This window comes from Variovorax gossypii (genome assembly GCF_003965815.1).
GTDB classification, from domain to species: Bacteria; Pseudomonadota; Gammaproteobacteria; order Burkholderiales; family Burkholderiaceae_C; genus Variovorax; species Variovorax gossypii.
Map to the genome: position 1 here is coordinate 1,294,455 of NZ_RXOE01000002.1, position 57,671 is coordinate 1,352,125.

Consider the following 57,671-nt stretch of genomic DNA (forward strand, 5'->3'; position numbering starts at 1 on the left):
CGCCAGGGCGTGAGCAAGGCCGAGCACGAAGCGTTCTTCGGCGCGATGCTTGGCGATGTGGACGAGCCCACGGCGCCATTCGGCCTGCTCGATGTGCAGGGCGATGGCTCGCAGGTCGAGCAGGCGAAGTCGATGTTGCCGTCGGTCCTGTCGTCACGGCTGCGTACGCTCGCCATGCGTCACGGCGTGAGCACGGCCAGCCTGTTCCATTTGGCCTGGGCACGTGTGCTGGCCGCTTGCAGCGGTCGCGACGACGTCGTGTTCGGCACGGTGCTGTTCGGACGCATGCAGGGCGGAGCGGGCATCGACCGCGCGATGGGCATGTTCATCAACACGCTGCCTGTGCGCATTGCATTGGGCGGGCGTGGAGCGGTGCAAGGCCTGCGCGAGACGCGCGCAGCATTGAGCGAACTGCTTCGCCACGAGCATGCATCGCTCACGTTGGCGCAACGCTGCAGCGGCCTGGCGCCGAACACGCCGGTCTTCTCTGCGCTGCTCAACTACAGGCACAGCCGCGGCGAGAGCTTTTCCGGCGAAGGCGAAATCGAGATCGTCGAAGGCATCCACTACATCGGCGGCCGCGATCTCACCAACTATCCGTTCAGCCTGTACGTCGATGACCTGGGCGAGGATTTCGTGCTTACCGCCGAGATTCATGTCTCGGTGTCCGCGCAACGCGTGTGCGGGTTCGTCGAGCAGGCACTGCGGGCGCTTGCGGCAGCCCTGGAAGAAGAGCCGGGCAGGGCATTGCTGGCGCTCGAAGTCTTGCCGGCTGCGGAGCATTCGCGCGTGGTCCATGGCTTCAACGACACGCATCGTGCATACGACTTGGCTGCCTTGGTGCACGAGGCATTCGAGCAGTGGGCGGCAGCGCACCCCGAGCGCATCGCCTTGGAAATCGATGGCGCGCAGCTGAGCTACCGAGCGCTCAACGAACAGGCCAACCGGCTCGCGCGGCATCTGCGCGAGCTCGGCGTCGGCCCGGATGCCCGCGTGGCGATCTGTGCCGGGCGCAGTTTCGAGATGGTGGTTGCGATCCTCGCCACGCTCAAGGCCGGTGGCGCCTGCGTGCCGCTGGACCCCGCATATCCGAAGGAGCGGCTGACCCACATGCTGCGCGACAGTGGCTCGAGGGTCGTGCTGAGCCAGCGTGGATTGATCGAGCGCCTGATGCCGATCGATGCGGCCGTGATATTGCTCGACGAGAACGTGCCAGCGTGGGTCGAAGCTTGCTCGGACAACCCGCGTGTCGAAGGGCTCTCGTCATCGCACCTGGCCTATGTGATCTATACCTCCGGCTCCACGGGCGAGCCCAAGGGTGTGGCGATGCCGCATCGTGGGCTGGCCAACCTGCTGGAGTGGCAGCGAGAGCAACTGCCCGAGCCTGCGCGCACGCTGCAGTTCGCGGCGCTGGGCTTCGATGTCGCCTTCCAGGAGATCTTCTCGACGCTGGCCGGCGGCGGCACGCTGGTGCTGCTGCGCGAAGAACTGCGCCAGGACCTTCCGGCCCTGGCCGAATGGCTCGCGGAGGAGTCGATGGAACGCCTGTTCCTGCCCTACATCGCGCTGCAGAACCTCTGCGAGCTGTGGTCGCAGCGCGGTGCGCCGCTGCCGATGCTGAGGGACGTGATCACTGCGGGCGAGCAATTGCGCATCACGCCAGCGATCCGGCTCATGTTCGGCAAGCACCCGCAGGCACGTCTGCACAACCACTACGGACCGACCGAGACGCATGTGGTCAGCACGCACACGCTGGGCGGCGCACCCGGGCAATGGGAAGACCTGCCGCCGATCGGCCAGCCAGTCGGCAACAGTCGCATCTACGTGCTCGACGCGCAGCGCAATCCGGTACCGGTGGAAGTTGCAGGGGAGCTCTATCTGGGCGGCATGCAGGTCGCTCGGGGCTACCTGTCGCAGCCCGACTTCACCGAAGCACGCTTTCTTCCCGATCCGTTCGACAGCAAGGAAGGTTCCCGCATGTACCGAAGCGGCGACCTTGGCCGCTGGCGCGCCGACGGCAGCATCGAGTACCTGGGGCGCAACGACCATCAGGTGAAGCTGCGCGGCTATCGCGTGGAGCTCGGAGAGATCGAGGCACAGCTGGCGAAGCTCGACGGAATCCGCGAAGCAGCGGTGATCGCCCGCGAAGACCAGCCGGGCGACAAGCGGCTGGTCGCATATCTCGTCCTCGCCGGTGCCTTGGACGCGTCCGCGTTGCGTACCTCCTTGCGCGAGCGCCTGCCGGAGTACATGGTTCCCTCGGCCTACGTCTCGCTCGACGCACTGCCGCTGACCCCCAACGGCAAGCTCGACCGCAAGGCATTGCCTGCACCTGAGACTCACAGCCAGCGCACTTACGAAGCGCCACAGGGCGAACTCGAACAAGCCCTCGCCGACATCTGGTCCGATCTGCTCGACATCCCGCAGATCGGCCGCGACGATGACTTCTTCGAACTCGGCGGCCATTCCCTGCTCGCCATCCGGCTGCTCGAACAACTGCGTCGGCGCGGCTGGTCCACCGACATCCGCTCGCTCTTCACGCACCCGAAGCTGCGCGCCTTCGCCTCGACGATCCGGCGCGGCGAGGACGCGGCAGCGGTGCCGCCCAACCTGATTCCACCGGGCTGCGAAGCCATCGAGCCCGCGATGCTGACGCTGGTCAGGCTCGACCCGACCGCCATCGCGCGGATCGTGAAAGCCACCCCGGGCGGCGCGGCCAACATCCAGGACATCTATCCGCTCGCACCGCTGCAGCAGGGCCTGCTGTTCCATCACCTGCTGGAGCGCGACACCGACACCTACGTGCTGCCGACGCTGCTCGAGTTCGACAGCAGGCCGCGCATGGACAGCTTCATCGCGGCGCTGTCGCGGGTGATCGAGCGCCACGACATCCTGCGCACCGCTGTCCACTGGGAAGGCCTCGCCGAGCCCGTGCAGGTAGTGTGGCGGCGCATCGAATTCGCACCCGAGACATTGACGCTGGCGGCGGGAACGCTGCCTGCGCAGCAGCGCCTGCGCGAGCATCCGCGGGTGCGCGGCCTGCGCATCGACGTGCGCCGCGCACCCATGCTGCATGGTTTCGCCGCACATGACGAAGCCAGCGGGCACTGGCTGCTGCAGCTGTCGTATCACCACCTCGTGATGGACCACACCGCGCTGGAGTTGCTGGTGGAGGAGATCGCGGCCGTCGAGCGCGGTGATGCTGACGGGCTGCCCGCGCCGGTGCCGTTCCGAGACTTCGTCGCAAGCTCGCGCCAGGGCGTGAGCGAAGCCGAACACGAAGCGTTCTTCAGCGCGATGCTCGGCGATGTGGACGAGCCCACGGCACCGTTCGGACTGCTCGACGTGCAGGGCGATGGCTCGCAGGCGGAGCAGGCGCGGCTGATGTTGCCATCCGCCTTGTCGTCGCAACTGCGCGTACTGGCCATGCGCCACGGAGTGAGCACGGCCAGCCTGTTCCATCTGGCCTGGGCGCGTGTGCTGGCGGCTTGCATTGGTCGCGACGACGTCGTGTTCGGCACGGTGCTTTTCGGGCGCATGCAGGGCGGCGCAGGCATCGACCGCGCGATGGGCATGTTCATCAACACGCTGCCTGTGCGCATTGCATTGGGCGGGCGTGGAGCGGTGCAGGGACTGCACGAAACCCACGCCGCGCTGAGCGCGCTGCTTCGCCACGAGCACGCATCGCTGGTGCTGGCCCAGCGATGCAGTGCGATGCCTGCGCAGGTGCCCCTGTTCTCGGCCCTGCTCAACTACAGGCACGGCCGGCTTGCGCGCACCGAAGTTCTCGACGGCATGCGCCTGCTCGACGTGCGCGACCGCACCAACTATCCGTTCGGCCTGCATGTGGATGACGACGGCAGCGGCTTCGGGTTGACGGTGCAGGTCGATGCTTCGCTGTCGGCCCAGCGCATTGCGGAGTTCATGCAGCAATCTTTGCAATCGATTTCGCGGGCTTTGGAAGAGGAGCCGCACAGGTCGCTGATGACGCTCGATGTGCTGCCCGCCGGGGAACACCGGCGCGTGGTCCATGGTTTCAACGAAACGCATCGCGCATGCGACGCGACTGCCTTGGTGCACGAGGCCTTCGAGCGGCAAGCGGTGGCACATCCCGAGCGCATTGCCTTGGAGCTCGATGGCGCGCAGCTGAGCTATCGCGTACTCAACGAGCGGGCCAACCGGCTTGCACGGCATCTGCGCGGGCTCGGCGTCGGACCTGATGTCCGTGTCGCCATCTGCGCCGAGCGCGGCTTCGCGATGGTGGTCGCGACCCTGGCCACGCTCAAGGCCGGCGGTGCCTGCGTGCCGCTGGACCCGGCGTATCCGAAGGAGCGATTGATCCACGTGCTGCGCGACAGCGCGGCTGCGGTCGTGCTGGGCCAGCAAGCTTCGATCGAACGGCTCGCGCCGGACGTCGCAGCGGTACCGCTCGATGAAACCGACGTAGCCTGGGCCGAAGTCTCCGCCGACAACCTGCAGGTCGAAGGACTAGTTGCATCGCATCTGGCCTACGTGATCTATACCTCCGGCTCCACGGGCGAGCCCAAGGGTGTGGCGATGCCGCATCGTGGGCTGGCCAACCTGCTGGAGTGGCAGCGAGAGCAACTGCCCGAACCCGCGCGCACGCTGCAGTTCGCGGCGCTGGGCTTCGATGTCGCCTTCCAGGAGATCTTCTCGACGCTGGCCGGCGGCGGCACGCTGGTGCTGCTGCGCGAAGAACTGCGCCAGGACCTTCCGGCGTTGGCCGAATGGCTCGCGGAGGAGTCGATGGAACGCCTGTTCCTGCCCTACATCGCGCTGCAGAACCTCTGCGAGCTGTGGTCGCAGCGCGATGCGCCGCTGCCGATGCTGAGGGACGTGATCACTGCGGGCGAGCAATTGCGCATCACGCCGGCAATCCGCCGGATGTTCTCCCGGCATCCGCAGGCAAGGCTGCACAACCACTACGGACCGACCGAGACGCACGTGGTCAGCACGCACACGCTGAGCGGCCTTCCCGAAAAATGGAAAGACCTGCCGCCGATCGGAAAGCCCGCCGGCAACAGCCGCATGCATGTGCTCGACGCACAGCGCAATCCGGTGCCGGTGGGTGTCGTCGGTGAGCTTTACCTGGCCGGAGCCCAGGTGGCTCGCGGCTATCTGTCGCGGCCCGAACTGAGCGCCGAGCGGTTCGTGCCCGATCCGTTCAACCACGAAGGCACGCTCATGTACCGAAGCGGCGACCTTGGCCGCTGGCGTGCCGACGGCAGCATCGAGTACCTGGGGCGCAACGATCATCAGGTGAAGCTGCGCGGCTACCGGATCGAATTGGGCGAAATCGAAGCACAGCTGGCGAGACTCGACGGAGTCCGCGAAGCAGCGGTGATCGCGCGCGAAGACCAGCCGGGCGACAAACGACTGGTGGCCTATGTCGTCCTCGTCGACGCCTTGGACGCGTCCTTGCTGCGTACTGCCTTGCGCGAGCGCCTGCCGGAGTACATGGTTCCCTCGGCCTACGTCGCACTCGATGCGCTGCCGCTGACCCCCAACGGCAAGCTCGACCGCAGGGCCCTGCCTGCGCCTGAGGCTCACAGCCAGCGCACTTACGAAGCGCCAAAGGGCGAACTCGAACAAGCCCTCGCCGACATCTGGTCCGATCTGCTCGACATCCCGCAGATCGGCCGCGACGACGACTTCTTCGAACTCGGCGGTCACTCCCTGCTCGCCATCCGGCTTATCTCCCAGATCCGTGAGCGCCTCGACGCCGAACTCCCGCTCGCCACGCTGTTCGCCCGGCCGCGCCTTGCCGCGCTGGCCGGTGCCGTGGCCGAGTCGGGCCCCGGCGCGCTGGGCGTGATCGTGCCTGCCGACCGCAGCGGCCCGCTGCCCCTGTCCCCGGCGCAGCAGCGGCTGTGGTTCATCTCCGGTGTCGATGCGCAAGCCAGCGTCGCGTACCACATCGCCGGTGCATTGCGGCTGCGTGGCGAACTCGACAGCGCGGCCCTTCGCTCAGCACTGGATCATGTAGTGGCCCGGCACGAGGCTCTGCGCACGCGTTTCGTCGAATCGGATGGACAGCCTCGGCAGCACATCGACCCGCCGCGCGGTTTCGAATTGCGCGAGCAAGACATCGAGGCCGCAGGACCGGCACGCATCGAAGCGCTGTGCCGCGAAGCCGCTTCCGAGCCCTTCGATCTCGCAGCAGGCCCGCCTATCCGTGGCCGCCTGCTGCGCATCGCCGCCAACGACCATGTGCTCGTGGTCTCGATGCACCATATCGTTTCCGACGGCTGGTCGCTGGGCGTGCTGATGCGCGAGTTCGCAGCCGCCTACAGCGCGCTGCGGGACGGGCAGCAGCCGCGCCTGCCGGCGCTGGCCATCCAGTACGCCGACTACACCGCCTGGCTGCATAGTCATCTGCAGGGCGCGACGGCCCGGGCCCAGCTTCGCGATTGGGCCGAGCAGTTGCAAGGCGCGCCGGCGCTGGTCGAGCTGCCGCACGACCGCCCTCGGCCCGCATTGCAGGACTATCGCGGCGCGAGCATCGAGGTCGGCATCGACGCAGACACCACGCGTGCCCTGCGCGCGCTCGGACAGCGCCACGGCGCGACCCTGTACATGGTCGTGCTGGCAGCCTGGGCCGCGGTGGTGGCGCGCTACGGCGGCCAGCGGCAGGTGGTGATCGGGAGTTCTCACGTCGGCCGCGGCCGCGTGGAAGTCGAGCCGCTGATCGGTTGCTTCATCAACACGCAGGCGATGAAGATCGCGCTGGACGGCGCCCCGAGCGTGGCCGACTTGCTGGCGCAGGTGCGCGAAATCGCGCTGCAGGCGCAGGCACGCCAGGACGTGCCTTTCGAGCGCCTCGTAGAGCTGCTGAATCCGCCGCGCTCGATGGCCCATCACCCGGTGTTCCAGCTGATGCTGGCCTGGCACAACACGCCGCCGATTGCTCTGGAACTCGCGGGCCTCGAGGTCGAGCGGGTCGAGAGCCTGCCGGGCGGTGCGCAGTTCGACCTGGCGATGGATCTGCAGGAAGAGGGTGATCGCATCGTCGGCAAGCTCAACTACGCCACGTCGTTGTTCGACGAAGCCACGGTGCGCCGCCACTGGCAGTCGCTCGTGGCGATGCTGCGAGGCATGGTCGAGGGCGACGACAGCCGTCCAGTCGAGCGCATCGCGCTGCTCGACGATGCGGAGCGTGACCGCCTGCTGCACGCTTTTGCCCAGAGCGCACCCGCACTGCCCGCGCACGCGTTCGCGCATGCCGCCTTCGAACAACAGGCCGCGCTGCGGCCGCAAGCAATCGCGCTGGAACACGATGGCGAACGACTGAGCTATGCCGAGCTCGACCAGCGCGCCAACCAGCTCGCGCACCACCTGCGCGGCTTGGGCGTCGGCGCAGAGGACCGCATCGCGCTGTGCCTGCCGCGCGGGTTCGACCTGATCGTCGCGGTACTGGGCACGCTCAAGGCCGGGGCCGCGTATGCGCCGCTCGACGCCGCCTACCCCGACCAGCGGCTGGCCTGGCAACTCGAAGACTGCACGCCGGCGGTGCTGCTGACCCATTCCACCTTGCGCCCGCGCCTGCGTCCGCCGCCGCGCTGCACGACGATCGCGCTCGACGGGTACGAGCCGCTGGTGAACGATCCCGTGCACCCGCCCGAAGCAAGGGATCTGCCCGAAGACGGCTCGCACCTCGCGTACGTGATCTACACCTCCGGCTCCACCGGCACGCCCAAGGGCGTGATGGTCGAGCACCGGCAGCTCTCCCACCAGATCGCGGCACTGCAGGCGCTGTACGGCTTCGGTGCGGAGGACAGGGTGCTCCAGTTCTCCAGCCTGAGCTTCGACGTCGCGGGCGAGGAGATCTTCGGCGCTCTCAGCCATGGCGCGACGCTGGTGCTGCGCACCGACGAATGGCTCGCCGAGCCCGCGCGCTGGTGCGAGCTGTGCAGCGAGAACGGGCTCAGCGTGGCCAATCTGCCGACGCTGTTCTGGCAGCGGCTGGCGCTGTCGTCCGAAGCGGCTTTTCCGCCGTCGCTGCGCCAGATCGTGATCGGCGGCGATGCGGTCGGCGCGGCCGCGCTCGATGCCTGGTGGCGGCGCGAGGGACATCGCCCCGCACTGGCCAATGCCTACGGGCCGACGGAGACCACGATCAACGCCACCGTCGCGCGCTGCCACGCCGGGGATTCGCCGCTCGATATCGGCCGCCCGGTCGCCAACGCACGCGTCTATCTGCTCGATGCGCATGGGGAGCCGGTGCCGCTCGGCGCGGTCGGCGAAATCTGGATCGGCGGAGCCGGCGTGGCGCGCGGCTACCTGAATCGCCCCGAGCTGACCGCGCAGCGCTTCGCAAGCGACCCGTTCGTGGCCGCTCCTGCGGGCACATCTCCGCGCATGTATCGCAGCGGCGACCTCGGCCGCTGGCGCGCCGATGGCTCCATCGAGTTCCTCGGCCGCGACGACCGGCAGCTGAAGATCCGTGGCTTCCGAATCGAGCCGGGCGAGATCGAGGCCGAGTTGATGCGCATCGACGGCATCCTAGAAGCGGCGGTGATCGCCACGCCGGAACGCGATGAGGAACGGCACCTGCTGGCCTATGTGGTCGCCGACCCGCTCGGCCCGCCGAACGATCCGTCGCAGCTGCGCGCGCGCCTGGCCGAACGCCTGCCCGACTACATGCTGCCTGCCGCCTTCGTGCCGCTCGACGCGCTGCCGCTGAACGCCAACGGCAAGCTCGACCGCGCCGCGCTGCCAGCACCTGACGACAAAGCCCATGCACGGCGCGGCTACCGCGCACCCGAGGGCGAGCATGAGCAGGCGCTGGCGCTGATATGGGAGTCGCTGCTCGGCGTGGCCCGCATCGGCCGCGACGACGGCTTCTTCGACCTCGGCGGCCATTCGCTGCTGGCGGTGCGCATGATCTCGCAGCTGCGCCAGCGCTTCGGCATCGAGCTGGCGCTCACGACGGTGTTCGCGCGGCCACGGCTCGCGGAGCTTGCCGCGGAGGTGATGCACGCAGTGCCCGATGTGGCCGACCCGATCGTCGCCGCGGAGCGCGGCGTGCTGCTGCCGCTCTCGCATTCGCAGCAGCGCCTGTGGTACGTGACGCGCATCGACGCGCAGGCCGGAGCGGCCTATCACCTGCCTGCGGCGCTGCGATTGCGCGGTGCGCTGGACCGCATCGCGCTGCAGCGCGCATTGGACAGGATCGTCGCGCGGCACGAGTCGCTGCGCGCGCGCTTCGTAGTGGTTGACGGCCAGCCGCGCCAGCGCATCGAAGAGGCGCAGAGCATGGCGGTGAGCCTTCATGAGATCGACGGTCTCGACGAACTCGGCAACAGCACCCTGCGCGCGCTGTGCCAGGCCGAGGCCGCCGCGCCGTTCGACCTGGAGCGCGAGCCGCCGTTGCGCGTACGCCTGCTGCGACTGGCCGCGGATGAGCATGTGCTGCTGCTCACGATGCATCACATCGTCTGCGACGGCTGGTCGCTGGCTGTGCTGGCGCACGAGTTCTCGGCGCTGTACGGCGCGTTCAGCCGTGGCGAACCCGATCCGCTGCCGGCGCTGCCGATCCGGTACGGCGACTACGTTGCATGGCAGCGGCGGCGCCTGCAGGGCGAAGCCGCGCAGGCGCAGCTGCGCTACTGGGTGGATCGCCTGCGCGACGCTCCGCCGCTGATCGGCCTGGCCACCGACAGGCCACGCCCGCCGCAACAGGACTATCGCGGCGCCAGCATCGAGGTCGACATCGACGAGGCACTGACCCGCGAACTGGGCGCCCTGGCGCAGCGCCACGGTGTCACCGTCTACATGGTGGTGCTGGCGGCATGGGCGGCGGTGCTCGCGCGCCTGGGCGGCCAGCCGCGCGTGGTGCTCGGCAGCGCCGTCGCGGGGCGCGACCGAGCAGAGCTCGAGCCGCTGATCGGCTTCTTCGTCAACGCACAGGCCCTGCGCTTCGATGTCGACGAGGGCCTCGACGTGGGCGGGCTGCTGCTGCAAGCGAAGCAGGTCGCGCTGGAGGCCCAGCAGCACCGCGACGTGCCCTTCGAGCAGGTGGTGGAAGCGCTGAACCCGCAGCGCTCCAGCGCCTTCAACCCGGTCTACCAGGTCCGGCTGGCATGGCAGAACACGCCGCGCGCACGGCTGGCGCTGGAAGGGCTGGAGTTCGACAACCTCGCCAGCCATGCGGGCAGCGCGCAGTTCGATCTCTCGCTCGACCTGGAACCCGAGGACGATCGCATCGTCGGCCAGTTCAACTACGCCACCGCGCTGTACGACGAGGCCACGGTGCGGCGCCACTGGCATGCACTGGTGGCGATGCTTCGCGGCATGGCAGCCGATGCCGCCGCGCCGGTGGAGCGCATCGGCCTGATGGCGCCACGGGAGCGCGAGCAGGTGCTGCACGGCTTCAATGCCGCAGCCGGTGAAAGCGGCGAAGGTGAACTTCTGCATCGCCTGTTCGAGGCGCAGGCCGCGAGCCAGCCGCGAACGCTGGCGCTCGCGTGCGAAGACGAAGCGCTGGACTACGCCACGCTCAACGCCCGCGCCAATCGCATCGCCCACCACCTGCGCGGCCTGGGCCTGCGTCCCGACGACCGCGTCGCGCTGTGCCTGGAGCGCAGCGTGGACATGGGCGTGGCACTGATGGCCACGCTCAAGGCCGGCGGCGCCTGCGTGCCGCTGGACCCGGTGCATCCCGACGACCGACTCGCCCACATGCTGCGCGACAGCGTGCCGGTGGCGGTGCTGACCCAGACCCGCCTGCTGGGGCGCCTGGCGGTGCCCGAAGGATGCGCGGTGCTGGTGCTCGATGGCGCCACGTCTCCATGGAGGGATGAGCCAGGGCTCGACCCCGATCCCGGTGCTGTGGGGCTGACCCCGGCGCACCTGGCCTACGTGATCTACACCTCGGGCTCGACCGGCGAGCCCAAGGGCGTGATGGTCGAGCACCGCAATGTGCTGAACTTCCTGCGCGGGATGGAGCAGCGCATCCACGGGCCCGCGCCTGACTGCAGGCGCGTGGCTTGGAACTCCTCCTTCGGCTTCGACATGGCCGTGAAGGCCTGGGGCCAGCTGGCCTTCGGCCGCAGCGTGTTCCTGCTGCCCGAGCGCACCCGTCTCGATGCGCAGGCGCTGCTCGATTTCCTGGAGCGCCACGCCATCGAGGCGATGGAGTGCACGCCCTCGCACCTGCGCATGCTGCGCTCGACGGGATTTCCGCAGCGGCGCGGCACCTCGCTGCGCAAGCTGCTGCTGGGCGGCGAGGCGCTCGACGCCGATACCTGGCAAGCCCTTGCCGAGGCCGGCTCGGTGCAGTTCCACAACATGTACGGCCCCACCGAATGCAGCGTGGATGCCACCTGCGGCCCGGTCGCAGGCGCGGTGCCGCACATCGGCCGGCCGATGCCGGGCGCGCGCGTCTATCTGCTCGATGCGCATGGCGAGCCGGTGCCCATCGGCGTCGCGGGCGAGATCCACATCGGTGGCGCCGGTGTCGCGCGCGGCTACCTTGGGCGACCAGAGCTCACGGCGGAGCGCTTCCTGCCCGATCCCTTCGATGCCGGCGGCGGCACTCGCATGTACAGGACCGGCGACCTGGGTCGCTGGCGCGCCGACGGCAGCATCGAGTACCTGGGCCGCAACGACCACCAGGTGAAGATCCGCGGCTACCGCATCGAGCCCGGCGAGATCGAGGCAAGGCTCGCGCGGCTGGACGGCGTGCGCGAGGCCGTGGTGATGGCAGACGCGAGTCAGCCCGGTGAACCTCGCCTGATCGCCTACTTGCTGGCAGAGCAGGGCATGACACCGGAGCCTTCCGAGCTGCGCGCGCAACTCGGTGCGCAGCTGCCCGATTACATGCTGCCCGCCGCCTACGTGGTGCTCGCGGCCTGGCCACTGAACGCCAACGGCAAGCTCGACCGCAAGGCACTGCCGCCACCCGACGACAGCGGCCTTGCGCGTCGGGCCTACGCCGCCCCGCAGACCGAAATCGAAGTCCGGCTGGCGGCGCTCTGGGGCGAGCTGCTCGGAGTGGCGCAGGTCGGCCGCCACGACAATTTCTTCGAGCTCGGCGGGCATTCGGCGCTCGCGATACAGCTGATCCACGCCATGGGCGAGCAGCAACTGCAGGTCGACGTGCAGATGGTGTTCAACGCGGCGACGCTGGCCGAGCTTGCCGCGGCCACCGTGCAGATCGAGGAGATCGTCCTGTGAGCCATCAGAACGTGACATCGTCGGAGCTGCTCGAAGCGCTGGCTTCGCGCGGCCTCACGCTGCGCCTCGACGGCGAGAAGCTCGCGCTGCAGGGCGACGCGCGGCTGCTCGCCGACACGACACTGGTGCAGGCGCTGCGCGAGCGCAAGGCGGAGCTGATCGCGCTGCTGCGCGAGGGCCGGCGCGTCGATCGGCTCGACTACCGCATCGACGAGTCGGCAGAGGCGATCACGCCGGAGATGCTGCCGCTGCTCGCGCTGGGGCAGGACGAGATCGACCGCCTCGTGGCGAAGGTGCCCTGCGGCGTGCGCAACGTGCAGGACATCTATCCGCTCGCGCCGCTGCAGGAGGGCATCCTGTTCCATCACCGCCTTCACCGCGAGAGCGAGGACGGAGGCGACGCCTACGTCATGCCGACCCTGCTGCGCTTCGACAACCGCCAGCGGCTCGAACGATTCGTTGAGGCACTGCGCGAAGTGATCGCGCGCCACGACATCCTGCGCACCAGCGTTCATTGGGAAGAGCTGCAGCAACCCGTGCAGCTGGTGCAGCGCGAGGCGAATCTGGAGATCGCGATGCTGGCCTCGGCGCCTGCCGAAGTGGCGCGGGAACGGTTGCGCACGCTGGCCGATCCGCGCAGCTGCCGCCTCGACGTGCGGCGCGCCCCGATGCTTTGCGGCCACGCCATCGAGGAAGGGAGCCGCGGGCGCTGGCTGCTGCAGCTGCTGCACCACCACTTGATCCTCGACCACACGGCTTCTCAGCTGCTGGTGCGCGAGGTCATGCTGATTCTTCAAGGGCGTCGCGATGAATTGCCCGTGCCGGTGCCCTTCAGGCGCTTTGTCGCGCAGGCACGGCAGGCCGGGGCGGAGACCGTGCATGAAGCCTATTTCCGTCGCGTGCTGGGCGATGTGGATGCAACCACCGCGCCCTTCGGGCTGGACGAGGTACGCGGCGACGGCAGCGGCGTGCTGCAGTCGCGCGCCGAGCTGGAACCCGGGCTCGCGCGGCGCCTGCGCGAACAGGCGCGCCTGCGCGGCGTGGGCGCGGCCAGCGTGTTCCATCTGGCCTGGGCGCTGGTGCTGGCGCGCTGCAGCGCCCGGGACGACGTGGTGTTCGGGACGGTGCTCTTCGGCCGCCTGCAGGCCGGCGCCGAGGCGACGCGGGCGATGGGCATGTTCCTCAACACGCTGCCGCTGCGCGTGCGCATCGACGACGACACCGAGGCCGCGCTTCGCCGCGTGCACGCCGACCTGGCCGAGCTGCTGCACCACGAGCATGCCTCGCTGAGCCTCGCGCGGCGCTGCAGCGGGCTGCCGGCCGATGCACCGCTCTTCACCAGCCTGCTCAACTACCGCTACAGCGAGCGTCAGGGCGAAGACGGTGCCACGGGCGTGCCGGGCATCGAATCGCTCGGCGGCCACGACCGCACCAACTATCCCTTCGTGCTGCACGTGGACGACCACCGCGACGGCTTCGGCATCACCGCCGAGATCGACCGCAGCGTCGATGCGCGGCGAATCCGTGGCTTCGTCGAGCAGGCGCTGCGGTCGCTGGTCGATGCGCTCGAGGCAGAGCCCCGGCGGCCGCTGCGGCGCATCGACGTGCTGCCGGAAGACGAGCGCCGGCAGGTGACTGGCGATTTCAACGCGACTGCTGCGGACTACCCGCACGGCCTGCTGCACCAGCTGTTCGAGCGCCAGGCCGCAAGGAGTCCCGACGCAACCGCCGTGGTGTTCGAAGGCCGCAGCCTCAGCTACACCGAACTCGATGCACGCGCCGACCGGCTGGCGCTGCAACTGCGTGCAATGGGCGTGGTGCCCGACGCGCGTGTGGGCATCTTCATGCAGCGCAGCGAGATGCTGGTCGTGGCGCTGCTGGCAGTGCTGAAGGCAGGCGGTGCATACCTGCCGCTCGATCCCTCGCATCCTCTGCGACGGTCGCTGCAGATGATTGAAGAAGCCGGCCCGGTGGTGGTGCTGGCCGACGCCGAAATTGCATCTGCCTTGCCGGCGATGGTGCGCACGCTGTCGGTGGATCGCGACGATCCCATGGAGGCATTCGCCGGCACCGAAGCCGATGTACCCGACACAGGTCTTCACGAAAGCCATCTCGCCTACGTGATCTACACCTCCGGCTCCACAGGGCGGCCCAAGGGCGTGATGAACGAGCACCGGGGCATCGTCAACCGCCTGCACTGGATGCAGCAGGCCTACGCATTGACGCCGGACGACGTGGTGCTGCAGAAGACGCCGCTGGGCTTCGACGTGTCGGTGTGGGAGTTCTTCTTGCCTCTGATGGCGGGCGCGCGGCTGGTGCTGGCGAGGCCCGACGGACACAAGGACCCTGCCTACCTCTGCGAGCTGATCCGCGCGAGCGGCGTGACGACGCTGCACTTCGTGCCCTCGATGCTGCAGCTCTTTCTTGCCCGGCTCGATGAAGCCGGCAATGTGGCCGCCTGCGCCAGCCTGCGGCGCGTGGTCTGCAGCGGCGAGGCGCTTTCCGTCGGGCTCGCGCGCCGGTGCCGCGAGAGCCTGTCGCACGTGCAGCTCCACAACCTCTACGGCCCGACCGAAGCAGCGGTGGACGTGAGCGCCTGGACCTGCGGGAGCGACGACGGCGATTCGGTGCCGATCGGCAAACCGATCGCCAACACCCGCCTGTACCTGCTCGACGATGCGCTGCGCCCGGCACCGGTCGGCGTTGCCGGCGAGCTCTACATCGGCGGCGTGCAGGTGGCGCGCGGCTACCTGAACCAGCCGGAGCTGACGGCGCAGCGCTTCATCGCCGATCCTTTCGGCGGGAGCGGCCGGCTCTATCGCAGCGGCGATCTCGGCCGCTGGCGCGTCGACGGCGCGATCGAATACCTGGGCCGCGCCGATTTCCAGATCAAGCTGCGCGGGCAGCGCATCGAGCCGGGCGAGATCGAAACGCGGCTGCGCGCGATCGACGGCATCGCCGACGCGGCGGTGCTGGCGCGCGAGGACCGGTCCGGCACGCCGTCGCTGGTCGCGTACGTGGTGCCGGCCGCGTCAGGAGAAGCGCTGGAGCCCGCGCGGCTGCGCAGCCTGCTCGGCGAGCACCTGCCCGAACACATGCTGCCCGCCGCCTATGTGCGCCTCGCTGCGCTGCCGCTGAGCGCCAACGGCAAGCTCGACCGCAAGGCGCTGCCCGCGCCGGGGGACGAAGCCTTCGACCGCCGCGCCTTCGTGCCGCCGCAGGGCGAAGTGGAGCAGGCCCTGGCCGCGATCTGGTCGCGGCTGCTGGGCGTGGAGCGCATCGGCCGTCATGACAGCTTCTTCGCGCTCGGCGGGCATTCGCTGCTTGCGGTGCAGATGCTGGAGCAGCTGCGCAGGCGCGGCTGGGCCATCGACGTGCGCGCGGTCTTCGCCCGGCCGGCGCTGGCAGCGATGGCTGCCGCCGTTCGCACCGCACCGGACGTGGCCGAGGTCCACGTACCGCACAACGCCATCCCGGCCCACTTTGCCCAGCAGGAAGCCGGATGGGACACCGAATCGGAAACTGAGGAGTTCAGACTGTGAATCTGGAAGTCGCGAGCACGCAATCACTGGACGCGCCGGCCCTGATCGGCCTGCTGGAAGAGCGCAGGGTTTTGGCGCGGATCGAGCAGGGCGAGCTGGTTCTGAAGGCGCCGCGCGGCGTGCTGACCCCCGGCGTGATGGCATTGCTGAAGCTGCACAAGCAGGCGCTGATGAGCTGGGTCGCCGCCAACGATGATCGCGCCGCTGCAGCAACACGGCAGCAGGAGCAGCAACCGCGCATCACCCCGCGCATGTTGCCGCTGGTGAGGCTGGAGCAGGCGCAGATCGACCGCATCGTCGCCGCCACGCCGGGTGGTGCGGGCAATGTGCAGGACATCTATCCGCTCGCGCCGCTGCAGGAGGGCATCCTGTTCCATCACCTGCTGCAGCAGCAGGGCGACGCCTACCTGACCCGGCTGCTCATGGCCTTCGACAGCCGCGAGCTGCTTGATCGCTTCGTCGCCGCGATGAACGACGCCATCGCGCGCCACGATGTGCTGCGCACCGCCGTGCAGTGGGACGGCTTGCCCGAGCCGGTTCAGGTGGTGTGGCGCCGGGCGCGGCTGGAAGTCGAGACGCTGGAGTTCGACGGCGGCGATGTGCAGGCTCGGCTGCAGGCTCACGCCGACCCGGCCCGCTATCGCCTCGACGTGCGCCGCGCGCCGATGATGCGCGGCTTCGCGGCCTTCGATGAGGCGGAAGGTGGACGCTGGCTGCTGCAGATGCTCTATCACCACCTGGCGATGGACCACGTCACGCTGGAGCTGCTGGCCCACGAAGTCGGCCTGGTGATGCAGGGCCGACGTGCCGAGTTGCCGCAGCCCGTGCCCTTCCGCAACTTCGTCGCGCAGGCTCGGCTGGGCGCGCGCGAAGCCGAGCATGAGCAGTTCTTCCGAGCGAGGCTGGGCGACGTCGTGCAGCCGACCGCGCCCTTCGATCTGCTCGACGTGCAGGGCAACGGCAGCGACGCGGTGCAGGCGAAGCTGCGGCTCGAACCGGCGCTGTGCGCAGACCTGCGGCGCGTGGCGCGCGGGCGCGGTGTCGGCGCCGCGTGCGTGTTCCACCTGGCCTGGGCGCAGGTGCTGGCGCGCTGCAGCGGCAACGACGGTGGCGACGTGGTGTTCGGCACCGTGCTGCTCGGCCGCCTGCAGGGCGGCGAAGGCGCCGACCGCGCGATGGGCATGTTCATCAACACCCTGCCGCTGCGGGTGCGGCTGGAGGGGCTCAGCGCGGGGGCAGCGCTCGGCGAGACGGCCGCCGCGCTCGCGGAACTGCTGCGCCACGAGCACGCGTCGCTGACGCTGGCACAGCGCTGCAGCGGCCTGCCCGCGAACACGCCGCTGTTCTCGGCGCTGCTGAACTACCGCCACAGCCGCGAGCAGGCGGTGCAGGGCGAGGAGGGCATCGCCGGCATCCGTCATCTGGAGAGCCGCGACCGCACCAACTACCCCTTCGTGCTGCATGTGGACGACCACGGCCAGGGCTTCTCCATTACCGCCGAGATCGTGAAGCAGGTGGACGCCGAGCGCATCGCCGGCTGGATGCGCGAAACCCTCGAAAACCTCGTGCGCGCGCTCGACCAGGCGCCCGACACGCCGATGCGTGACGTCGAGACGCTGCCAGCGGCCGAGCGCGAGCAGGTGCTGCACGGCTTCAATGCCACCCGCCGTGACCATGGCGATATCGGCAGTGGTGGCGAACTGGTGCACACGCTGTTCGAGCGCCGGGCCGACAGCGACCCCCACGCGGTCGCGCTGGAATCCGCCACCGAACGATTGGGCTATGGCGAGCTGGAAGCCCGTTCGAACCAGCTGGCCCATCATCTGCGCACGCTCGGCGTGGTGCCCGATCAGCGCGTGGCGATCTGCCTGGAGGGCGGAGCCGCATCGGTAATCGCGATCGTGGCCACGCTCAAGGCTGGCGGTGCCTATGTACCGCTGGATCCGGCGCTGCCCGACGAACGCCTGATGCACATGCTCGCCGACAGCGCGCCGCGCGTGCTGCTGACGCAGGAGCGGCTGGCCCATCGCCTCGCCGTGCCACCGACCTGCGAGCGCGTGCTGCTCGACGACATCGCCGCCGCGCCATGGGCGCAAGCCACCGCGCCCCGGCCCGACCCGCACGCGCTGGGCCTGCGCGGCGAGCACCTGGCCTACGTGATCTACACCTCCGGCTCCACCGGCGCGCCCAAGGGCGTGGCGATGCCGCACCGTGCGCTGGTCAACCTGCTGGCCTGGCAGCGCGAGCAACTGCCCGACGCTGCGCGCACCCTGCAGTTCGCGGCGCCGGGCTTCGACGTCGCGTTCCAGGAAATCTTCTCCACGTTGGCCACGGGCGGCACGCTGGTGCCGTTGCCCGACGAGTTGCGACGCGACCTGCCCGCGCTGGCCGGTTGGCTCGGCGAGCAGGGTGTCGAGCGGCTCTTCCTGCCCTTCATTGCGCTCAACGCCTTGAGCGAGCTGTGGTCGCAGCACGGGGCAGCGCTGCCGCCGACGCTGCGCGACCTGATCGTCGCGGGCGAGCAGCTGCGCATCACCCCGGCGATACGGCGGCTGTTCGAAGGCAACGGCAAGGCGCGCCTGCACAACCACTACGGTCCGACCGAGAGCCACGTGGTCACGACATACACGCTCTCAGGCCCCGCTGAGGAGTGGAGCGACCTGCCGCCCATCGGCACGCCAGTCGACAACTGCCGGCTGTACCTGCTCGACGCGCAAGGCAGGCCCGTGCCGCGCGGCGTGGCGGGCGAGATCCACATCGCCGGCGCGCAGGTGGCGCGGGGCTACCTCAACCAGATCGCGCTGAGCGCCGAACGCTTCCTGCGCGATCCGTTCGCGGACGACGAAGTCGCACGCATGTACCGTAGCGGCGACCTCGGCCGCTGGCGCGACGACGGCACGATCGAATACCTCGGGCGCAACGACTTCCAGCTCAAGATCCGAGGCCACCGCGCCGAACCCGGCGAGATCGAGGCTCGCCTCAACGAGCTGCCCGGCATACGCGAGGCGGCGGTGGTCGCGCGCGAGGACGTGCCCGGCGAGAAGCGCCTTGTCGCCTACATCGTCGCGGACGGCGCGCACGACGCCATCGACCCGGCCGGGCTGCGCCAGCAACTGGCCGCGCGCCTGCCCGAGCACATGCTGCCGGGCGCCTTCGTGCCGCTCGGGGCCCTGCCGCTGACGCCGAACGGCAAGCTCGACCGCAAGGCGCTGCCGGCACCCGAAGGCCTTGCCTTCGCCCATCGCAATTACGAGGCGACGATCGGCGAGATCGAGGACACGCTCGCGCAGATCTGGTGCGAGCTGCTCGGCATGGAGCGCGTCGGGCGCAACGACAATTTCTTCGAGCTGGGCGGTCACTCGCTGCTCGCGGTGCGGCTGGTCTCGCAGCTGCGCGAGCGGCTCGGCGTGGAGCTGCCGCTGCCGGTGCTGTTCACGCATCCACGGCTCGCCGACCTGGCGCGCGACGTGGCCGAGGCGAGCCAGAACACGCTGGGTGCGATCGCGCGCGCCGACCGCTCGGCGCCGCTGCCGATGTCCTTCGCGCAGCAGCGGCTGTGGTTCATCGCGCGGATCGATCCTGAGGCGAGCAAGGCCTATCACGTGCCCGACGCGGTGCGGCTGCGCGGTCCGCTGGACACCGCCGCGCTGCAGGCCGCCTTCGATCGCATCGTCGAGCGCCACGAGGTGCTGCGCACCCGCTTCGTCGGCATCGGGGGCGAGGCGCGGCAGGTCATCGACGAGCCGCGCGGCTTCGCGCTGCTGCATGAAGACCGGCGCGGCATCACCGACGAGGCGCTGGAGCGCATCGTGCGCGAGGAGGCGCTGCGCCCGTTCGATCTCGCGCTGGGGCCGCTGATCCGGGGCCGACTGCTCGTGCTGGGGCCCGACGATCACGTGCTGCTGGTGACCATGCACCACATCGTGTCCGACGGTTGGTCGGGCGGGGTGCTGGCGAAGGAGTTCTCTGCGCTGTACGGCGCTTTTCGCGAAGGCCGCTCCGACCCGCTGCCGCCGCTGGCCATCCAGTACGCCGACTTCGGCATGTGGCAGCGCCAATGGCTGCAGGGGCCGCTGCTGCAGCAGCAGTTGGAGCAATGGGTGCGGCAGCTGCGCGGCGCGCCGGCCTTGCTCGACCTGCCGACCGACCGGCCGCGTCCGCCGGTGCAGGACTATCGTGGCGCCAACATCGCGGTCGAACTCGACGCCGTGCTGGGCCAGGGCCTGCGCGCACTGGGCCAGCGCCATGGCACAACGCTTTACATGACGCTGCTCGCGGCATGGGCGGTGGTGCTGGGCCGTCTGAGCGGGCAGGAGCAGGTGGTGATCGGCAGCTCGCACGCCGGCCGCAACCGCGTGGAGGTCGAGCCGCTGATCGGCTTCTTCGTCAACACGCAGGCGCTGAAGATCGACCTCTCGGACAGCCCGGGCGTGGGCGCGCTGCTGGCACAGGCGCGGCAGACCGCGGTGCAGGCCCAAAGCCTGCAGGACGTGCCATTCGAGCGGCTGGTGGAGGCGCTCAACCCGCCGCGTTCGCTGGCCCACCATCCGGTGTTCCAGGTGATGCTGTCGTGGCACAACACGCCCGAGGCCGGACTCGACCTGCCCGGCCTGCAGGCGCAGAGCCTGGGCGGCGGCGCGGACAGTGCGCAGTTCGAGCTCTCGCTGGAGCTGCGCGAGAACGGGGAGGGCATCGCCGGCCAGCTCAACTACGCCTGCGCCCTGTTCGACGAGGCCACGGTGCGCCGCCAATGGCGTTGCCTGGAAGCGGTGCTGCGCGCCATGGTCGCCGACGACAGCCAGCCGGTGGACCGCATCGACCTGCTCGACGCCGACGAGCGCGCGTCGATCGTGGAAGGCTTCAACGAAAGCCATGCCGCCACAGCCCAGCCGGTGCTGGTGCATGCGCTCATCGAGGAACAGGCGGCGCGCCAGCCCGATGCGCAGGCGATCGAATACGCGGGCCAGAGCCTGGGCTACGGCGAGCTCAATGCGCGCTCCAACCGGCTCGCCCATCACCTGCGCGCGCTCGGCGTGAAGCCCGATGACAGGGTTGCGATCTGCGCCGAGCGCAGCCTCGAGATGGTCGTGGCGATGCTGGCCACGCTCAAGGCCGGCGGCGCGTACGTGCCGCTCGATCCGGTCCATCCGGACGAGCGCCTGGCGCAGATGCTGGAAGACAGCGGCGCGGTCGTGCTGCTGACCCAGCAGCGCCTCGACGCACGGCTGCAGGCGCCGCAGCGATGCGCTCGCGTGCTGCTCGACGCCGAACAGCCAGACTGGGCCACGGCGCCGTCCACCAACCCGGACCCGGCCGCTGTCGGCCTCACGCCCTCGCACCTGGCCTACGTGATCTACACCTCCGGATCGACCGGCGAGCCCAAGGGCGTGATGGTCGAGCACCGCAACGTGGCCTTCTTCCTGCGCGCGATGGAGGCCTGCGTGCACGGCACGGCACCCGATTGCCGGCGCGTGGCGTGGAACTCCTCCTTCGGCTTCGACATGGCCGTGAAGGCCTGGGGGCAACTCGCCTTCGGCCGCAGCGTGTTCCTGCTGCCCGAGGCGGACCGACTCGGCGCGCAGGAGCTGCTCGGCTTTCTGGAAACCCATCGCATCGAGGCGATGGAGTGCACGCCTTCGCACCTGCGGCTGATGCAGGGCGCGGGCCTCCTGCAAGGCCGCGCGCCGAGTCTGCGCAAGCTGCTGCTCGGCGGCGAGCCGATCGACGCGGCCACCTGGGGCACGCTGGCGGCCGTCGAAGGGCGGCTCTTCTTCAACATGTACGGGCCGACCGAATGCACCGTGGACGCAAGCTGCGGGGTCATCGACGGACGCCGTCCGCACATCGGGCAGGTGATGCCGGGCGCGCGGATCTACCTGCTCGACGCGGCGGGGCAGCCGGTGCCGGTCGGCGTGGCGGGCGAGATCCACATTGGCGGCGCCGGCGTCGCGCGCGGCTATCTCGGCCGGCCGGAGCTGACCGCCGAACGCTTCCCGCGCGATCCGTTCGTTGCCGACGACGCACAGGCGCGCATGTACCGCACCGGCGACCTCGGCCGCTGGCGCGAGGACGGCACGCTCGAATACCTCGGCCGCAACGACCAGCAGATCAAGCTGCGCGGCTTCCGCATCGAGCCCGGCGAGATCGAGGCGCGGCTCGCACGGCTGCCGGGGGTGCGCGAGGCGGCGGTGGTCGCGCGCGAGGACAGCCCCGGCGACAGGCGACTGGTCGCGTACGTGGTGGCAGGCACGGAGACGCCCGACCCGTCACAGCTGCGCGCTGGCCTGGCCGCGCACCTGCCCGAATACATGCTGCCTTCGGCCTTCGTGACGCTAGCTGCGCTGCCGCTCACGCCCAACGGCAAGCTCGACCGCAAGGCGCTGCCGGCGCCCGACGCTCAGGGCCTGGCGCTCGGCCGCTACGAGGCGCCGCGGGGCGAGGCGGAATGCACCATCGCCGCGCTGTGGTCGCAGCTGCTGGGCGTCGAGCGCATCGGCCGCCACGACAACTTCTTCGACCTGGGCGGCTACTCGCTGATGGTGTTCCAGGTCATCGAGGGCCTGAAGCAGAAGGGCTACGAGGTCGCGCTGCAGGACGTGCTGCTGGCGCAGCAACTCAGCGCGCTGGCCGAGCTGATCGGCAAGCCGCGCGAAGACATCGCGGACCTCGGTCCGAACGCACAGTGGGTGACCATCCGCAAGGGTGGCGCCACGCGGCGCGCGCTGGTGTTCATCCACGAACCCAGCGGCGAGGTGCTGTCGTACGAGGGGCTGGCGCGGCACGTCGATCCGGAAGTCGGCCTCTACGGCATCCGCGCCGACCGCGACGCGGTGCAGGCCGGAAGCCGCTACGAGGACCTGGCCGCTGGCTACGTGCGCCTGATCCGCGAGGCGCTGCCGCAGGGGCCGTACCGGCTCGCGGGCTGGTCGGCCGGCGGCGTGCTGGCCTTCGAGGTCGCGCGGCAGCTGCTCTCGGCGGGCGAGCAGGTCGAGTTCCTCGGGCTGATCGACAGCTGGCACCGCAGCGAGGGCGAGCGCGGCATTTCCGAACTGGGCGAGCAGGACCGCAAGCTGCTGCTGGTGGCCTTCGCCGAGTACTACGGGCGCAAGCTGGAGGCGGGCGAGATCGAGCGGCTTCTCGCCGCCGACGGCCTGCCCGCCTCAATCGCGCTGGCGCGCGCCGAGGGGTGGCTGAAGAAGGACATGAGCCCGGCGGAGTTCGACGCGCGCGCGGGGCTCTGGTTCGAGCTGCGCGCGGCGGCGCATCGCTATCACGCGCGGCCGCTGGAGATCGATGCGCATCTGTTCTCGGCGCTACCCGGCGGCGATGCGGGCGACCCGGCCAACGGCTGGAGCGCGGTGCTCGGCAACCGGCTGCAGGTGCATCCGGTAGGCGGCGACCACTGGAGCATCATGATGGACGGCCGACACGCAGCGCGTGTGGGTGGGGCGATCGACTCGATCCTCGAGCGGCTCGACGGCACGCAAGCGCAGCCGGCCACGGCCAACCGCCCGCCAGCGCCAGGTGCCGTGGTGACCATCAGAAGCAGCGGCAGCAGCTCACAGGCACGCAAGGTGTTCTGCCTGCCGGGTGCGGGCGCCAACGCAACGTCGTTCCTCGACTTCGCTTCGCGCAGCCCCGGCGACGCCAGCTTCATCGGCCTGGAGGCACCCGCGCTGCTGGGCCGCGATGGCGAGCCGCCGACGCTGCAGGAGGCGGCGCGGCGGCATGTGGATGCGATACGCGCGCTGCAACCGCGGGGGCCCTATCACCTGATCGGCCATTCCTTCGGCGGTTGGGTCGCGCTGGAAACGGCACGGCAACTGGCCGAGGCCGGTGCCACGGTCGCACCGGTGGTGCTCGTTGACACCGATGCGCCGCGCGCCGAAGGCTTCGGCGACCGCGCCCACGCGCTGCGCGAGTACCTGGCGCTGATCCGGCTGCAGGGCGGAAAGGAGCACGGGCTCGACGCCGGCACGCTGGCCGCGCTGCCTGCCGGCGAGCAGACGGCATCGGTCTTCGAGGCCATGCGGCGCGCCCGCCTCCTGCCGCCCAGTGCGCGGCGCGCGGACTTCGCGCCGGTGCTTGAGATGTTCTGCCGCCAGTGCGCGATCGGCTATCGCCCCGAGGGCGAGTTCACCGGCCTCGCGTTGCTGCTGCGGGCGGTTTCCGATGATGGAGACGAATCCGTGAGTCTCGACGCCTGGCGCACGCACGAGCCCCGGCTGCGCAGCTTCGACGTGCCCGGCAGCGATCACCTGTCGATCCTCAGGCAGCCGCACGTCGATCGGGTGATCGAGATCGTCGGGCGGCACTGGTACCTGGGGCGGCGCGCATGAGCGGGGCGGCAGCAACCGTCGCGGACCTGCGCGAGGCCGAAGACTTCGACGACGACTTTCCGCATCTCATCCACGCCGATGCGGAGCTGGCCGGCGGCAGCGCAGCCGATGGCGAAGGCTGGTTCGGTGAAGCGATGCCGCGCCTGGAGCCCATGCTGCTGCGTGCCGGCGCGCTGCTGTTTCGCGGTTTTCCGTTGCACGAGGCCGAGGACTTCCGGCGCGCGGTCGCGGCGATGGCGTCGCAGCAGCTGCGCGACTACGCGGGCGGCACCTCGCCGCGCAGCAAGGTGGCCGACGGCGTCTACACCTCGACCGAGTACCCGAGGCAACTGGAGATACCGCTGCACAACGAGATGTCGTACAGCCTGCGCTGGCCGCAACGCCTCTACTTCTTCTGCGCGACCGTGCCGCAGACGGGCGGCGAGACGCCGCTGGCCGACTCGCGGCGCGTGCTGCAGGCAATGCCGGCCTCCATCGTCGAGGAGTTCGAGCGTCGCGAGCTGATGTACGTGCGCAACCTCGCACCGGCGCACGCGCCCTACAACGCCTGGAGCAAGGCCTTCGAGACCGCCGACCGCGAGCAGGTCGAGGCGCATTGCCGCGAGCTGGACATCGGCTGCGAGTGGCAGCCCGGCGGCGGCCTGCGCATCCACGAGCGGCGGCCGGCCACGCGCGTGCATCCGCTGAGCGGCGAGCGCGTCTGGTTCAACCAGGTGCACCTGTTCCATGCCTCCAACACGCCGATGGGCGGCAAGGTCGATGCGCGCATCGAGGCCGGGCTGCCGATGGCGGCGTACTACGGCGACGGCGGCCGCATCGACAGCGCAACGCTGGCCGACGTGCGCGAGGTGCTGCGCGCGCAGCGGCGCACTTTCGCGTGGCGCCAGGGTGACCTGCTGGTGGTGGACAACCTCCTCGCGGCGCACGGGCGGCTGCCATTCGACGGGCCGCGCCGCATCCTGGTGGCCATGTCCTGAAGAGATCAACGAACCGAAGGTGTGAACGAACCCATGCAAATCACTTCAGCTTCCCGCGAGCCGCTCGCGCCCTGGATACGGCAGAACCGCGATCGCATCGACGAGGCGCTGTGGAGGGAAGGCCACGTGCTGTTCCGCGGCTTCGAGGTCGGCGGCCTGCCCGGCTTCGAGGACTGCGCGGTCTCGGCCTGCGACGCTCTCTACAGGCACTACGGCGACCTGCCGCTGGCCAGCGCGAGCGACAACGTCTACTTTTCCACGCCGTACCCCAGGCACCTGGAGATCCGCTTCCACAACGAGGCCTCGCATACGCAGAGCTGGCCTTCGCGCCAGCTGTTCTTCTGCCTGGAGCCGGCCACCGAAGGCGGCGAGTGGACCCTGTCGGACGGACGCCAGGTGATCGAGCGGCTGCCCGCGCAGATGCTAGAGCGCTTCCGCGAGCTGGGGCTGGTCTACCGGCGGCGCTTCATCCGAGGGCTGGACACCTCGTGGCAGCAGTTCTTCAAGGTCGAGACCCTGCGGGAGCTGCGCGTGAAGATCGCGGGCAGCGGGCACGAGATCGACGCGATCTCCGAGAACGATCTCACCGTGTCGTACCGCACCCATGCCGTGCTGCGCATTCCCCAGCGCGGCACCGAGGCCTGGTTCAACCAGATCCTGCTGCACCACCCCGACGCACTGCCGGCCGAGGTCGATGCGATGCTGGGCAAGCACTTCCGCCGCGACCAGTTTCCGCGCACGGTGTTCTTCGGCGACGGCAGCCCGATACCGGCCGAATGGGTGCGCACCATCGACCGGGTGCTGATGGAGTGCTCGATCCGCATCCCCACCGAGGCCCACGACGTGCTGCTGGTCAACAACCTGCTGATGGCCCACGGGCGCCTGCCGTACAGCGGCAACCGCCAGGTGCGCGTGGCGCTCGGCGACATGCGCGAGGTGGCCGCGTGATCCGGCGCCAGCACGTCGCCGCCGACTTCTTTCCGGAGGCCGAGGCCATGCGCGCGGCCTACGAGGAGAAGGTCGGCAGCGCCTACCGGCAGTCGGTCCAGTGGCAGTACTTCTGCGATCCGCGCATGTACACCTACCTGCGCACGACGCCGCAGCAGGTGTTTCCGCTGCCGCTGTGGCGGCGCTTCGACCGGCACCTGAGGCAGTGGTGCATGGAACACGCCGGCCTGATGCCGACCGGCGAGCCCAACCTGCACCTGATGGTCAACGGCTGCACGCTGGGCCTGCACAGCGACTTCCAGAACGGAACGCTGGGCTTCGTCTACTCGCTCACGCGCTGGCAGTCGCGCAAGTTCGCCGGCGGCGAAACGCTGCTGATGCGCGACGGCGTGCCCAGCTACAAGAAGCACCACGTGCACGGCGAGGCGCTGTACGAGCTGGTGCCGGCGCAGTTCAACCAGCTGCTGCTGTTCGACGACCGCATCGTCCACGGCACGCCGACCATCCAGGGCAGCATGGACCCGCTGGAAGCGCGCATCGCGCTGGTCGGGCACCTGCGCGCCGCTTCGCCCGTGGTGACGGGGCCGCTGGACGAGGCGGCCGCGCGGGAAGTGGTCACCGGATTCCATCGCGCGCTCGCGGAGCCGCTGAAGCTCTTCAGGGACGTGCAGGGCGTGATGAGCTTCCGCCTCGCGGTGGCGGCAGGCGGCGGCGTGGAGTCGGTCGAGGTGCTGACCGACAACTTCGTCACCGCGCAAAGCGGCTATGAGTCCGACGACGAAGTCGCGGCGGCGCGCGCGCTGGTGCTCGATGCGGCGGCGAAGCTGCGCTTTCCGGCTGCAGGCGGGCCGTCGAAGCTCGTCGCCCCGGTGCTGCTGCCGTTGCCGGAACTGCGGCCGATCGAGATCGCCGTTGCTCATGCGGGACGCCCGGCCTTATTGCGCGAAGCGCTCAAGGCACAGCTGAAGGAGGTAGAGGCACTGGGCTTCAGGATCGAGCCGCAGGGCGACGACTTCGCGGTGCGCGAGCCGCTCGCGGGCACGATCAGGATCGAGAGCCATCGCATCGTCGCCTCCTTCGACGCGCCGATGTGGGTGCCCTCGCAGCGCGAGCATTTCCAGGCCGCGCTGAACGAGAAGCTGGGCATGCTGGCCAGGTACGCCGGCTGACGGACGACAACGGAGCCGGGCGATGTCGATGCTCGATGGCGCGATCGTCCTGGTCGCGGTCGGCCTTGCGCTGATCGCGGCGGCGACGAGGCGGGTGAATGGGCGCGTGGTCATCGCCGTGTCGGCTGCGTTGCTGGTGGCTTGCGTCTTCCAGCTCCGGCGCGAGGGCCTCTATTGGCAATACCTGCCTGTCCATGCGCTGCTTGCGGCACTGCTGGTGCTGGGCTGGAGGCGAAGCCGGCCATCGCCGCGACGCGCGCTGGCATGGCTGGGTCGTGGCGGCGTGGTGGGGCTGGCCATGGTCACGCTGCTTGCGTGGAGCTTCGTGCCGGTGCCGGAGCTGCCCGCGCCGCGCGGGCCTTATGCGGTCGGCACCCAGGTGTTCCGATGGGTGGACGGCGAGCGGGCGGAAGATGCGACCGCCGATCCGGATGACCGGCGCAACGTCGTGGTCCAGGCCTGGTATCCGGCGGCGTCAGGGCAGGGCGTTGCGCCGCGCTACATCGACGGCCTCGGCAGGCTGCCGTCCTTCGTGTCGCTGATACCCGGACTGGTGATGCAGCGCTACGACCGGATCGACACGCATGCACGCGTGGACGCGCCGGTGGCCACGCAACGGACGCGCTGGCCGGTGGTGCTGTTCTCGCCGGGGTATGGCGCGTCGCGCGCGTTCTATTCCGGACTTCTTGCCGACCTGGCGAGCCGTGGCTTCGTGGTGCTCGCGCTGGACCATGCCTACGAAGCGCCGGTGGTCGAACTGGCCGACGGCAGGCTCGCGACGCCGGTCGAGCGCTTCCTGCCCGACGACCCGGATCGCCTGCACTACATGAGCGAACGGCAGTCGGTGCGGGCGGCCGACCTGCGCTTCGTCGCCGGACAGATCGGCCGGCCTGGCGCCTTCGGCCCGCTGCTGTCGGGGCGGCTCGATCCGCAGCGCATCGCCGCGATCGGCCATTCCTTCGGCGGTGCGAGCGCGGTCGAGGCGGCCATGGGCGATGCGCGCATCCGTGCGGTCGCGAACATCGACGGCACTCTGTACGGTCGCGCTGCCATCGACCCGATGCCGGTGCCGATTCTTCTGCTGGAAAGCGATCATCGCGAGACGCGGCATTCGCGGCACTACCTGCAAGGCAATCTCTCGCTCGTGCAGCATGCGCGCGCGGGTGGGTATCGCTACCAGATCGCCGAGGCGAATCACTACGGCTTCACGGACGTGCCGCTATACCTGTCGGCGCCGGCGCGCTTCGCCGCCGCGGTGCTGATCGGCGGGTCGCGCGGCCCCGCGCTTACGCAGGCGGCCGGCAACGACCTGCTGGCTGCGTTCCTCGCGGGGCCGTTGCTGGATGCGCCGGCCGATGTCGCTGCTGCGGCGGCGCGGCATTCCGGGCTGGGCGGCGGAGCACTATCGTCGCGATCGGGCGAAGGGACTCGACCGTAGTCGAACTGATGCCTTTTTCATTGGGCCCCGGCAGCCTCGGGAGTCCTTAGGTTCTCATTCCCGTTCGATGCGATCCGAGCCTGCGAATCTGTAATGGGACGAAATGGATCGACGCATGAAGAGGGGCCACAGTGCCCTGGCCTTCGATTTCCGTCAGGGCGTGAAGGCAGGTGAGTAGTGGGGGAGAAGGAGAGGAGGAGAAGGCGCGCTGACATCCATTCACCCGAGCAAGGAGCACAGCCATGTCTTTCAAGATTCTCTGCTGCGACGGCGGCGGCATTCGCGGTGTCATCACGGCACTGATGATCCAGGACCTGGACAAGAGTTTCGGCATCGTCGCCAACGCGAACGGTTTCGCCGGCACTTCCACCGGCGGCCTGATCTCGCTGGGCCTCGTGAACGACGTGGGCATCGACGCCATCGTCGATCTCTACGAGACCAAGGGTTCCACCATATTCAAGCCCAACGGCTGGCTGCTGGACGCACAGGCCAAGCAGCAGGACAAGGCACCCGCGCAGTCGCCCGAGGAGCTGCTGGGCAGCGGCCCGGGCATCTTCAAGTGCCAGTACGTCAACACCGGCCTGCAGTCGGTCGCCGAGACGCTGGTGGGCAACGGCGCGCTGTCCTCGGCGAGCCGCTTCGTGGCGGTCAACTCCGCGCGGCTGTGGGACGCGAGTCAGAACAGCTGGGAGCCGTGCACCATCTCCAACGGCCCGAGCAACGCCTATCGCGGCATCAGCATGGTGGAGGCCGCGCTGGCCACCTCGGCTGCGCCGACCTACTTCCCGCCTTACCAGGTGGGCGACTTCGGCTACTTCGCCGACGGCGGCACCTTCGCCAACAACCCTTCGATGACGGCGATCGTGGAAGCCATTTACCAGGGCTACGCCAGCGCCACGTCGGACATCGTGATGCTGTCGCTGGGCACCGGCGCCAACCCGGTGGGCGTGCCGACCAGCGCCGTGCCGAATCCGCTCGACTGGGGCGTCACGCATTGGCTCTGGCCGTTCAGCAATGGCGTGGTGCCGGCCACGGCGCTGCTCAATCTCACGATGGACGCCACCGCGGAACTGGCGGCGACCCAGGCCGGCCAGCTGCTCGGCGGCAACTACATGCGCGCCAACCTGCCTCTCGCCCAGCCGTTCGGCCTGGACGACTACAAGAACGTGGGCGAGCTGGTGAGCGCGACGCTGAACTACATCGAGACCTCGACGCAGTGGGCGCAGGTGCGCAGCTGGGTGCAGGAGAACTGGACCTGACCCGGCCGTTGCCTGCCGCCCGGGCCGGGGCTTCAACGCAGCTCGACGGTCTGGCGCAGCAAGCCTGATTGCTCGGCGCTCGGCCCGACGAGGATCTCGACCTCGCCCGCCTCGAACAGGGGCTGCAGGTCCGGCCCGAGATAGCGCAGCTCGGACGCCGGCAGCTCCAGGCTCACCGAGCCGGCTTCGCCGGGCTTCAGCCGCAGCTTCGCGTAGCCCTTGAGTTCCAGCAGAGGCCGGGTGACACGGCCGAGCTTGCCGCGAGCGAACAGGAAGACAGTCTCCTCGGCCTCGCGCGCGCCGACGTTGCGCAGCCTCACGCCGATCTTCAGCGTGTCCTGCTCGCTCACGTTCCGCGGCTCGACAAGAAGCTCGTCGTAGACGAACCGGCCGTAGGTCAGGCCATGGCCGAAGGCATACAGCGGCGAGTTCTCGACGTCCTGGTACCTGCTCGTGAAGTAGTCGGCAGGGTTCATCGGCCGGCCTGTGGGACGCTGGCCGAAGAAGATCGGCACCTGCCCCACGGCGCGCGGCCAGCTCATCGGCGTGCGGCCGCTGGGCGACACCTGGCCAGTGACAACGTCGGCGATCGCATGGCCGGCTTCGACGCCGAGGAACCATGCTGCCAGCAGCGCATCGGCGTTTTGGGAGAGCCAGGGAACGACGAGCGGGCGACCCGAGAACAGGATCGCGACGACGGGGATGCCGAGCGCGTGCGCGCGTGCCGTCACAGCTTCGGCCAAGGCCTGTTGCCGGCCCGGAAGCGCCGGCGTGGCTCGGCTCGCCGCCTCGCCGCTCATCGTTGCACGCTCGCCCAGGCACAGCACGACGGCCTCGGCGCCGTCGCACAGCGCGACGGCGGCTTCGATGCCGCTGTCGTCGTCGCTCTCGATGGCGACGCCCGGCGCGTGGCGTATGTCGGCCTGCGGCAGCGCGGCGCGCAGGCCGGCCAGCACCGTGACGGCTGGCTCGTGCTCGCCGGCACCCCACCACGGGCCTTTCATCTCGGTGACTGCATCGGCCAGCGGGCCGATGACGCACAGCGTCTTTGCCATCGCAGGCAAGGGCAGGGTGTCGCCCTCGTTCTTCAGCATGACGATGGCCTTGCGCGCGGCGTCGCGCGCCACCGCGTGCCGCTTCACGACGACCTCGGCTGGTTCGGGCGTCGCGCCGCGGCGGTAGGGGTCGTCGAACAGGCCGAGCTGCTCCTTGAGCCGCAGCACGCGGCGCACGCTCGCATCGATCTCCTCTATGGTCACCCGTCCCTGCTCGAGCGCGACCGGCAGACCCTTGCGGTATGCGTCGGCCATCATGTCGATGTCGACGCCGGCCTTCAGCGCCAGCACCGCGGCATCGACGAGATCGGCGGCCACGCCGTGCTTGATCAGCTCCGCGATCGCGTTGTAGTCGCTGACGATGACGCCGTCGAAGCCCATCTCGCCGCGCAGCCAGTCGCGCAGCAAGGGGATGTGCGCCGTCATCGGCACGCCGTTGAGATCGGTGAAGGCCGGCATCAGCGTCGCGACGCCGGCGCGCACGGCTGCCGCGAAGCCCGGCAGATGCACCTCGTGCAAGGTGCGCTCGGAGATGTCGACCGACGCATACTCGCGCCCCGCATTGACCCCGCCATATGCGACGAAATGCTTCGCGCAGGCGGCCAGCGATTCGGCCGACGACAGGTCGGCACCCTGGAAGCCGCGCACCTTGGCCTGCGCGATGCGCGCGTTGAGCCAGGGATCTTCGCCGGGCCCTTCCGCGGTGCGGCCCCAGCGGGGATCGCGCGATACGTCGAGCATCGGCGCGAAGGTCATCGCCAGGCCGTCGGCTGCGCCTTCGCGCGCGGCCTCGCGCGCCGTGCGCTCCCAGAGCTCTTCGTCGAAGGCGCCGGCCTCCGCGAGCGGGATGGGGAAGAGCGTGCGATGGCCGTGGATGATGTCCAGGCCGATCAGCAGCGGAATGCCCAGCCTCGACTTCTCGACGGCCAGTCGCTGCATCTCGTGCGTGGGCCCGGGGCCCACCATGTTCAGCAGGTTGCCGACGGTGCCGTCGATGATCGACTGCGTGGAGTCTCCCGCGAGCACCGGTCCGGTGACCGTGTAGCTGGAGGCAGTCATCGTCAGTTGGCCCAGCTTTTCGGCAAGCGTCATCCGGGCCATGAGGGTATCGATGCGACTCATCAGGGATTTCGAATAGAACCCAGGGGACCTAATGATGGCATGCTGCGGGTGAGGACCATCGGCCGTGTGGCGTCGATGCCTCGATGAAACCGGAAGTGACATGCCGGTACAACCACGAAAGGACGCGTTCGTGCTGAAGGATGACAAGAGCCCCGGGGCACTGGCTGCCCTGCCCGACGAAGCCTTGATCGACGCCGTGCAGCGCCGGACCTTCCGCTATTTCTGGGAGGGCGCGGATGCCGCCAGCGGCCTGGCGCTCGACCGCCGCACGCTGGTCCGCGCCACGGGCGAAGACCTGGCCGACGAAAGGGTCGCGATCGGCGGCACGGGCTTCGGCATCATGGCCCTGATCGTCGCGGTGGAGCGCGGCTGGGTCTCACGGGACGCGGCGCTGGAGCGCCTCGGGCGCATGCGCGACGCCCTCTTTCGCGCCAGGCGCTACCACGGCACCTTCCCGCACTTCATGGACGGGGCGAGCGGCGAGACGATCCCGATGAGCCCCAAGGACGACGCGGGCGACCTGGTCGAGACATCGTTCCTCTGCATGGGCCTGCTCTGCGCGCGCCAGTATTTCAACGAGGACACGGCCATGGTGCGCCGGCTGCGCGCCGACTTCGACACGCTGTGGCACGAGGTCGAGTGGAACTGGTTCACCCAGGGCGGGCGCGACGTGCTGTACTGGCACTGGAGCCCGAACCACGGCTGGGCGATGAACCACGAGGTGCACGGCTGGAACGAGTGCCTCATCACCTACTTCCTGGCGGCTGCCGCGCCGCGCCATGCGATCGACCCCCGGGTCTACCACCGCGGCTTCGCCTCGGGCCCCGACTTCCTCAACGGCCGCTCGTACCACGGCATCGAGCTGCCGCTGGGCCCGCCGAACGGCGGTCCGCTGTTCTTCGCGCACTACTCGTTCTGCGGCCTCGATCCGCGCGGCCTGAAGGATCGCTACGCGGACTACTGGGAACTCAACAGCCGGCACGTGCAGGTCAACCGCGCGCATTGCATCGCCAATCCCCGGGGCTTCGCGGGCTACGGCGAATCGTGCTGGGGCCTGACCGCGAGCGACGATCCCGACGGCTATCTCGCGCACGATCCGAACAACGACAACGGCACCATCTCGCCGACGGCCGCGCTGGCCAGCCTGCCGTACGCGCCCGCCGAGGTGATGAAGGTGCTGCGGCATTTCCTCACCGCGCATGGCGAGCGCGTGTGGAGGGACTACGGCTTCGTCGACGCGTTCTGCGAGTCGCGCGGCTGGTTCGCGGACACCTACCTTGCCATCGACCAGGGCCCGATCGTCGTGATGATGGAGAACCATCGCACGGGCCTTCTGTGGAAACTGTTCATGAGCGTGCCCGAAGTGCAGGCCGGGCTGCGCCGCCTGGACTTCAGCAGCCCGCACCTGGAGTCGCCTGAGTGAGCTTCGGCGCGGCGAACCGGCAAGACCCGGCCTTCGAGGCCTGGATCGAGCGGCAGCTCTCGCATTCGGCGAGCGCGATGCTGTCGAGCATCTCGCCGGTGTCGATCGTCAAGCACCGCGAAGGCTTCGGCCAGACCGTGCGGCCGGTCGCCGGTGCCATCGTCGCCTCGCCCGTCCTCGGCAACTACGACCCGGACCCGGACTACTTCTTTCACTGGTTCCGAGACTCCGCCGTCGTCATCGATGCGCTGCGCCTGCTCCATGCCGACCGGCGCATCGGCGACGAAGCCTTGCGGCACCTGCGCGATTTCATCCGCTTCAGCCTGGCCCTGAACGGACTCGACGGCCGCGCGGTGACCGCGGTGCAGGACCGCAGGGCGCGCGTGGCCCCCGAACTGCTGCAGTACCTGCGCGAGGACGATGAACTCGCGGGCGTCCACGGCGACGCGGTCGTCGCCGAGACGCGGGTGAACCCCGACGGAACGCTCGACATCCTCCGCTGGGCGCGTCCCCAGCACGACGGACCGCCGCTGCGCGCGCTGGCGCTGCTGCGCTGGGCGGGCGGCGGGCATCTCAATGCGGCACTGCTGGCCGAGGTCGCGCCGCTGATCCGCTTCGACCTCGACTTCACGCTGCGCCGCTGGCGCGAGCCGTCGTTCGACATCTGGGAAGAGGAAAGCGGCCATCACTACTACACGCTGCGCGTCTCGGCCGCGGCGCTGGCCGAGGGCGCCGCGTGGCTGGAGGGGCAGGGCGAGACGGCGCAGGCGCAGCTCTGCCGTGAGGAGTCGCAGGCCGTGCTGCGAGTGCTGGACGGGTACTGGGTGGATGAACGAGATGACGACGATCGCGCCCTGGCGCACGGCTACTACCGATCACGTGTTCTCGCGGACGCACGACTCAGCCCGAAGGCGCTGGACATCGCCGTGATCCTGTCGGCGATCCACAGCCTCGGCGGCGAGTTCGCGCATGGCCCCTCCGATGCGCGCATGCAGGCCACGCTGGAGCGGCTCGACGCGCTGTTCGATGCGGCCTATGCAATCAACCACGGCCGTGCCGCAGGTTGCGGCACGGCGATGGGGCGGTACGCCGGCGACGTGTACTGCTCGGGCGGCGCGTACTACTTCTCGACGCTCGGCGCCGCCGAGTTCTGTTTCCGCGCCGCGGCGGCGGAGGGCGACGACGCAGGCCGCTGGAGCCAGTGGATGGCGCGCGGCGACGCCTACCTCGCCACCGTGCGCGCATACACGCCGGACAGCGGCGACCTGTCGGAGCAGTTCGACCAGCACAGCGGCGCGCAGACCTCGGCGAAGCAGCTCGCCTGGAGCCACGCCGCCTTCATTTCGTGCGTCTCGGCGCGCCGCATCGCGGCCGCCGCCTCCAGGGCAACGCGGGGGCGATGAGCGCGAGTCCGGAAAACCATGTCGAGCCGGTCGCGAAGGCCGGCGTCTTCCGTCAGGTCGGCGAATTGCTGGGCGCGCTGCGGGTGTCCCCGGTCGCGAAGAAGCTTGTCGTGCTGATGAGTGCGATCGTCGTGGTGGTCGGGCTCACGGCGTACGGGCAGATCGAACTCAACAGCTGGAACAAGCCGTTCTACGACGCGATCTCGAGGCGCGACCTGAGCGAATTCATCGTGCAGGTCGGCGTCTTCGCGGTGATCGCGGGCGCGCTGCTGGTGTTGAACGTCGCGCAGAGGTGGCTGGGCGAGACCCTGCAGCTGAGGCTGCGCGAGGCCGTGGTCAACGACCTCGTGGGGCTTTGGCTGCAGCCGCGCCGGGCGTTCTGGCTGCAGGCCAGCGGCCCGATGGGTGCGCATCCCGACCAGCGCATGCACGAGGACACGCTGAAGCTGTGCGACCTGTCGGTCAACCTCGGCGTGGGCCTGCTGCAGTCGGCGATGCTGTTCGGCAGCTTCGCGAGCGTGCTGTGGGTTCTCTCCAAGGACTTCAGCATCTTCTTCAATGGCCAGGACCATGTGCTGCCGGGCTTCATGCTGTGGGCGGCGATTGCGTATGCGGTCGCCGGCTCGCTGGTCACCTACTGGGTCGGCAACGGCCTGATCTCGCGCAACGCCGAGCGCTACGCCCGCGAGGGCGAGCTGCGCTTCTCGCTGACGCGCATCAACGAGCACCTCGACGGCATCTCCCTGGCCGGCGGCGAAACCGACGAGAAGCGTCGCGTCGCCGTGCATTTCGGCGACGTGCTGCGCGCCACGTCGCGGGTGGTGCTGGGGCTGACCAACCTGACCTGGGCCACCGCGGGCTTCGGCTGGGTCACCGTCATCGCGCCGACGCTGGTGGCCGCGCCGCTGTATTTTTCGGGCAAGGTTTCGTTCGGCGGCCTGATGATGGCCGCCGCGGCCTTCACGCAGGCGCAGTCGTCGCTGCGCTGGTTCGTCGACAACTTCAGCATCATTGCCGACTGGCGCGCCACGCTGCTGCGCGTGACCGACCTGCGCCGGATGCTGGCGTCCGACGACCTGGAGGCGCAGGCCGGCGGCAGCCGCGTCGCCTACGAGGAGGGCGAAGCCGGGACGCTCGCGATGAAAGCGCTCGAGGTCCGTTCCTGGAGCGGCCACGACCGGCTGGACGTTCCGGCGCTCGTCGTGCAGCGCGGCCAGTGCGCCCTGATCCTGGGCACGCCGGGCACCGAGAAGACCCTGCTGTTCCGGGCGATCGCGGGCCTGTGGCCTTGGGGCTCGGGCACGGTGCGCCGGCCCGACGGCGAGACGATCCACTACATGCCGCGCGGCACGCCCTACATTCCGCGCGGCACGCTGGCCGAAGTGCTGTCGTATGCGATGGAGCCGACGACCTACCCGAGAGAAGCGATGGTGGCCGCCCTGGAGAGCGTGGGCCTGCAGCGCCTGGAGCCGTTGCTGGACAGGACGGCCCGCTGGGAAAGCGAGCTCAGCATGGACGAGCAGCTGCGGCTGGGCTTCGCCCGCGTGGTGCTGCAGGCACCGCCCTGGCTGGTGATGGACGAGGCCTTCGGCGCGTTCGACGACGATACGCTCGAACTCATCGTCAGCGCACTTGGCAAGCTCACGCGCACGGGCATCATTCACATCGGCTCGGCCGGCGGGGCGCACGACCGGCTGTTCACGCAGGTGGTTCATCTGGTCAAGGCGCCGCACGCAGTTCCCGAGGAGCAGCGACCATGAGACGCCCCGTGTCGACCGTCAGCCGCGCGCGCCGCGCCCTCATGCGGGTGGTTCTCGCGCTGCCCGCCTGGCCCACCTGGTCCAGGGCGGCGGACTTCGGCTTCCGGCCGCCGCGCGACCCGGACGATGCCGCCGCCGAGGGCCTGATGCGGGACCTGGCCGAGCGCATCCTGCCGGTGTACCAGGACGCGGACAAGGATGCCTTCCTGGCCAACGTGACGGCCCTGCAGATCGTCAGCGGTGCCTACCGCGCGGCCCAGGACAGCAGTCGCTCCCTGCGCGAGCGCCGCAAGGGCAAGCCCTTCGACGGCCTGGTCGAGCGGGCGATCCTCGACGGTATCTATTCGAGCGCGCGCATGCTCGAGGCGGAGGGGCGCGTCGGTTTCGCCGAGGCCTACGCGCGCTCGTTCCGTGAGCTGGTGTCGCCGCTGGACAACGCGCAGGCCCAGGCCATCATGGCCCGGCTCGAAACCCCGCTTGCAACTTACAGGGAGCAGGTGCGCCGGGCCTTCGACCTCTGGCGCGCGAAGGGCAGCCTCCCGGAGGCCGACGCCCTGGCGCTCGTGCGGACCTGGCTTTCCTACGATTCGCGCCGCAGCTTCAGTGCGCTGCTGCCCGAACTGTTCGCGGCGGAAAACCGCGGCCGCTACGTGGCGGAGGCCGACCTCAGGATTCCGGTGCGTGGCGGCGTCATCCATGCCAGCCTGGTTCGGCCCGGCCGCGCTGACACGGCCCTGCCGGCGCTGCTGCGCTTCACGCTCGACCCCGCCGAGGACGACGCGCGCCTGAGCGCCGCCAAGGGCTATGTCGGCATCACGGCGTACGTGCGCGGGCGCACGCCCGACGGCAAAGGCGCCGCGTGGCCGTTCGTTCGCGACGGCGAGGACGCCGCCGCCGTCATCGACTGGATCGCCCGGCAGGAGTGGAGCGACGGCCGCGTCGCCATGGTCGGCGACGGCTACTCCGGCTACGCCGCCTGGGCCGCCGCGCGCAGGAGACCGGCGGCGCTCAAGGCCATTGCCACCATCGCGCCGATGGCGCCGGGCATCGACTTCCCGATGGCGGGGCAGATCTTCCGCAACGCGATGGTCCGCTGGGCGCAGGAGCACGCAGCTGCCGAACCCCTGCCGGCCGCTGCCGACGCCGATGCGGGCCCGGATGCGATCTGGCAGGCCCTCGACGCGCGCTGGCACCGCGGCAATCGCCCCTACTGGGACATAGACCGCGTCCTGCTGGGCAAGCGCAGCAGGCTCGTCCGGACCTGGCTGACGCACCCGAGCCACGACCGCTACTGGCAGAAGTTCCTGCCGTCGGCGGAGCAGTTCGCGCGTATCGACATTCCGGTGCTGAGCTTTGCCGGCTACTTCGGCGCCGACGCCGGCGCGCTCTACTTCCACAACGAGCATCGCCGCAACCGGCCGCAGGCCGACACCACGCTGCTGCTCGGCCCCTACGACGCGATCTCGATCCGGCGCGGCACGGTGCCGGCGCTGCGCGGCTACACGCTGGACCCGGTCGCGCGCGTCGACCTGCCCGAGCTGCGCTACCAGTGGCTCGACCACGTCCTGAAGGGCGCGGACAAGCCCTCGCTGCTGCTGGACCGCGTCAACTACCAGGTGATGGGCGCGGACCGGTGGCGCCATGCGCCGGTGCTGGAGGCGCCGGAGCGCACCCGGCTGCGTCTCTACCTCGACACCCGGGGGCGAGACGAGCCGCACGGGCTGCTGCCGTCGCCGTCCGAGGGCGGCGGCAACGCGCGGCTCTCGGTCGACCTGGCCGATCGACGCGACGCGCGCATCCCGTGGCCGGACGCACTGCGCACGAGCCAGCTGCCGGCGCGCAACAGCATCAGCTTCGTCAGCGATCCGCTGCCGGAAGACACCGAGATCGCCGGCAGCCTGCGCGGCGTGTTCGACATCACACCCTCGCGGCAGGACATGGACTTCAACGTCTCGCTGTACGAGCAGACGGCGAGCGGCGAATACCAGCTGCTGTTCGACCCCTACGACTTCCGCGCCAGCTACGCCGGCCATCGCGTGCGCCGGCGGCTCCTTCGGGCCGGCGAGCGTCAGCTGCTTGCGTTCACCACCGAGCGCGTGACGGCTTCCAGGCTCGCGGCGGGCAGCCGCATCGTGCTGCTGGTCAGCCTCAACAGGCGCCCCGACCGGCAGGTCAACTACGGCAGCGGCAAGGACGTGAACTCCGAAACCATCGCCGACGCGAAGTGGCCCGTGCGCGTGCGCTGGCATGCGCGCAGCTACGTCGAGATCCAGGCCGCCAAGTCCTGATTCGTCAGCGCGTCGCCGGACCCTTGCCGATCACGATGCCTTCGCCGGGTGCCAGCACGAGGGGGTCTTCGATCGATTCGGCGCGCGCGGGGTCGGTCGATGCCAGCACGACCGGCTGGCGCGGCATGTGCGGCATCAGCGTCTGTGGCATCGGCGCCGGGGTGGTGCCGAAGTTCAGTATCACCACCAGCCGCTGCCCTTCGCTGTCGCGCGCATAGGCGAGCAGCTCGTCTTCGGCCTCGAGCGCTTCATAGGTGCCCCGGTGCAGCGCAGGCTGCGCGCGGCGCAGCGCGATGAGGCGCCTGTAGAACGTCAGCATGGAGCGCGGGTCATGCGACTGCGCCTCGACGTTGTGCGTGGGCCAGTCGGCCGCCAGGCGCAGCCACGGCGTACCGGTCGTGAAGCCCGCATGTTCCGCGGCGCTCCACTGCATGGGCGTTCTCACCGGGTCGCGTCCGAGGCCCATGCCCGGCTTGTTCTTCTCGAACGGGTCCTGGACTTCGTCGGCGGGGATGGGGACGTCCGTCATGCCGATCTCGTCGCCGTAGTAGAGCGTCGGCGTGCCGCGCAGCGTGAGCAGCAGCATGGCCGCGAGCCGGGCCAGCCGTGGTCCGGCGCGGCTCGCGATGCGGGACTTGTCGTGGTTGCCCAGCACCCAGTTCGGCTGGGCGCCGGGGGGCAGGGCGGCTTCGTAGTCGCGCACGAAGCGGCCGATGTGCGCCGCCTGCCACTCGGTCGAGATCAGCTGGAAGTTGAAGGGCAGCTGCAAACCTTCCGCATCGAGGCCGTAGTAGGCGACCAGCCGGTCGAGCGGCAGATAGAGCTCGCCGATCAGCACGCGCGACGAGCGGGCGTCGCTGAACTCGTCGACCACGCGGCGCATCTCCGCCACGATCGGTTGCACCTCCGGCAGGTCGGTGTTGTAGAGCATCGTCAGGCGCAGAAACGGGTCCTGGCCCTCGACGAAGTCCGGGTTCGGCGGGTTGTCGCGGAACTGCGCGTCCTTGACGATCTGCGAGAGCACGTCGACGCGGAACCCGTCGACGCCGCGCCGGAGCCAGAAGCGCAGCACTTCGTACATCGCGGCACGCACCTCGGGGTTGCGCCAGTTGAGGTCGGGCTGCTCCTTCAGGAACGAATGGGCGTAGTACTGGCCGGTGGCCGCATCGAAGGTCCAGGCCGGGCCGCCGAAGTTGCCGAGCCAGTTGTTGGGCGGGCCACCGCCCGGCGCCGGGTCGCGCCAGATGTACCAGTCGCGCCGCGGATCGCCGCGCGAGCTGCGACTCTGCACGAACCACGGATGGCGGTCCGACGTGTGGTTGGGTACGAAGTCCAGGATGAGCCTGAGCCCTCTCGCGTGGGCCTCCCGCACCAGCGCATCGAAGCTCTCGAGCGTGCCGAAGCGCGGATCGATGTCGCAGTAGTCGGAGATGTCGTAGCCGAAGTCGGCCATCGGCGACGGGTAGATCGGCGAGATCCAGACGGCATCGACGCCGAGCGAGACCAGATGATCCAGCCGCTCGCGGATGCCGTCGAGGTCGCCGATGCCGTCGCCGTTGCTGTCCTGGAACGAACGCGGGTAGACCTGATAGACGATTCCATGCTTCCACCAGTCGTCGGCTGACATCGCGATCCCCTCATGCCCGGTTTGCATCGGTCCATTGTCTCCAGAAAGCGGGCGGGACATCAGCGGGGACCCGCTGGCCCCCCGGCGGGCCGATATCGGAAAATCAGGCATGAACCTGCGACAGATCGAGGTATTCCGTGCGGTGATGATCACCGGCTCCGTCAGCGGTGCCGCACGGCTGCTCCACGTTTCCATTCCTGCCGTCAGCCGGCTGCTCTCTCACACCGAGACCCGGCTGGGCTTCCTGCTGTTCGAACGGGTGAAGGGACGCCTGCATGCGACTGCAGAGGCGCGGCGCCTGTACCTGGAAGTCGAGCAGGTCTACGGGGGCGTGCAGCGCATCGGCAGCCTTTCGCACGAGCTCGCGCTGCGGCGGCGCAGCCTGCTGAGCATCCTCTCGAGCCCCAGCATCGGGCAGACGCTGGTGCCGCTGGCCATCGCGCAGCTGCGCAACGCGATGCCCGACGTGCAGGTTCATTTCCATTGCCTCACGCATGAGGCCTTGAAGGAACGCATCCTTCAGCAGCGGGCCGACCTGGGCATTTCCACTTTTCCGGTCGACCATCCGAACCTCGCCACCAAGCCGCTGGCGAGCAGCCGCCTGATGTGCATCTGCCCGCGCAGCCACCCGCTGGCCGGATACGAGGAAGTCGGCCTGGACGAACTGCTGCCCCACGAGTTCATCGGCTATCCGCACGGCTCGCCGCTGGGCCTGCGCATCGACCAGATGTTCGCGACCCGCGATGCCGCGCCGCGCATCAGCGTGGAAGTCACCTCGCCCCAGTACGCCTGTTCGCTGGTGCATGCAGGCGCGGGCATCGCGCTGGTGGACGAGTATTCCCTGCAGGGCTGGCTCGGGTCGCATTTCATGGCGATACCGGTGCGCGACGCGCTTCCGATCGTGGCCGACCTTGTGTACCTGCAGACCGAGCCGCTGTCGACCGCGGCCCAGGCGCTGCTGCGCGCGCTGCACAGCGTCCTGCTGCAGCGCGGGCTGGCCTTGCCGCTCGCGGACGACGACGAGATCCTGCGCTGATCCGCGGCTTTCCGTGCCCTGCGCCGGTGCAGGCCCGCGCGTGCGCACCATCGCAAGGCAGGCCTTTAGCACGCTGTTAAACCCAAGCGACAAATCGGCATTCGACGTCGCGCGAACCGCTTCGAATAATCGATTGCACCGGCAACACGGTTGCAACGAAGAAGGTTCAAATGACATCGCGCCCAGGCTCTCCCCCTCGTTTTCTCGGCCTCGCCGTCGCCCAGATGGGCCCGGTCCACCTGTCCGACAGCCGGCAGTCCGTGGTGGCCCGCCTGGTGGACATGCTGCGCCAGGCCCACAGCCGCGGCGCGGAGTTCGTGACCTTCCCCGAGCTCGCGCTCACCACCTTCTTCCCGCGCTACTGGATGACCGAGGAAGAAGCCCACGAGCGCTTCTTCGAGCGCAGCATGCCGGGCCCGGTGACGCAGCCGCTGTTCGACGAGGCCCGCAGGCTCGGCGTGGGCTTCTATCTCGGCTACGCGGAGCTCACCGAGGACGGGCGCGGCTTCAATTCGGCGGTGATCGTGGGGCGCGACGGCAACATCGCTGGGCGCTATCGCAAGATCCACCTGCCGGGCCATTCGGAGCACAAGCCCGAGGCACCTTTCCAGCATCTTGAAAAGAAGTTCTTCGAGGTCGGCGACCTGGGCTTCCGCGCCTTCGACACCGACGGCGTGCGCATGGGCATGTGCCTGTGCAACGACCGCCGCTGGCCCGAGACCTACCGCGTGATGGCGCTGCAGGGCGCCGAGGTCGTGGTGCTCGGCTACAACACGCCCTCGCTCAACATCCACTGGAACGAACCGACGCACCTGCGCACCACCACCCACCTGATATCGCTTCAGGCCAACGCCTATCAGAACGGCATCTGGGTGGCCGCGGCCGCCAAGTGCGGCTCGGAGGACGGGCACCACATGATCGGAAGCTCCGTGATCGTGGCGCCGTCCGGCGAGATCGTCGCGCGGACGGTGAGCGAGGAGGACGAGGTGATCTGCGTGCGCGCCGACCTGGCATTGGGCGCGCACTTCCGCGAGCACGTCTTCAACTTCGCCAAGCACCGCCGCCCCGAGCACTACCGCCTGATCGTCGAGCGCACCGGCGCCGGAGATCCGCTGCCATGAGCGGGCTGCCTGCATCCGCGCCGAGGGCGCTGGGCATCCTGGGCGGCATGGGCCCGCTGGCCGGCGCGACCTTCGCGCTGCGAATGGTGCAGCTGACCGAAGCGGCGGTCGACCAGGACCACATTCCCACGATCCTGTGCAACGACCCGCGCATTCCCGATCGCTCGAGCGCCATGCTGCAGGGCGGCGAGAGCCCGCTGCCGGCCATGCAGCGCGGCATCCGCCTGCTGGAGGCGGCCGGCGCCGGCTGCATCGCCGTGCCCTGCAACACCGCGCACCTCTGGTTCGACGACCTGAAGGAAACGACCCGGCTGCCGGTGCTGAACATCGCCGAGGCGGTGGTGCAGAACCTGCGGCGCCACGGAATCCTGCGGGGCACGGTGGGCGTTCTCGGCACGCCGGCCACGCTGGCGCTCGGCCTCTACCAGCGGACGCTGCAGCAGGCGGGGTACGAGGCGATCGTTCCCGAACCCGACGAAGTGCAGCGCCACTGCGTGGCGTCCATCGCCGCGGTGAAGGCCGGTCGCCTCGATGCCGCGTGGGAACCGGCCGCCAGCGGCATCCGCGCATTGGTGGCGCGCGGTGCGAAGGCCGTGGTGCTCGGCTGCACCGAGCTGCCGCTGGCGGTTCCGCACGACAGGCGCGGCGAGTTCGATTGCGTGCTCACGGACTCCATCGATGCCCTGGCGCTCGCGGCGATCGCGCACTGCCGCCAGAAGAACTGAAGCCGCCGCAGCCGGGATCCGCGCCCGCGCATTTCCATCCACTTCCAAGAAAGAACTCCTTCCGATGACTCTTTGCAAGTTCTCCCGCCCGATGGCCGCGCTGGCCGCCGCCTTCGGCCTGCTGGCAACTTCGGCCCCTACGTGGGCCGCATGGCCCGACCGGCCCATCACCTTCGTCGTGCCCTCGGCGGCCGGCGGCTCGCCCGACGTGCTCTCGCGGCTGGTGACCAACGAGGTCTCGAAATCGCTCGGCGTGCCGGTCGTCATCGAGAACCGTCCCGGCGCGGCGGGCAACATCGGCATCATGCAGATCAAGAGCAAGCCGGCCGACGGCTACACGATCGGCTACGGCAACGTCAACACGCTGGCGGTCAACCGGACGCTCTTCAGGAAACTGCCCTACGACGTGGAGCGCGACCTGGTTCCGGTGGCCCAGGCGTTCGACCTCTACAACGTGCTGATCGTGCCCAAGGACTCGCCCATCCAGGACGTGTCCGGGCTGGTGGCCGCGGCGCGCAAGCAACCGGGCAAGCTGTCCTTCGGCGCACCCGGGATCGGGACCACCGGCCACATGGGCGGCGAGCTGTTCCGCAGCATGGCCGGCATCGACGTGCTCTTCGTGCCGTACAACGGCGGCCCGGCTGCGCTGCAGGACCTGATGGGCGGGCGCATCGACTATCTGTTCGCCAACTCCTCCGAGGTCGGCCCGCTGGTCGCATCCGGCAAGGTGCGCGCGCTCGCGGTGAGCAGCGCCAGGCGGATCTCCCTGCTGCCGAGCGTGCCCACGCTGGACGAAGCGGGCATCAAGGGCTACGAGACCGTGGCCTGGGGCGGCGTGGTCGCGCCGCGCGGCACGCCGCGCGAGGTGATCGAGAAGCTCAATGCCGCGATCAACGCGGCGCTGGCCACCCCCAGCGTGCGCGAGGGCCTCGCCAAGCTGGGCGCCGTGCCGGCCGGCGGCACGCCCGCCGACTTCCAGCGCACCATCGACCGCGAGACCAGGCGCTGGGGCGAGCTGATCGAGCGCAACCGCATCGAGAAGCTCGACTGATGGCGGGCCTCTCGACCCCATCGCGGCCGTTGCTGCTGCTGCGTGGCGGCACGGTGATCGACGGCAGCGGCGCACCGCCGCGCCGTGCGAACGTGCTGCTCGAGGGCGACACCATCGCGGCCATCCTGGCACCGGATGCCGAAGTCGCCGGCGCCGAGAGCATCGAGCTCGACGGGCTGGCCGTGGCGCCCGGCTTCATCGACTCGCACACGCACGACGACGGCTACCTGCTGGCCCACCCGGACATGGTGCCCAAGGTCTCCCAGGGCGTGACCACCGTGGTGACCGGCAACTGCGGCGTGAGCCTGGCGCCCGTGCCGCCGGGCTGCCCGCTGCCGCAGCCGCTGGACCTGCTCGGGCCGCCCGAGCTGTTCCGCTACCCGACCTTCTCCGCCTGGATGGACGCCCTGCGGGAAGCCCCCGCGGCGGTCAACGTGATTCCCCTCGTGGGGCACGCCAGCCTGCGCGTGAGCACGATGAACGACCTGCAGCGGCCCGCGACCCCGGAAGAATGCGCCGGCATGCGTCGGCTGCTGGCCGAAGCGCTGGATGCGGGTGCGTTCGGAATGTCCACCGGCACTTTCTATCCGCCCGCGCAGCACGCCACCACCCAGGAAATCATCGACATCGGCGAGACGATGCGGGGCCGGGGAGGGATGATCTATGCGGTCCATCTGCGCGACGAATCCGACCGGATCGACGAAGCGATCGAGGAAGCCCTGGAGATCGGGCGCTCGCTCGCGGCGCGCGTCGTGTTCTCGCACCACAAGCTGGCCGGCGAACGCAACCATGGCCGATCGGCGCAGACCCTTGCGCGGATCGAGGAGGCCGGCGCGATGCAGCCGGTCTGCCTCGATTGCCATCCCTATCCGGCCACCTCGACCATGCTGCGGCTCGACCGCGTACGGCTGGCGCGCCGCACGCTCATCGCCTGGTCCAAGGGCGATCCCTCGGCCCAGGGCCGCGACTTCGCGGAGCTCCAGCACGAATGGGGCCTGGACGACGACGCCATGCTGCAGCGGCTCGCCCCCGCCGGCGCCATCTACTTCCTGATGGACGAGCGCGACGTCGAGCGCATCCTGGCGCACCCGCGCACCATGGTCGGCTCCGACGGGCTGCCCTTCGACCCGCATCCGCATCCTCGCCAGTGGGGCACCTTCACGCGGGTGCTGTCGCGGCTGGTTCGCGACAAGGGCCTGCTGACGCTGGAAGCAGCCGTCCACAAGATGACCGGCCTGGCCGCGGCCAACTACGGCTTGCGCGACAGGGGCCTGCTGCAACCCGGCCTGCGTGCCGACCTGGTGGTCTTCGATCCGCAGCGCGTGACGGACCTCGCGACCTTCGACAACCCCGTCCAGGCCAGCCGGGGCATCGAGGGCGTCTGGGTCAACGGGCAACGGGTCTGGGATGGACAGCGCGCCACCGGCCTGCGGCCGGGCAGGGTGCTCGAACGGCACTGATCCGGGCCTTCTCTTCCTCCTTCCTTCAAAACCATCGAATCATGAACCCCAAGAAAATCGCCTTGACGTTTCTGGCAGCCATCGGCCTCCTCGGAGGCGCCGGGCAAGCCACCGCGCAAACGCAGACGCAGACACCGGCCAAGCCCAACGTGGTGATCCTGGCCACGGGCGGCACCATCGCCAGCCGGGGCGCGGACAGCCTGGCGCTCACGGACTACGGGCTGAGCAAGGGGCTCAAGCCCGTGGGCATCGAGGCACTGGTGGCCGCCGTGCCCGAGATCGAGAAGTTCGCCAACATCACGGGCGAGCAGATCTTCAATGTCGGCAGCTCCAAGCTGGGCATCGACAACTGGCTCACGCTGGCAAAGCGCACCAACGAAATACTCGCGTCGAAGAACGTGGACGGCATCGTGATCACCCACGGCACCGACACGCTCGAGGAAACCGCCTACTTCCTCAACCTGGTCGTCAAGAGCGCGAAGCCCGTCGTGCTGGTGGGCTCCATGCGTCCGAGCACCGGCATGAGCGCGGACGGCCCGCTGAACCTGGTCAACGCGGTGGCGCTGGCCGCGAGCCCCGCGGCCAGGGACAAGGGCGTGATGGTGAGCATGAACGAGGTGATCAGCAGCGCGTTCAGCGTCACCAAGACCAACACGACCAACGTCGCCACCTTCAAGAGCCTGGACGGCGGGGACCTGGGGTACATGCAGAAGTCCACGCCGTTCTTCGTCGCGCAGCCCCTGAAGCGGCACACGGTGCACAGCGAGTTCGACGTGTCCGGCCTGCAGAAGCTGCCGCGCGTGGACATCAACTACACGACGCTGGGTTCTGACGGCGTGCTCGTCGACGCGGCCGTGGCCGCCGGCGCCAAGGGCATCGTCAACGCGGGCGTGGGCCATGCGAACATGCCCGACGTCACGATGCAGAGCCTGAAGGCCGCGCAGCAGAAAGGCGTGGCCATCGTCGTCGGTTCCCGCGCCATGAGCGGCATCGTGACGCCGACCGGGCAGTTCGCCGAAGCCGGCTTCGTGACCTCGATGATGCACACCACGCAGAAGGCGCGGATCCTCCTGATGCTGGGGCTGACCAGGACCAACGACCCCAAGGAACTCCAGCGCATCTTCGAACAGTACTGAGTACCGGGGGCGGGACTGAATCCCGGCACCTGACAGTCTCACAGCCTCGCAGCCAGCCGCGGTCGCGGCGTGTCTCCGATTTGCTCGTCATGCGGGGGCTCTTGGCTATGCTGTGCGCCGTCATCCACTCCCGAGAAAAACACCATGACCTTGCGTTTGCCCTCCTTTCCGCTTCGTTCCATGGCCCTGGCCTGCGGCCTCGCGCTCGGCGCCGCCGCCGGTGCGCACGCCGCGCCCGATGCGAAGCTGCTCGCCGCCGCCGAGAAGGCGCAGCCGGCGGTGATCGACAACCTCAAGGAAATGGTGCTGATCGAATCGGGCAGCCTCAACGTCGACGGCCTGCTCAAGATGGCCGACGTGGTGGAAGGCCGGCTGAAGGCCGCCGGCTTCAAGACCGAGCGCCGCAAGGCCACGGCCGGCGCGGGCGCCGACATCGTGATCGGCACTCTCAAGGGCACGGGCAAGCGAAAGATCATGCTGCAGGGCCACATGGACACCGTGTACGCGGCGGGCATCCTGGGCAGCCAGCCGTACAAGGTCGACGGCAACCGCATCTACGGCCCCGGCATCGCCGACGACAAGGGCGGCCTGGCGGTCATGCTGGCCTCGGTGAAGATCCTGGCCGACGCCGGCTGGCGCGACTACGACACGCTCACCGTGCTGATGAACCCCGACGAGGAAGTGGGCTCGGTCGGCTCGGGCGAGCTGATCGCGACCACGGCCGACCAGCACGACACGGTGCTCTCGTTCGAGCCGACGGCCGCGAAGTCGGTGGTCAAGGGCGAGTCGCTGCTGCTAGGCGCGGCCGGCATCGCCACCGCCACGCTCGAGGTGAAGGGCCGCGCATCGCACGCGGGCGCCGCGCCCGAACTGGGCCGCAACGCTCTGTACGAGCTGTCGTACCAGATGCTGCAGACCAAGGACCTTGCCAAGGACATCCCCGGCGCCACGCTCAACTGGACCGTGGCGCGCGCCACCGGCCCGCTCAACCAGATCACCGAGAAGGCGCAGGCGCAGGGCGACATCCGCATCACGCAGCCCGGCGCCGAGAAGAAGCTCGCCGAGGCGCTGCAGGCGAAGATCGCCTCGGGCAAGCTGATTCCCGACACCGAGACCACGGTGAAGGTCGAGGTGGGCCGCCCGGCCTTCATCGCGGGCGACAAGGGCCGGGCTCTCGCCGAGAAGGCGCAGGTCATCTACAAGGAAATCGACCGCGACCTCGCGCTGGCGCCGATGACCGGCGGCGGCACCGACGCGGGCTACGCGGGTCGTTCGGGCAAGGCCACGGTGGTCGAGAGCTTCGGCCTCGCGGGCTTCGGCTACCACGCGCGCGACGAGTACATCGAGGTCGACTCGATCGTGCCGCGCATCTATCTCGTCACGCGCCTGCTGACCGAGATCGGCAAGAACTGAGGCTGAGGGTGCGCGCCGCCGCCGGGCGGTAGCGCGGGCGCGCTATTGCTGCTGCTGCCTGGGGTCGCCGGGCCGGCGCTGCTGGTGCTGTTGTTGCTGCTGTTGCCGTGCGGCGGCCGCGGCAGCCATGCGTTGCTGCTGTTGCTCGGCCTGCTGCTGCTGGTGTTGAGCCTGTTGTTGCGCCTGCTGCTGTGCGCGGGCCTGTTGCTGCTGCATCTGCTGCTGGCGCTGTTGCTGCATGGCCTGCATCTGCTGTTGTTGCTGCGCGCGCGCGGCCTGCTGCTGGGCCTGTTGCTGCGCCTGCTGTTGACGGCGCATCTGCTCCTGCTGGGCCATCTGCTGTTGCTGCTGGCGGGCCTGGTTCTGCGCCTGTTGTTGTTGCATGGCCTGCTGGCGCTGGATCTGTTCCTGTTGCCGCTGGGCTTGCTGTTGCGCACGCGCCTGCTGATCCGCCTGCTGCTGGCGACGCATCTGGTCCTGCTGCGTCTGCTGTCGGCGTGATTGTTCGAGCTGGGCCTGCTGCTGGCGTTGTTGCTCCTGCGCGGCCTGTTGTTGCTGGCGCTGCTGTGCGAGCTGTGCCTGTTGGCCTGGCTGCTGCTGTTGCTGAGGCTGCATCAGGCCACGCGCCTGCCGTGCCTGCTGATCGCGCGCCTGTTGCTGTGCTTGCTGCTGGGTCTGTTGCTGGCGGCGCATCTGCTCCTGCTGGGCCGCCTGCTGTTGCTGCTGGCGGGACTGGTCCTGCGCCTGGCGTTGCTGCATTGCCTGCTGGCGCTGGACCTGTTCCTGTTGCCGCTGCTGGGCTTGCTGCTGCGAACGCGCCTGTTGTTGTTGCTGCTGCTGCGCGAGCGCGGCCTGCTGCTGGAGGCGCTGTTGCTGCTGTTGCTGCTGCGCCTGTTGTTGGGCCTGCTGCTGCTGGGCGAAGAGAGCCCGCTGTTGTTGCTGTTGTTGTTGCTGCAACTGTTGCGCGGCGCCCGGGCCCGCGGCGAAATTGGGCGGCGCTCCCGGTGGCAACACGCCGCGCGGTCCGACATTGTTGTTGTAGACATTGACGTTGCGCACGTTGTTGACCACGGTGGTCGAGCGCGAGACGTAGGTGCTGTTGTTGTAGACCACCGCGGGCCGCGCGAAGGCCGGCGCCACCGGCGCGGGGCCGCGGTCGCGGTCACGCCAGCGCGGCGCGCCCCAGTTCATGTTCCACGAATGCCAGCCCCAGTCGTGGCGCTCGAGCGCGGCGCCCACGATCACGCCCGCGCCAAACGCGAGCGCGCCGGCGGCAAGCACCTGGCCGCCGCTGTAGCCCGGCGACACCACCTGGACAGGCGGCGCGTAGGCATAGCCCGGATACACCGGCTGCGGCGCGCCGTAGATCACCTGTGGGTCGTAGGCAGGCACATACACAAGGTCGGGCTGCACCGGCTCGATGGTGATGAACTCCTGCGGCGGCTCGATCACCGCCGGGCCCGCGTACACGGGCTGCAGGTCGGGGGCGGGCGCGTAGTTCGGAGGCGGCGCGTCGGTGACCACACGCATCTTGTCGTTGTTCTTGAGCCGGCCCGCCTTCGCGGCGCGCTGGCGCATGACCTGGATCGCGTTCATCACGTCGGCCGGGTCGTTGTAGTAGGCCTGCCCGAGTGCCTGGGTCCACGGAATGTTGCCGGCCATCTGATCGATGACGGGGCGGAACGCGGTGAGCGACTTCACGCTCGGGTCCCAGGGCTGCTGGTTGGCCGCGTCGGCCAGCGGGCCGGCCTTGAGATTGCGGCTCTGCGCGAGCCATTCGTGCGCCGCGGTGATCTGGTCGGGATAGGTGGCGCCGGCCAGGATCTGCGCCACCAGCTTGTCGGGATAGAGCGCGATGGGCGCGACCATCTCGTAGAGCTTGTCGGCGCTGGGCGGCGTGTAGGCGGTCGGTACGGGTGCGGCGGCAGGCGGCTGCGTCTGCGGCACGGAGGGCGCGGGGATGGTGGTCGCCGGATCCTGCGCCGAAGCAACGGCCGCGGGGGTGTTCGAGGGGGACTTGTCGCAGCCTGCGAGGACGAGGGCGCCGATGCACAGCGAGATCGTCAACAGCCGCGGGGCGGTGGGGAGATTTGTCATCTGGATTTCCATGAAGACGCCGGCGTCGTGCCCGGACTTCTTCAACGGAGCGCGGCGGCAGGCGATGACAGAGCCTGCGCCGCGGATGCAACGGTCTGTGTCGGTTCCGTGCCGTCAAGCCTGTCGGCGCAGAACCACACGGCCCGGAGGCCGCGGCCTCCTTACTTGGAGCCGCCGGTGTACTTGGTGACGGTGGCGGCGCTCACGTGGTAGCCGCTCACGCCCATCATCGAGTCGTTGCGCAGGGTCTGAAGCTTGCCGGTGACCCACACGGTGTCCATGGCGCGGAACTTGGCTCCCTTCTGCGGCACCACGTGCAGGATCTGGTTGGCCGGCGGCGGCGGCGTGTGGATGCATGCGCCGAAGTAGGGCACTAGCAGGAACTCGGTGACCTCGCCCTTGGCTTCTTCCAGCGGCACGATGAAGCCGGGGATCTTGATCTCGGTGCCGTTCATCGCCGGATTGGTCGGCGCGTTGTTCGACACCTCCTGCATCTTCATGAGCAGCTCGTTGGCGCGCGGATCGCCGTCGTCGAGCGCGCTCAGGTCCATGCCCTTGAACTCCTTGGCCGGGTCCCAGTCCTTGGGCACCAGTTCTTCCCAGGTGATCTGGCGCGGCTGGCCCGGCGCGGCCTTGGCCGCGGCAGCAGGTGCGGCCTTGCCGCCCAGCGGGTTGGCGGCGGTGGTGTCCTTGGGCGCGGGCTCGGCGGCCCAGGCGGCAGCGGCGAGGCCGGCGCCTGCGAGCAGCATTGAAAGCCGCGTGAAAGCTTTGCTCGTGGACAACGTCGACAACGTCTTTTCTTGTGCGAAGGGCATGGTTCAAATCCTCGGCGAGAGGCCGTCTGCAAGGGAGAGGCGATAGGCGCGGATGCCGGGCAAGAGGCTCGCCAGCCATCCGGCGACCAGCAGGCTTGCCATCAGCAGCCATTCGTTCAGTGTAGGTTCTGAGAGGCTCAGTGTCAGCCCGAACTGCGACTGCAGCCATGGCGAGAGCAGGGCGATGCCGAGCACCGCCATCACCAGGCCCAGCGCAACGCCAAGCACGGTGACCAGCGCGCCTTCGAGCGCGAGCAATGCCAGCACATGGCGCAGGCCCGCACCGACGGCGCGCAGCACCGCGAGTTCGCGGCGGCGCTCGTTGAGTCCGGCCATCACCACCGACACGAGCCCTGCGAGGCTCACCAGCGCGACCAGTGCCGACATCAGCAGCAGCGCGTTCTCGCCGATGCCGATCACGCTCCACAGTTCGTCGAGCGCCACGCCGGGCAGGATGGCCATCAGCGGCTCGCCGGTGTAGGTCGAGATCCAGCGTTGCACGCCGAACACGGCGGCGCGGTTCTTCAGGCCCACCAGCACTGCCGTCACGTTCTTGGGCGTGAGGTCGAACTTGCGCACCTGCTCGGCCGGGATGTGCACGCCCGGCATCGGCGCGCCGCCCACCCATTCGAGATGGATGGCTTCCATCGCCGCGAGGCCGATGTGCACCGTGCGGTCGACCGGCGTGCCGGTGCGCGCGAGCACGCCGACCACGGTGAAGGGCTTGTCCGCGTGCTCGGCCACGTTGAGCTCGCCGCTGCCGTGCGCGAGCGTGATCTTCTGGCCCACGTGATAGCCGAGCTTGTCGGCCACCTCGGCGCCGACCACCGCGTCGAACAGCTCGCTGAAGGGCTTGCCCTCGCGCAGCTTCAGCGTCTGCCTGTCGCCGTAGCGGAAGTGCGTGAAGTAGTCAGTGGAGGTGGCGAGCACAGCGAAGCCGCGATGCGAATCGCCCAGCGACAGCGGCACGACCCAGTCGACGCCCGGATGCGCGGACAGCGCCTGCACGCTCTTCCACGAGATGTTGTTGGTGGCCGCGCCGATGCGGAACACCGAGTACAGCAGCAGCTGCGTGGAGCCTGTGCGCGCGCCGACGATCAGGTCGGTGCCCGAGACGGACGACGCGAAGTTCTCGCGCAGCTCGGTGCGGATGCGCTCGACGCCGAGCAGCAGGAATGTAGAGAGCGCGATCGAGAACACCGTCAGCGCGAGCGTGAAGCGCCGGTTCCAGGCGCTGCGCCATGCAATGGAAAAGAGTGCTTTCATGCGTCCACCGCCATGGCGTTGGTGGCCGCGCGGTTGATTTCGGGAAGCAGCACGTGCCGCGCGAAGCGCTGCGCGATGCGCTGGTCGTGGCTCACGAACACGAGCGCGCTGTGGTGCTCGGCGCAGGCCGTGAGCAGCACGTCGAGGAAGGCTTCGCGCCGGTCCTCGTCGAGCGCGGAGGTGGGCTCGTCGGCGATCACCACCTCGGGCTGGCCGATGAGCGCGCGCGCCGCGGCCACGCGCTGCTGCTGGCCGACCGAGAGCTGCAGCGCCTGGCGCTTCCACAGGTTGCGGTCCAGGCCCATCTGGTCGAGCAGGTGTTCGGCCTCGCCGCGCGAGCTGCCGCTGCGCGATGCGTTGGCCTCGCGCCGCTGCGAGAAGCGGCAGGGCAGAAGCACGTTGTCGATCACGCTCAGGTAAGGCAGAAGATTGAACTGCTGGAAGATGTAGCCCACGTGCGCCACGCGGCTGCGGTCGCGCTGGGTGCCCGAGAGCTTCGACCAGTCGTGGCCCAGCAGCGTGACGCGGCCTTCGTCGGCCACCAGCACGCCGGCCAGCAGCGATAGCAGCGTGCTCTTGCCGCAGCCGCTCGGGCCGTGCAGGAACACCGATTCGCCGGCTGTGATGCGAAAGGCCTCTATGTCGATGCATGGCGCCTTGGCGCCGGGCCAGCTGAAGCGCAGAGCCTCGGCGGCGAGCACGACGCGCAAGGCCGAGGTTCCGGCCTGTGGAAGGTCGCTCACGGTGTCACTTGCCCCAGCTCAGGCGTGCGGGCTGGGCCGCCTGCGCACCGGCGGGGCGCTTCAGCTGGCGCTTGAACTGGCCCTGCGCGGTGGCGATCTGCGAGTCGATCTGGCGCAGGCCCTTGAATGCACCGAACAGGTTCAGGTCGATGAACTTCGCGGCGGCCGCGTTGGTGCAGTTGAAGGAGAAGGTGGCGTCGAGGTCGGCATGGCCGACGGGCTCGCTGGGATCGGGGTTGCCCAGGCCCAGCGCGCCGGAGCGCAGGTCGACCGGGCCCAGCTTGCAGTTGGCGGCCGGGTCGACGATGAAGAGCTTGTCGGCCGCGCGCAGCTGGGCGACGGCGTCTTCCACGATCTTCTTCTCGGCGTCGGTCTTGGGGGCGCGCTCGAAGCCGACGATGTTGTCGAGCGGGGATTCCATGTCGATCACCACCGTGGGGCCGTCGACGGCCACGTCGAGCTTGAGCTGGCCGTGCACGTGTGCGTGCTGCTGCTGGGCCTGTGCGGTGAGGAACGGGGCGGCCGCGAACATCGCGGCGGCTGCGATTGCGAGACCGGTGGTACGTCGGAGTCGGATGTGCTTCATGGTTCAGCGCCTTGCCGGGTCGGCAGCCCCGGCGTATTGCTCCATTCGCTCCAGCTGCCGGCATAGAGCGCGGTCGTCCCGAATCCCGCGATCTGCATGGCAAGCAGATTCGGCACGGCGCTCACGCCGCTGCCGCACTGGTGGACGACGGTCGCCGCGTCGCGTCCCGCGAGCAGCGCTTCGAACTCGGCACGCAATTGCGATGCCGGCTTGAACTTGCCGTCGGGGCCGAGGTTCTCGGCGAAAGGCCGGTTCAGGGCCCCGGGGATGTGACCGGCGATCGGGTCCAGAGGTTCCACCTCGCCGCGGTAACGTGCACCGGCGCGTGCGTCGATCAGGTTCTGGTCAGGCTGGCCCAGCCGGCGCACCACCGTGTCGGTGGTGACGAGCCTTGCAATCGGCTCGCCGGCGACGAAGTTCGACTGGAAGCGCGCGGGCTCCTCGCGGCTCGTGACTTCGCCTCCGGCGGCCTGCCAGGCCTGCAGTCCGCCGTCGAGCACGGCCACGGCGTCGTGGCCCATCCACTTGAGCATCCACCACAGGCGGCCGCAGTAGTTGGCGCCGTTGCGGTCGTAGACCACGGCCTGCATCTCGTTGGCGAAGCCGACGCTGGAGAGCCACGCCGCGAACTTCTCGCGGCTGGGCAGCGGGTGGCGCCCGCCCGAGGCGGGAGGACCTTCCTCGGTTGCCACGACCACTTCGCCGTGGGCTCCGGGAGCGCCGTGCTTCGCGCTGAGGTCGGTGTCGAGGTTGGCGTAGAGCGCGCCCGGAATGTGCGCGGCCTCGTACTGCTGCGCACCGGCTTCGGGCTTCATGAGGTCGAAGCTGCAGTCGAACACCATGAAGGGCTTGCCGCCGGCCTGCAGCTGCCGGAGTTGTTCGACGGAGATGAGGGTGGTGTACATGGCGCTTGCTCCTTCGAAGTCTCGAGATCTGGAAATGCAGTTGCGTGCTTCAGTGTTCCTCGGCCGGCGCCTTGGGCACCGCCCGTTGTCGCAACACGGTTGCAGCAATGCCGCTGGCGATGATAAGGGCCATGCCCGCCCAGCCGGCGGAGTCGATGCGGTCGTCGAACAGCACCACGCCGTAGAACGCCGCGAACACGATGCCCGAATACTGCAGGTTGGCGACCACCAGCGTGCCGGCCTGCGTCTTGGCGGTGGCGTAGGCGCGGGTCATGCAGAGCTGTCCGAGCGCCGCGAGCAGGCCGATGGGCAGCAGCCATAGCGCATGCTGCCACGTCCAGGAGCCGCCGCCCGAAAACCCGGTGAATGCCGTGGCGATGCCGCCGGCCACGGCAGAGCCGACCGCGAAGTAGAAGACCGTGCGCAGCTCGGGCTCGCCGATGCGCGACAGCGCCACCACCTGCATGTAGGCGAAGGCGGCCGTCAGGCCCGACAGCAGTCCCAGCAGCCCCGCGAAGCCTTCGTTGCCGTTGACGGTGGGCTTGAGCATGAGCACCACGCCCACGAAGCCCGCGAGCACCGTCATCGCCAGCGTGCCCTGCAGCGGCGGGCGCTCCACGCGGCCGTCACGCCCGGGCACCGGCACCCAGGCCAGCAGCGCGCCGCCGACCAGGAAGGCCGCGACCCACACGCTGCTCATGTAGTTGAGCGTGACGGCCGTGGCCAGCGGCATGTGGGCGATGGCATAGAACCACGCGCCGAGCGACACCACGCCGATGGTGCTGCGCCAGGCGTGCATGCCCGGGTACTTCGTGGCCAGCGGCACGCCGCGGTTGCGCGCCAGCAGCCAGAGGAAGACGATGCCGATCAGACCGCGCCCGAGCACCATCTCGCCGCTGTTGAACCACGCCGAGGCGACTTTCACGACCACGCTCATCGTGGCGAACAGGAAGGCCCCCAGCACCATCCACAGCGCTTGCATCGTTTCGAATCCGGATCAAGAAAAAAGAAAGCCCCGGCAAATGCGGGGCGGAAAGGGGCTCGGGTTCAGGCCGGTTGCTGCATGGCAGCTCTGTACCACTCGTGGAACTGCTGCATGCCGTCTTCCATCGGGCTCTGGTAGGGGCCGGTCTCGTTGTCGCCGCGCAGCATCAGCGCGCGGCGGCCGGCGTCCATGCGCTCGGCGATCTCGTCGTCTTCCACGCAGGTTTCCATGTAGGCGGCCTGCTGGGCCTCGACGAACTCGCGCTCGAAGGCGACGATTTCCTCGGGGTAGAAGAACTCGACCATGTTGAGCGTCTTCGTCGGGCTCACGGGGTGCAGGGTCGACACCGTGAGCACGTGCGGATACCACTCGACCATCACGTGCGGGTAGTAGGTCAGCCAGATGGCGCCGTACTTCGGCGGCTTGCCCTCGCGGTACTTGAGCAGCTGCTCCTGCCACTTCTGGTAGACCGGGCTGCCCGCGCGGCCCAGGCGGTTGGCCACGCCCACCGTCTGCACCGAATAGCGGGGCTTGAACTCCCAGCGCAGGTCGTCGCAGGTGACGAAGCTGCCCAGGCCCGGGTGGAACGGGCCGACGTGGTAGTCCTCGAGGTAGACCTCGATGAAGGTCTTCCAGTTGTAGTTGCACTCGTGCAGCTCGACGCGGTCGAGCGCGTAGCCGCTGAAATCCAGGTCGGCCTGCGGGCCGAGGCCCGCCATGTCGGCCGCCACGTCGGGGCCGGAGCCGTCGACGTTCTTCTCGAACAGAAGGCCGTTCCATTCGGTCAGCGGATAGTTGTGCAGGTTCAGGCAGGGGTCCTGCTCGAAGTGGGGGGCGCCGATCAGCGTGCCGGTGGTGCGCGGGTCGCTCGCGGCGTAGGTCCAGCGGTGCAGAGGGCAGACGATGTTGCCGCCCGACTGGCTTTCGAGCTGGCCGCGGCCCTGCAGGATGAGGGCCTGGCGGTGGCGGCAGACGTTGGAGATCAGCTCCACGCCCTTGGGCGTGTGGACGAGCGCACGGCCCTGGTGCTCCTGGGGCAGGGTGTGGAAGTCGCCCATTTCGGGCACGGCCAGGCGATGGCCGACATAGCGGGGCCCTCGCGAGAAAAGGTTCTGCATTTCGCGGGCATAGAGCGCCTCGTCGAAATACGCGGAAACTGGAAGTTGGCTCGCGGCCTGCTGCAGTTGAAGACTTAAATCAGACATGGAGGACCTGACCAAGCTCCCCACAGGGAGAAAAGGAAGAAAAGAACGGAAGGCGCCGCCATGAGGATTCGGCGGCCCGGAGCAGTGTTGAACGTCGTCAACGAGAGAAGTTCGCATTGTACCCGGGGCCATTTTTTCGCCCCCCGGGGCTTCCCGCGCCGTTTCGCAATGTGCGATCAGCCTCCGCGAGGGCAGGGGGGCGGCCCGCCCGCCATTTGTTCCGGTCCCGGTCCTAAAATGCCCCGTTTCACCCACGTTTCGCTTGCATGCCCAAGGTGCCCCCTCCTTCCTCGTCCAGCCCGGCGGCAACGCCCGACACGGGTCCGCTGCCTGCCAGTTACGAAGCCGGGCTTCAGGAACTGGAGCAATTGGTTGCGGAACTCGAATCGGGCCAGTTGCCCCTGGACCAGTTGCTCGTGAGCTACCAGCGCGGCGCGGCGCTGCTCGCCTTCTGCCGCGACAAGCTGCAGGCGGTCGAAGACCAGATCAAGGTGCTCGATTCGGGCAGCCTCAAGGTCTGGACGCCTGAATGAGCGCCGCCACGTTGAATTCCGGCCACTGGGACGCCCGCACGCTCGC

General features: G+C 69.3%; 31 protein-coding genes (2 of these 31 cut by a window edge). 21 read left to right on the forward strand and 10 right to left on the reverse strand.

The features are described 5' to 3' along the window. The 8 genes from EJP69_RS13695 to EJP69_RS13730 all read left to right on the forward strand — a co-directional run. On the forward strand, positions 1–12,198 hold the 3' portion of the coding sequence (locus tag EJP69_RS13695; protein WP_126470632.1) for a non-ribosomal peptide synthetase. The gene continues 3,921 nt to the left of window position 1, outside the view; 12,198 of the gene's 16,119 nt are visible here — the last part of the coding sequence; the start codon falls outside the window, past its left edge; the stop codon is at positions 12,196–12,198. Further along, positions 12,195–15,740 (forward strand): non-ribosomal peptide synthetase, encoded by a 3,546-nt coding sequence (locus EJP69_RS13700; protein ID WP_126470634.1) that lies wholly within the window; start codon positions 12,195–12,197, stop codon positions 15,738–15,740. Before EJP69_RS13695 ends, EJP69_RS13700 begins: the two co-directional genes overlap by 4 nt. Continuing rightward, entirely contained in the window at positions 15,737–24,079 is an 8,343-nt protein-coding gene (locus EJP69_RS13705) for a non-ribosomal peptide synthetase (protein ID WP_126470636.1), read from the forward strand. Before EJP69_RS13700 ends, EJP69_RS13705 begins: the two co-directional genes overlap by 4 nt. Next, the gene (locus EJP69_RS13710; protein WP_126470638.1) at positions 24,076–25,056 is read left to right on the forward strand and encodes a TauD/TfdA family dioxygenase; all 981 of its coding nucleotides are present in this window, start codon (positions 24,076–24,078) and stop codon (positions 25,054–25,056) included. Before EJP69_RS13705 ends, EJP69_RS13710 begins: the two co-directional genes overlap by 4 nt. A gap of 33 nt (positions 25,057–25,089) precedes the next feature. Then, positions 25,090–26,004, forward strand: coding sequence for a TauD/TfdA family dioxygenase (locus tag EJP69_RS13715; RefSeq protein WP_126470640.1), 915 nt, complete (start codon positions 25,090–25,092; stop codon positions 26,002–26,004). Next, on the forward strand, positions 26,001–27,173 hold the full coding sequence (locus EJP69_RS13720; RefSeq protein ID WP_126470642.1) for a hypothetical protein: 1,173 nt from the start codon (positions 26,001–26,003) through the stop codon (positions 27,171–27,173). Before EJP69_RS13715 ends, EJP69_RS13720 begins: the two co-directional genes overlap by 4 nt. A gap of 22 nt (positions 27,174–27,195) precedes the next feature. After that, positions 27,196–28,611, forward strand: coding sequence for an alpha/beta hydrolase family protein (locus EJP69_RS13725; protein WP_126470644.1), 1,416 nt, complete (start codon positions 27,196–27,198; stop codon positions 28,609–28,611). Between the two features lie 242 nt (positions 28,612–28,853). Then, on the forward strand, positions 28,854–29,870 hold the full coding sequence (locus tag EJP69_RS13730; RefSeq protein ID WP_093198886.1) for a patatin-like phospholipase family protein: 1,017 nt from the start codon (positions 28,854–28,856) through the stop codon (positions 29,868–29,870). A 32-nt stretch (positions 29,871–29,902) separates the two neighbouring features. Here the strand turns inward: EJP69_RS13730 and EJP69_RS13735 are convergent, their stop codons facing one another. Next, positions 29,903–32,047, reverse strand: a complete 2,145-nt coding sequence (locus tag EJP69_RS13735) for a glycoside hydrolase family 3 N-terminal domain-containing protein (RefSeq protein WP_126470646.1) — start codon at positions 32,045–32,047, stop codon at positions 29,903–29,905. A gap of 130 nt (positions 32,048–32,177) precedes the next feature. Between EJP69_RS13735 and EJP69_RS13740 the strand changes: the two genes are divergently transcribed. From EJP69_RS13740 to EJP69_RS13755, 4 genes are read left to right on the forward strand one after another with little or no spacing between them, the layout of a single operon-like run. Then, positions 32,178–33,470, forward strand: a complete 1,293-nt coding sequence (locus EJP69_RS13740) for a glucoamylase family protein (protein ID WP_240652135.1) — start codon at positions 32,178–32,180, stop codon at positions 33,468–33,470. Next, complete coding sequence (locus tag EJP69_RS13745; protein WP_126470650.1) at positions 33,467–34,873, forward strand: glycoside hydrolase family 15 protein; 1,407 nt, start codon at positions 33,467–33,469, stop codon at positions 34,871–34,873. The genes EJP69_RS13740 and EJP69_RS13745 overlap by 4 nt, the downstream gene beginning before the upstream one ends. Continuing rightward, entirely contained in the window at positions 34,870–36,633 is a 1,764-nt protein-coding gene (locus EJP69_RS13750; RefSeq protein ID WP_126470652.1) for an ABC transporter ATP-binding protein/permease, read from the forward strand. The genes EJP69_RS13745 and EJP69_RS13750 overlap by 4 nt, the downstream gene beginning before the upstream one ends. Then, positions 36,630–38,921, forward strand: coding sequence for a CocE/NonD family hydrolase (locus tag EJP69_RS13755; protein WP_126470654.1), 2,292 nt, complete (start codon positions 36,630–36,632; stop codon positions 38,919–38,921). Before EJP69_RS13750 ends, EJP69_RS13755 begins: the two co-directional genes overlap by 4 nt. 4 nt (positions 38,922–38,925) lie before the next feature. On the opposite strand, the gene EJP69_RS13760 is transcribed toward EJP69_RS13755, so the two are convergent. Next, entirely contained in the window at positions 38,926–40,548 is a 1,623-nt protein-coding gene (locus EJP69_RS13760; protein ID WP_126470656.1) for an alpha-amylase family glycosyl hydrolase, read from the reverse strand. A 109-nt stretch (positions 40,549–40,657) separates the two neighbouring features. Here EJP69_RS13760 and EJP69_RS13765 point away from each other — a divergent pair, with 109 nt between their 5' ends. From EJP69_RS13765 to EJP69_RS13795, 7 genes are all read left to right on the forward strand, one after another. Then, a complete protein-coding gene (locus EJP69_RS13765; protein WP_093198903.1) occupies positions 40,658–41,584 on the forward strand; it encodes a LysR family transcriptional regulator in 927 nt (308 codons plus the stop codon). Between the two features lie 170 nt (positions 41,585–41,754). Next, the gene (locus EJP69_RS13770) at positions 41,755–42,705 is read left to right on the forward strand and encodes an N-carbamoyl-D-amino-acid hydrolase (protein WP_126470658.1); all 951 of its coding nucleotides are present in this window, start codon (positions 41,755–41,757) and stop codon (positions 42,703–42,705) included. Then, positions 42,702–43,430: a cysteate racemase gene (gene cuyB / locus EJP69_RS13775; RefSeq protein WP_126470660.1), complete on the forward strand. Its 729-nt coding sequence runs from the start codon at positions 42,702–42,704 to the stop codon at positions 43,428–43,430. The genes EJP69_RS13770 and cuyB overlap by 4 nt, the downstream gene beginning before the upstream one ends. Before the next feature lie 64 nt (positions 43,431–43,494). Further along, a complete protein-coding gene (locus tag EJP69_RS13780) occupies positions 43,495–44,481 on the forward strand; it encodes a Bug family tripartite tricarboxylate transporter substrate binding protein (protein WP_093198914.1) in 987 nt (328 codons plus the stop codon). Next, a complete protein-coding gene (locus EJP69_RS13785) occupies positions 44,481–45,941 on the forward strand; it encodes an N-acyl-D-amino-acid deacylase family protein (RefSeq protein WP_126470662.1) in 1,461 nt (486 codons plus the stop codon). The genes EJP69_RS13780 and EJP69_RS13785 overlap by 1 nt, the downstream gene beginning before the upstream one ends. 41 nt (positions 45,942–45,982) lie before the next feature. Continuing rightward, positions 45,983–47,077 carry an asparaginase gene (locus EJP69_RS13790; RefSeq protein ID WP_126470664.1) on the forward strand — a complete coding sequence of 365 codons (1,095 nt, stop codon included), beginning with the start codon at positions 45,983–45,985 and terminating at the stop codon, positions 47,075–47,077. A gap of 144 nt (positions 47,078–47,221) precedes the next feature. Further along, positions 47,222–48,490, forward strand: coding sequence for a glutamate carboxypeptidase (locus EJP69_RS13795; protein WP_126470666.1), 1,269 nt, complete (start codon positions 47,222–47,224; stop codon positions 48,488–48,490). A gap of 42 nt (positions 48,491–48,532) precedes the next feature. Here the strand turns inward: EJP69_RS13795 and EJP69_RS13800 are convergent, their stop codons facing one another. The 8 genes from EJP69_RS13800 to EJP69_RS13835 form a co-directional block, all read right to left on the reverse strand. Beyond that, entirely contained in the window at positions 48,533–50,587 is a 2,055-nt protein-coding gene (locus EJP69_RS13800) for a DUF3300 domain-containing protein (RefSeq protein WP_240652137.1), read from the reverse strand. Positions 50,588–50,748: 161 nt separating this feature from the next. Continuing rightward, positions 50,749–51,336: a DUF3299 domain-containing protein gene (locus EJP69_RS13805; protein ID WP_418116247.1), complete on the reverse strand. Its 588-nt coding sequence runs from the start codon at positions 51,334–51,336 to the stop codon at positions 50,749–50,751. Between the two features lie 69 nt (positions 51,337–51,405). Further along, on the reverse strand, positions 51,406–52,668 hold the full coding sequence (locus EJP69_RS13810; protein WP_093198930.1) for an ABC transporter permease: 1,263 nt from the start codon (positions 52,666–52,668) through the stop codon (positions 51,406–51,408). Further along, positions 52,665–53,411, reverse strand: a complete 747-nt coding sequence (locus tag EJP69_RS13815; RefSeq protein WP_126470670.1) for an ABC transporter ATP-binding protein — start codon at positions 53,409–53,411, stop codon at positions 52,665–52,667. Before EJP69_RS13815 ends, EJP69_RS13810 begins: the two co-directional genes overlap by 4 nt. A 4-nt stretch (positions 53,412–53,415) precedes the next feature. Then, positions 53,416–53,997, reverse strand: a complete 582-nt coding sequence (locus EJP69_RS13820) for a DUF2796 domain-containing protein (RefSeq protein ID WP_093198935.1) — start codon at positions 53,995–53,997, stop codon at positions 53,416–53,418. Continuing rightward, positions 53,994–54,902 (reverse strand): sulfurtransferase, encoded by a 909-nt coding sequence (locus EJP69_RS13825; RefSeq protein ID WP_093198938.1) that lies wholly within the window; start codon positions 54,900–54,902, stop codon positions 53,994–53,996. The genes EJP69_RS13820 and EJP69_RS13825 overlap by 4 nt, the downstream gene beginning before the upstream one ends. Before the next feature lie 49 nt (positions 54,903–54,951). Further along, positions 54,952–55,884 carry a DMT family transporter gene (locus EJP69_RS13830; RefSeq protein WP_240652138.1) on the reverse strand — a complete coding sequence of 311 codons (933 nt, stop codon included), beginning with the start codon at positions 55,882–55,884 and terminating at the stop codon, positions 54,952–54,954. Between the two features lie 65 nt (positions 55,885–55,949). Continuing rightward, on the reverse strand, positions 55,950–57,092 hold the full coding sequence (locus EJP69_RS13835; RefSeq protein WP_093198941.1) for an aromatic ring-hydroxylating oxygenase subunit alpha: 1,143 nt from the start codon (positions 57,090–57,092) through the stop codon (positions 55,950–55,952). Between the two features lie 266 nt (positions 57,093–57,358). Here EJP69_RS13835 and xseB point away from each other — a divergent pair, with 266 nt between their 5' ends. After that, positions 57,359–57,625, forward strand: a complete 267-nt coding sequence (gene xseB / locus EJP69_RS13840; protein ID WP_007829283.1) for an exodeoxyribonuclease VII small subunit — start codon at positions 57,359–57,361, stop codon at positions 57,623–57,625. Further along, positions 57,622–57,671, forward strand: partial view of a polyprenyl synthetase family protein gene (locus EJP69_RS13845; RefSeq protein ID WP_126470672.1) — the start only. Its footprint extends 871 nt past the window's final position; only the first 50 of its 921 coding nucleotides appear in the window; it begins with the start codon at positions 57,622–57,624; its stop codon lies off the right edge, out of view. The genes xseB and EJP69_RS13845 overlap by 4 nt, the downstream gene beginning before the upstream one ends.

What these genes read in the sequence shown, in the direction of transcription:
- EJP69_RS13795 (WP_126470666.1), top strand. Translation starts at nt 47,222, where the DNA reads ATGACCTTGCGTTTGCCCTCCTTTCCGCTTCGTTCCATGGCCCTGGCC.
- EJP69_RS13710 (WP_126470638.1), top strand. Translation starts at nt 24,076, where the DNA reads ATGAGCGGGGCGGCAGCAACCGTCGCGGACCTGCGCGAGGCCGAAGAC.
- EJP69_RS13760 (WP_126470656.1), bottom strand. Translation starts at nt 40,548, where the DNA reads ATGTCAGCCGACGACTGGTGGAAGCATGGAATCGTCTATCAGGTCTAC.
- EJP69_RS13835 (WP_093198941.1), bottom strand. Translation starts at nt 57,092, where the DNA reads ATGTCTGATTTAAGTCTTCAACTGCAGCAGGCCGCGAGCCAACTTCCA.
- cuyB (WP_126470660.1), top strand. Translation starts at nt 42,702, where the DNA reads ATGAGCGGGCTGCCTGCATCCGCGCCGAGGGCGCTGGGCATCCTGGGC.
- EJP69_RS13730 (WP_093198886.1), top strand. Translation starts at nt 28,854, where the DNA reads ATGTCTTTCAAGATTCTCTGCTGCGACGGCGGCGGCATTCGCGGTGTC.
- EJP69_RS13770 (WP_126470658.1), top strand. Translation starts at nt 41,755, where the DNA reads ATGACATCGCGCCCAGGCTCTCCCCCTCGTTTTCTCGGCCTCGCCGTC.
- EJP69_RS13725 (WP_126470644.1), top strand. Translation starts at nt 27,196, where the DNA reads ATGTCGATGCTCGATGGCGCGATCGTCCTGGTCGCGGTCGGCCTTGCG.
- EJP69_RS13780 (WP_093198914.1), top strand. Translation starts at nt 43,495, where the DNA reads ATGACTCTTTGCAAGTTCTCCCGCCCGATGGCCGCGCTGGCCGCCGCC.
- EJP69_RS13830 (WP_240652138.1), bottom strand. Translation starts at nt 55,884, where the DNA reads ATGCAAGCGCTGTGGATGGTGCTGGGGGCCTTCCTGTTCGCCACGATG.
- EJP69_RS13785 (WP_126470662.1), top strand. Translation starts at nt 44,481, where the DNA reads ATGGCGGGCCTCTCGACCCCATCGCGGCCGTTGCTGCTGCTGCGTGGC.
- EJP69_RS13825 (WP_093198938.1), bottom strand. Translation starts at nt 54,902, where the DNA reads ATGTACACCACCCTCATCTCCGTCGAACAACTCCGGCAGCTGCAGGCC.
- EJP69_RS13715 (WP_126470640.1), top strand. Translation starts at nt 25,090, where the DNA reads ATGCAAATCACTTCAGCTTCCCGCGAGCCGCTCGCGCCCTGGATACGG.
- EJP69_RS13810 (WP_093198930.1), bottom strand. Translation starts at nt 52,668, where the DNA reads ATGAAAGCACTCTTTTCCATTGCATGGCGCAGCGCCTGGAACCGGCGC.
- EJP69_RS13800 (WP_240652137.1), bottom strand. Translation starts at nt 50,587, where the DNA reads ATGACAAATCTCCCCACCGCCCCGCGGCTGTTGACGATCTCGCTGTGC.
- EJP69_RS13750 (WP_126470652.1), top strand. Translation starts at nt 34,870, where the DNA reads ATGAGCGCGAGTCCGGAAAACCATGTCGAGCCGGTCGCGAAGGCCGGC.
- EJP69_RS13820 (WP_093198935.1), bottom strand. Translation starts at nt 53,997, where the DNA reads ATGAAGCACATCCGACTCCGACGTACCACCGGTCTCGCAATCGCAGCC.
- EJP69_RS13735 (WP_126470646.1), bottom strand. Translation starts at nt 32,047, where the DNA reads ATGAGTCGCATCGATACCCTCATGGCCCGGATGACGCTTGCCGAAAAG.
- xseB (WP_007829283.1), top strand. Translation starts at nt 57,359, where the DNA reads ATGCCCAAGGTGCCCCCTCCTTCCTCGTCCAGCCCGGCGGCAACGCCC.
- EJP69_RS13805 (WP_418116247.1), bottom strand. Translation starts at nt 51,336, where the DNA reads ATGCTGCTCGCAGGCGCCGGCCTCGCCGCTGCCGCCTGGGCCGCCGAG.
- EJP69_RS13790 (WP_126470664.1), top strand. Translation starts at nt 45,983, where the DNA reads ATGAACCCCAAGAAAATCGCCTTGACGTTTCTGGCAGCCATCGGCCTC.
- EJP69_RS13765 (WP_093198903.1), top strand. Translation starts at nt 40,658, where the DNA reads ATGAACCTGCGACAGATCGAGGTATTCCGTGCGGTGATGATCACCGGC.
- EJP69_RS13755 (WP_126470654.1), top strand. Translation starts at nt 36,630, where the DNA reads ATGAGACGCCCCGTGTCGACCGTCAGCCGCGCGCGCCGCGCCCTCATG.